This window comes from Antribacter soli, from assembly GCF_021568775.1.
GTDB lineage: Bacteria > Actinomycetota > Actinomycetes > Actinomycetales > Cellulomonadaceae > Antribacter > Antribacter soli.
This window is the reverse complement of the sequence record NZ_JAKGSG010000054.1, coordinates 1-57,671: the sequence shown is the minus strand read 5'-3', so window position 1 is coordinate 57,671 and position 57,671 is coordinate 1. Positions and strand designations below refer to the sequence as shown.

Genomic DNA, 57,671 nt, shown 5'->3' with positions numbered 1-57,671 from the left:
ACGCCGGCCCAGCGTTCCAGCGCCCCGAGGACCCCGTAGACGTAGACGTGGAAGTGGGCGACCTGACCGTTGCCCGGCACCGCCGCCATGTCGAGGTGCGGCGGGATGCCGTAGCAGCTCGTCGCGAGAACGTCGGGGTGGCGCTCGCGCATGCGCGCGACGGCGACCTCGACGTACGGTCGCTGCAGCCGGTAGGGGTCCTGCTGGCTCCCCCCGCCGGCAAGGGTGAGGCGGCTGAGGTCGACCTCGTTGTGCAGCTCGGCATAGGCGATGTTGTCGGCTAGGTCCTCGTCCTTGAGCCACTGCACCAGCTCGCCCATCGCATCGGCCATGACCGTGTGCCGGTCGTCCGGCGGGACGGCCAGGAGGGCGTCGTACCACTCGGACCCCTCGAGGAAGGCGGGGCTCTGCTGGTACTCCCAGGACGACAGGATCACGTAGCAGCCGTGGCGCCGTGCCGCGCGGAAGAGCTCCGCGAGGTGTGCCCGGCCGTCGAGGACGGCACCTCCGGCGACGTCGTACCACCGGGTCCGGACTCCGACGTCACCGCCGAGCCCGGTGAACCGCAAGGCCGTGGTGTCGATGCCGTGGTCGCCGAAGAGCAGGAACGGCATCGCACAGATGCGCACCGTGTTGTAGCCGCGCTCGACGGCCTGCTCGAACGCGGCGTCGAGGTCGGCGAAGGGCTCGCCGGGGGTGGTCTGGGTGTACCAGGTGAAGTCCCACAACGTGATCGTCAGGCGCGGCGGGAGATGCTGGGGAACCCCCGAGGGGTGCATGAGGGACAAGGTTCATGCCTTTCGGTAGGTCGAGGCTGATCGCGGGGAGTGCCGCGTCGCAGTGGTGCCCGCAGACGCGGCGGCGAGCTGCCGCCGGACGTCGAGCGCACGCACGCGCACCGGGTCGCGGTCGAGGACGCGGGCGAGGAGCTCGGCCGCGCGGTCCCGCGCACCGGCCAGCGCGGCGAGCTGGGCCTGGAGCAGCAGGACGGTGGTGTCGGCGGTGGCCTGGACGTCCTCGGTGAACAGCAGCATCGCGGGCAGCGACGTAGCGAAGTAGTCGACCGTCGCCGGCTCGTCCTGCAGCTCCCGGACGTACGCCGCGAGCCCGTCGACGAGCACGGCTTCCGTGGCCGTGTCCCGCAGGCGGCGGCCGGCCAGCACGGAGTAGTACGTCATCTCCGAGTACGGCATCGCGCTCATGGTCCGGAAGTCGCCGGCGAACCCTGCGGCCTGCCTCCAGGCCTCGCGTGCCCCGTCGGGGTCGCCGGCGGCGTCTCGTGCGTCGCCGAGCGTCAGCCACAGGTGCGAGCAGTTGGCGAGCGGGTGGCGGCCCTCGCCGAGGGTCGCGGGCGGCGCGAACGCCTCTTCGAGCAGAGCGACCGCACGCTGCGGGTCGGCGTCCGTCAGGGCGCGGCGGGCGAGGGCGAGCAGCGCCTCGTCCCACGCGCCGAGCACGCGGCCCTCACCGCCCTCCCACGGCTGGAAGCGGCGTCGGCGCAGCACCTCCAACGCCTCGTCGGCGCGCTCGAGCGCGGTCAGGAGCTCGGCACGCGTGATCGTCAGGTCGTCGCGTTGCTCGACGACGTGCCGGAGCGACGTGAACCGGTCCAGGCGCTCCTGCGGAGGCGCGCCGGCCCGATTCGCCAGCTGGTCGGACTCGTACACGAGCCGGGGGTCGTCCGGCGACACCTCGAGCGCACGCTCGTACCAGTACGCGGCCTCGTCGGGTCGCCCGAGCACGTTCACTGTCGCGACGGCAAGGTTCCTCCGCACGACGGCGTCGCCCCCGTCGAGGTCGACCGACCGGCGCCACGCGTCGACCGCGTCGTCGTGGCGGTGCTCGGCGTAGAGCCAGTGACCCAGCAGCGCCCAGGCGCGCGAGTCGCCGGGCCGTGCGGCGCAGGTGCGGCGCAGCATGTCGGCGTCGTCCGGCCGCGAGGCCAGACAGTAGGTGAGGTCGGCCGAGCGCGCGGCGGCGTGCGCCTGCTCGGCCTCGGTGGCGCGTCGGGCCTGGCGCAGCAGGTCGGCACGGTGGTAGAGGGCCAGCGGCGCCACGTTGACCTGCCCAGCGGCGGTGGGCAGCCCGGCCGCGCGCTCCAGCAGCCGCAGGGCGCTGTCCAGCTCGCCGACCGAGACGTACTCGAGCGCGATGTCCACGCAGGTCGGGGCGTCGGCGTCGACCGGGTCGCCCGCGAGGTCGCGCGCCCACCAGTCCAGGGGGTCGATCGCCGTCGTCCCGCGGAGCAGCTCGTCCGCCTCGGCGGCCCGGCCGGTGCGCCGCAACGCGAGCACGGCGACCGCGCGGGCCTGGAGCTGACCGTGGTCTACCGCGATCACGTCACGCGCCCGGGCCAGGGCGGCGTCGTGGTCGCCACGGGCGGCGTCCAGGCGGGCCATGGCGAGCCAGGCCGGCGACCGCCAGGCGGCGGTCCAGGCGGCCTTGCCGTAGGCGTCGTACGCCTCGGTCGGGCGGCCCGTACGCTCGAGCACACGCGCGAGCTGGTAGAACGCCTCGCCGTCCGCGGGATTGGGGTTGAGGCGGGTCAGGCGCGCGACGGCGGCGCGCAGGTGGCGCTCGGCCTCGTCGTACCGCCCGGAGCGCAGACGCCGGACGCCGAGGGCGACGTTGGCGCGGCTGTCCTGCGGGTCCCGGCGCAGGGCCTCGAGCCAGTACGGCTCCGGCGACCGCGTCGCGTGCCGGTACTGCTCCAGGTGGGTCGCCGTGAGGTGCAGCTCCTCGACCGTCGCGACGGCCTCCGGGGCGGCGGGCTCACGGGCGGGCTCGGGACCGACGACGTCGGCCGGCGCCTCGCGGTGCCGCCAGCGTACGAGCTCGGTGCCCTCGTGGCTCACCGCGAGCGTCAGCGCCGTCGCGGCGTACGCGCCGGGGAGCTGCAGCCGCTTCACGACCGGGCGGGCCGGGTCGACGTCGGTGCGTACGGACCACACGACCTCGCCGTGCGGGTCGGTCAGGCGCAGTTCGACGTCGCGCCGCGCGGAGGTGAACGCGGCCCCGACCCGCACGTGCGTGACGGCGCCCGCGGAGCCGGCGTCGTCGTCCCCGCGGCCGTGCTGCGGGTCCGGCCCGGGGCTGATGTCGAGGCGGACCGCGGCGTCCAGGGTCGCCTGGTGGACCGGGCCCACGAGCCGGAACGGGTACCAGAACTGGCTGAACGCCTTGGTCTCCCCCGGGGCGAGGAACGTGAAGTCGGGCTGGTTGTCGGTGTACACCCCGGCCATCAGCTCGACGTAGGGACCGTCACCGTCCGTGAGGTTGGCGTCCCATGCCCGGCCGAACGGCGAGCTGCCCCAGGTCCACTGCTTCTTGCCCGGTGCGATGCGGTGGTCGGCCCAGTGGACGAACCCCCCACCGACGCCGTGGTCGTACCCGCCGAAGAAGTCGTCCTGGCTGCCCAGGCACATGTACGACGTCGGGACGGGGATGTTGCGGTACCGGTCGAGGCGGTCGGCGTCGGGGCGCGCCGGGCCGACCCGGGCGGGGTAGTCGACGCCATAGTACGGCCGGTCTGCCTGGGGGAAGGCCGTCACCGCGCGCTTGGCGTGGTCGGCCACGAAGCGGACGTCGGTCGGGAAGAAGGACTGGTAGTCGTCGTTCGCCCGAGCGGCGGCATTGGCCCACCACAGGAAGGTCTGCACGTCCTGCGTGCGGTTGAACAGCCGCCCGCGCACCTCGACGAGGTTGCTTCCCGGCCGCAGACGGATGCCGTGCATGCCCTTCATCCGGGCGAACGGGTCGAGGTCGGAGCACCACACGGTCACCGCGCCGTCGTCCTCGTGCTCGATGAACGAGTCGACGGGAAGGAACGTGGCCGGCCGGTGGTGCTGAGGCCAGTTGAACTCGACGCCGCCGGAGATCCACGGTCCGGCGAGGCCCACTAGGGCCGGCTTGATGACGTTGTTGCGGTAGAAGAAGTCGTAGCCGTTGGACTTGTCGAGGCCGACGTGGATGCGGCCGCCGAGCTCGGGCAGGACCATGAGCCGGACCCACTCGTTCTCCACGTGGATGGCGTCCCACGCGCGCGGCCGCTTCGCCGGCTCGATGCGCTCGTGGAACGGCAGCGGGTAGATCCGGCCCGACGAACCCTGGTAGACGCGGTGCTCCAGGTAGGCGGGATAGCGGTCCGGCGGGGCCGGTGCGTAGGTGTCGATGAGAACGGGCTCACGCCAGGCGGCGACCGCCGCGCCGGCCTGGTCCTCGGGGACCGGCGGCAGATGGAGACTGGACTCTTCCTCGAGCATGCCGATCACCGTAGGAGCGTCCAGTACCCTCCGAGAATGTCCGATCCTGCGAAGAACATGGACGAATCGACGATCCCGTCGTCGGAGGTTCCGGCGACCTCGCGCATCCGGGACGGGTTTCCCGGTCAACGCATGCGAGTCCTGCCTCGTCCGCTCGTGGCAGACGCTCGGCGTCGGCCGGCGACCTCGCAGGTGCTCGTCACCGACGTGGGCTTCTTCCCGCGTGCGTCGCAGCACGGCAGATCCAGGCCGCAGGGTGCGCCGCAGAACATCGTCATGGTCTGCGTGGCCGGACGAGGGTCCTGCTCGCTGCGCTCCGGCGTCCACCACGTGCGAGCCGGGGAGGCGCTCGTCATTCCTGCTGGCGAGCCGCACACCTACGAAGCGGACCCGGGCGACCCATGGACGATCTGGTGGATGCACATCATCGGTCACGCTGTCCCTGCGTTGTTCGCCACCATGGCCGCGACAGTGCAGCGGCCGGTCGTCCGGCTCGGCGACCCGCCGCGCGTCGTCGCTCTCATGGACACCGTCCTACGGCGCATGGAACGCGACGAGACCATGTCCAGCCTGGTCGCCGCGTCGGGTGCGGCCTGGCACGCGCTGGCGCTGATCGGCGCCGACCAGCGGACCGGCAGCGCTGAGGGTACCGACCCGGTCGAGAGCACCCTGGAGTTCCTGCGCGCCAACGTGTCCGAGCGCATCTCCGTCCCGGAGCTCGCCGGGATGGCGGGGTTCAGCCAGTCCCACTTCGCGGCGCTGTTCCGCAGGGCGACGGGCTTCGGCGTGCTGGAGTACCAGACCCGGCTGCGCATGGCGGCCGCGCGAGAGCTCCTCGACACCACCGACCGCACCGTCGGCTCGATCGGGCAGCAGGTCGGATACCCCGACCCGCTGTACTTCTCCCGCCAGTTCCGGCGCATCCACTCGATGAGCCCGAGTGAGTACCGCGCTCAGGTGCACGGTTGAGATGACGAGGCGGCGCAACCCCGCGGTGCCCGGTCCGGTCACCGCGGGGTCCGGCGTGTCAGGCAAGCGGGTCGCCCGAACGGCCGTGCAGCACCCCGGTGGCGAACCCGGGCTTCGCCCCCGCGCCCACCGGCACGCCGGGCGCCCCCACGCCGAGCTCGACCAGCTGCGGCCCGGCCGGGGTGCCGCAGCACCCGCCGGCGGCCAGCCCGTCCGAGGCCAGGGCCAGGTCCGAGGAGCACACGCCGGTCTCGGGCAGCTGCAGCTCGACGGCGTCCGCGGCTACGTGGTCCCCGGCCATGGCCGCCGCGATCGAGCGCACCTGCTCGTACCCGGTGGCGAGCAGGAACGTGGGCGCCCGCCCGTACGACTTCATGCCGGCCAGGTAGAAGCCCTCGTCCGGGTGGGCCAGGACCGACTCGCCGTGCGGCGGCACGGTCCCGCACGAGTGCAGGTTCGGGTCGATGAGCGGGGCCAGCCGGGCGGGCGCCTCGACCACGGGGTCGAGGTCCAGGCGCACCTCGCGCAGCATGCCCAGGTCCGGGCGGAACCCGGTCGCGTTGACGATCGCGTGCACCGCCAGGTCGAGGGCGCCGTCGGCCTGGTCGCGCCGGCCGGCGCCAACGACCCGGACGACGTCGCCGTCGGGCACCAGCCGGTCGACGACCACCCGGGTGACCAGGTCGAGCCGTCCCGCCTCGACCGCCTCGCGCAGCCGGACTCCGAGAAGGCCCCGCGCCGGTAGCTCGTCCGCCTCACCGCCGCCGTACAGGCGCACGGCGGACCCGCCGCGTATCGCCCACGTGATCCGCGTACCCGGATCGGCCTTGGCGAGCTCGGTGAGGGACAGCAACGTGTTCGCCGCCGAGTGCCCCATGCCGACGACGAGCGTGTGCCGGCCGGCGAACCGCGCCCGGTCGGCGCCGAGCACGTCGGGCAGCGGGCCGGTCAGGTAGGCGGTGGCGTCGGTCTCGCCGACGGCGGGCAGTCCCGACACGCCGACCGGGTTCGGCTGCCCGAACGTGCCCGAGGCGTCGATCACCGCCCGCGCCAGGACGTCCCGGGTCACGCCCGCGGCGTCGACCGAGCGGACCAGGTAGGGGCGCCGGTCGCGACCCACCGACCGCGTGCGGTCCGCACCCTCACGGGCGACCGCGGTCACCCTCGTCCCGAACCGGATCCGGTCGCGCAGCCCCGGCGTTGCGGCGAGCGGCGCCAGATAGTCGCGCACCAGCTCGGCACCGAGGGGCAGGACATCGGGGTCCGGTGCGGTCCATCCGGTCGGCGCGAGCATGCGGGCCGCGGCCGTGTCGACGTCGTACCGCCACGGCGAGAACAGGCGCACGTGGCCCCAGCTCGCCACCGCGGCGCCCGGGCCGTCCCCGGCCTCAAGCACCAGCGGCTCCAGGCCGCGCTCCAGCAGGTGCGCCGCCGCGGCCAGGCCCACCGGGCCCGCACCGACGACCACCACAGGCAGGGTCGTCATGCCGTCCTCCTCAGATCGACGTTCTTCGATGTCGCCATGGATGCAACGTATCCATAAACTTCGATCCGTGACAAGATGGGGGCATGTCTACGACGCTCGAGCTCACCCCGGTGACGACGGCCCCCTCCGGCGCATGCTGCGCGCCGCTGGTCCGTGAGGCCGCCGACGCGGAGACCGCCCGTGAGCTCGCGCACCTCTTCAAGGCCCTGGCCGACCCGGCGCGCGTCCAGCTCGTCTCGATCATCGCCGCGCACGACGGCGGCGAGGCCTGCGTCTGCGACCTGACCGCGCCGATCGGGCTCAGCCAGCCGACGGTGAGCCACCACCTCAAGATCCTCGTCGAGGCCGGCATCCTTACCCGCACACAGCGCGGCAAGTGGGCCTACTACGCGCTCATGCCCGGAGCCCTCACCCGCCTCGCCACGTCGCTGACGGACGCGGCGGCCTGACCGGCCGTCACCGCGAGGGCAGCGGTCTCACGCCCGGAACGTCCGGCGGTAGGCATCCGGCGGTACGCCGATCGTGCGGTGGAAGTGGCGCCGGAGCGTCGTCGCCGTGCCCATGCCCGCGGCCGAGGCGATGGTGTCGACGCCGTCGTCGGTGGTCTCCAGCAGCTCCTGCGCGCGGCGGATCCGCTGGGTCAGCAGCCACTGCAGCGGGGTGGTGCCGGTTACCGAGCGGAAGTGGCGGGTCAGGTGGCGCGAGCTCATGTTCGCCTGGCGGGCCAGGTCCTCCACGGTGAGCGGCTGGTCCAGCCGCCGCATCACCCAGGGCAGCAGCTCGGCCAGGGGGTGTCCGTCCTGGGCCGGCACCGGTGTGGTGACGAACTGGGCCTGGCCACCGGCCCGGTGGGGCGGCACGACCAAGCGGCGGGCGACCACGTTGGCGATCGCCGAGCCGTGGTCACGACGGACCAGGTGCAGGCACAGATCCATCGCCGCGGCCTTGCCGGCGGACGTGAGCACGCTGCCGTTGTCGACGTAGAGCACGTCCGGGTCGACCTTCACCCGGGGATAGCGCGCGGCCAGCTGCTCGGTGTGGGCCCAGTGCGTGGTCGCGCCCAGCCCGTCCAGCAGGCCGGCGGCGGCGAGCACGAACGCGCCCGTGCACAGGGAGACCACCCGCGCGCCTGACTCGTGCGCCGCGCGCACCGCCTCGACCAGGTCGGCCGGCGGGTCCTCGTCGACGTCCGCCAGGGCGGGGACGATCACGGTGCCGGCGTCCGCCAGCCGGTCGAGCCCGCAGTCCGGCTCGAGCAGGAACCGGCCGACCCGGACGGCGTGCGAGCCGCACACCCTGACGTCGTACCAGGGGCCTGGCAGGGCGGCCGGGGCGGAGCCGAAGACCTCATGCGCCAGGGCCAGCTCGAAGTGCAGCATCCCGTCGGTAGCGGCGACCGCGACGGAGCGGGCGACAGAGCTCATGTCGCGAATTGTACGGGTCATGTCGTTCCGGACACTGGCCCCCCTGCGGCAGCGGGGACAGGATTTCCAGAGCGGATCACTTCGAGCATGCAGGAGCAGACATGGGATCAGGTCGGAACGTGGCAGTGTTCGGCGCCTACGGGCACACCGGGCGGTTCGTGGTCGCGGAGCTGCGCGAGCGCGGATACGTCCCGCTGCTCCTCGGCCGCGACCAGGACAAGCTGCTGGCGATGGCACAGGGCCAACCGGGGCTCGAGACGCGGCAGGCGTCGGTCGACGATCCGGCCTCGCTCGACCGCGCGCTGAACGGCGCGGCCGCCGTGATCAACTGCGCGGGGCCCTTCGCCACGACCGCCGCCCCGCTGGTCGAGGCGGCGCTGCGCGCCGGCATCCCGTATGTCGACGTGGCGGCCGAGATCGAGGCGAACCTTGACACGTTCGCGCACTTCGCGGAGCCCGCTCGCGCCGCGGGCACCGTGGTGGTCCCGGCGATGGCCTTCTACGGCGGCCTCGGCGACCTGTTGGTCACCACCGCCATGGGCGACTGGACGACGGCGGACGAGGCGCACATCGCCTACGGCCTGAGCAGCTGGCACCCCACTGCCGGAACGCTCGCCGCGGGCGTGGTCTCGGGGCAGCGACGTGGTGGCCGCCGTGTCCGCTACACCGGCGGACAGCTCGAGTACCACGACGACGCTCTGCCGACCCTGGAGTGGCCCTTCCCGGCTCCGCTCGGCCCCGAGACCGTCATCGGAGAGTTCACCATGGCCGACGTCGTCACCGTTCCCAGCCACCTGGCCGTCCCGGAGGTGCGCACCTACATGACCGCCAGGGCGGCTGCGGACATGTCCGCTCCTGACGCCTCGGCACCGACCGTCGTCGACGAACGCGGCCGCTCCGCGCAGACCTTCGTCGTCGACGTCGTCGTCCGTTCCGGCGGCACGGAACGCCGCGTGGTCGCCACCGGTCAGGACATCTACGCCATCAGCGCGCCGCTCGCGGTGGAGGCCGTCGACCGCATCCTCACCGGCCGGACCAGGACCACCGGCGTCGCCTCCGCGGGGGCGGTCTTCGACGCCCCGGACTTCCTCCGCGCGCTGTCCTCACACCTCTCGGTGCAGATGGTGGACCCGGCACGCGCCTGATCCCGCTTCAACATCACTCGAGGCAGCGGGCGGCAGCCAGGTGGCAACCCGCCAGAATCTCAGAATCAGTCAATCAGCAACCTCCCATCGAGCACTACGGTCCTGAGTACGGCCAAGCGGCCAGGCGCCGGTCGACCGCCGGTTCTCCGTCAACGAGCGGTGCGCCAGAGCCAGCGGAGCGCATCGGGCAGCAGCACCCCGGCGTGGTTCGGGCTGTGTCCGCCGTCGCCGAGGACGAGCCGGAAGTCGTAACCGGTCTCGGCCAGGGCAGCGGCGACCCGTAGGTTCTCCGCCAGCCAGTTGTGCTCCGGCTCGTCCCAGCCGGAGTCGCGGTGCCCGGCCTGCAGGAAGATCCGCAACGGCTTGCGCGGTGTGCCGGCCAGAAGAGCGGGGTAGGGGTTGCCGTCGGGCATCTGTGCGAAGCTCGACAAGAAGCACAGGACGCGACGAAACCGGTCCGGGAGGTGCCAGGCGACCGTGAAGGAGCAGTTGCCGCCGCAGCTACCGCCCGCGATGCCCCAGCGGTCGGGGTCGTCGCTCACGGTGTACCGGCGTCGCACCTCCGGGATGACCTCGGTCAGGAGGAACGTCGCATACCGGTCGTCGGCCGCGTCGTACTCCGCGTTGCGGTTCTTGCGCTCGTCGGGGTCGTCGCGGTCCTCGAAGACACCGGGATCGACGAAGACGCCGATGGTTACCGGGATCTCCCCGTGGTGGACCAGGTTGTCCAAGACGATCCCACCCCGGACGTCGCCCTCTGGGTCGAGGTACCACCAACCGTCCTGGAACACCGTCAGCCCCGCGGGCTCGGCCGGGTCGTACGCGGCAGGGACGTGGATCCACACCTTGCGGGAAGTGCCAGGGAAGACGGTGCTGTCGTCCAGACGCAGCTCGATGGTCTCGCCCGCGGGCACGCCGGGACGCGGAGACGAGTCCGGGCCGTAATCGTACTGAACGTCCTCGAGGTCGAGCGGCACGGCTCGGAACGGCACTCGTACGGTCACGGGCCGACGCTAGCGGCCGGCCACAGTGCACGTCGCGGACATTTCTTGCCGTCCCCGCACCGGGTCCCCCGTCCTAGGCTGGAACCGTGGCGCTGGCTGTGTGCCTGCTGTTCGACGGGCCGACCGAGCGGGTCCTGCGACGGCTGTGGCAGCGGCTCGAGGCCGACGGCGTGCCTACGCTCGCCACGCACACGCACCGCCGGCACGTGCCGCATCTGTCCCTGGCGGTGCTGCGTTCCTGGGACCTGGACAAGGTACGCGCCACCGTGGAGGCACTGCCCGACGCCGGCCCGACCACCGTCCGGTTCGACGCCGTCGCGGCGTTCCGGCGCGGCCGGATGAGCCTGGTCCCAGCCGTGACCAGCACGCTCGTGGCGCGCCAGGAGCGGGTCGTCGAGGCGCTCGGCGCGACGGAAGACCAGCTGCACAAGCACTACGTCCCGGGAATCTGGACACCGCACGTGACCGTGGCGACGCGCGTGCGGCTGGAGCAGACGCCACTGGTTCTCGAAGCGGTCTACGAGATCCTGCCGCTGACCGGCACGATGACGCGGGCCGCGCTCGTGGATGCCGGCACCGGCGCCATGTACCCGCTGGCGGTCGTCCCGTGACGGGCGGGCGCGTGGCCGGCGGCGTCAGCGCTCAGGCTCTGGGCCCATGAGCTCGGACAGGCGCGCGCACTCGTCCCACAACCGTTTCCGTGCTTCCGGATCCGAGCCCATGCCGGGCGTCGGCAGTTCCTTGTGGTTGGCCCACAGCTTGCCTGAGACCGCCTCGGCCTCGGGTGAGGTCGCGAGCCAGACCGCGGTGTCGGCGCCCTTCTCTGCGGACCTGCCGAACGTGTTCGTCATCCAGCGGAACGGGCCGCCGACGTCATGGAGAAGGGTCGTGTGCTTGACGAGGCCCGGGTGTACGGCGTTCACAACCACGCCCGTCCCGCGTAGTCGCTCCGCGAGCTCTTGCGTGAAGAGAACGCGGCCGAGCATCGTCGGGGGCGTCGCGCGCAGGAAGCTGTACTTGCCCTTCGCGGTCTGGAGGTCGTCGAAGTCGACCCTGGTGACCGACAAGCCACTCGAGTACTTGGATGCGATGTTCACGATCCGCGAAGTCCTCGACGTGCCGGTCGCGGCGTGCTCGAGAGCGTCCAGGAGCAGGTTCGTGAGCAGGAAGTAGCCCATCACGTTGGTGGCGAACGTGAGCTCGAGCCCATCGGGGGTCACGTGGCGCTCCTTGCGGAACACGCCCGCGGCGTTGACGAGCACGTCGAGCTTGTCGTGGCGGGAGAGAAACTCACGCGCCGCCGAGCGGATCGACGCCTGGACAGAGAGGTCGCACACAAGCGGCTCAAGCATTGCGGCAGGTACAACCGCGCGGATGTCGCGCATCGCGTCTTCCGCTCGCGCCTTTGAGCGCCCGACCACGACAACGGTCGCGCCTTCGCGTGCCAGCGCGGTCGCGACCGCCCCTCCGATGCCACCCGTCGCGCCCGTCACGAGCGCCACTCGTCCATCCATCGAGGGCATTACCAGCGCCTCGCAGAGCCGGTGTCGGCGGCCCGAATCAGCCAGCGGCTTTCATGTTCTTCGTGACCACGTCGATGGTCTGCTGGAGCTGCTCGGTCGGGCTGAACTCGACGACCTCGGTGCCGGCATGGAGCACAGGGGTGTGACCCGGGGGGACGTAGTAGGCATCGCCGGCTCGATGCCTTGGGCATGATTCCTGACCTTTCAGCGGTGAATCCGAGAATGCGCGTTTACCGATCTTAGGTCGACGGCGCGAGCGTTCGCGACTCGACACCCGCGTCGTCGAGCACCCGGTCCGGGTGGCCAAGGGGCAGCCTCACCGCCGTGACGGGAGTCGCCACGGGCATGTTCACCCAGCCCTGCCCGACGGCAACGGCGGCTTCATCCAGCCCACCGGCAAGAAGTACGCCATCAACATGGTCACCGTCGGCACCTGGATCAGGCGGCCTCGTATTCCACCCCCGGCCAGCAGCTTGACCTGTATCAACCGGAATCGACCCCCCTCCCTCACGGTCACAGCAACAGAAAGCAGCTCGTTGCCACCGGCGGCTCAGCACCCATCACTCGACCCGCCGTGACACTGGTGCTCGCCGATTCGGCAGAGCCCCTCACCCGAGATCGCCGCGGAATGTGACCGGGAGGACCCAATGTCCGCATGGCATCGCCCCAATTCCACCGCCGGCAAGATCACGTCGAAGTTCGGACCTCGCCCGCCGATCCCGAACGCACCGGCCGCCTCGCTGAATCACCTCGGCGTCGACCTCCGTGCGGGGACCGTGGGAGTCGACTCCGACGTCTACGCCGCCGCTGACGGAGAGGTCCGGCGCATCTTTCAGACGCAGCTCGGCGCATGGGTTCTGGAGATCGACCATGGTGAGAACACCATGACGCGGTACGTGCACATGCAACGCGCCGGGATCGACCCGGTCGTCGGGGAGCAGGTTGCGGGCGGGCAGCACATCGCGACTGCGAGCAACAGCGGCGCCCCGACCGTGCACCTGCACTTCGAGGTGCTCGTCGACGGTCGCCAGGTCGATCCCGTGCCGTTCCTTCAGGACCGCGGCATCGACCTGACCGTCATCACCGTCAGCAACGGCCCCTCCGGCCCAGGAACCGCCGACATCGCAAGCCTCTTCGGCGCACCAGCGCCCCTCACCCCGGAGAAGGACATGACCCCCCAACAGGACGCCGCACTCGCTGAAGTGTTCACGAACTCCAAGCGGCTCATCCAGATCAACGAGGCGCTCGTCAAGTACATCCTCGATCCAGCCGGCCGCGGCCACCAGGCCGACGACCGGGTGCTCGGCTCGTTGCAGGACCGCAAGTTCAGGAACGCGACTGTTGCCAAGACCCTCGACCAGCTCGACGGGCAGGTGCTCCGCGACGAGATCACCGCAGGGACGGCACGCGCCGTCTCCGAGACATCAGCCGCGTTCCACCAGCTCGTCGCGCTCACCTCGGGCGCAGAAGCAACCGACATCGATCCCGCCGCCCTCGCTGACGCCCTGGTCAAGGCCCTCGGCCCCGACCTCGGTCGGCGCGTCGCCGACGAGTTCGCCACCCGCCTCGGCTGACGCGGGTGGAGTCGCGGCTCCACGGTGTCAGCCACGGAGACCGCTCCTGCCCTGCGCCGGTGTCCCACTTCAGACTGCTCGTGGGTTCATTGGCGCAGCGCAAGAACGTCACTGGGCGTCATGTTGGGCCTGAGGGTGACGATGTCGAGGGATCCGAACGTAGCCGCGATGCCGAGAGCTTCCACCCGGCTCTCGATCCGCGCTGCGTCCCGCTCGCAGCTCTGAGCCCGCCTGCGCCGCCGAACCGCCGCTCAGATCTTCGACCGGGCGCGCCGGTAGTCGCGTGGAGAGACGCCGGCGCGCTCCCGGAACCGCTTCGCGAAGTGGTACTCGTCGGCGAAACCCAGGCTCGCGGCGATGGCCGCGTGGGTCATGTCGGTCATGCGCAGCAGCGCTCGAGCCGCCTCGATGCGCCGGTCGAGGCGGAACGCGGCGGGCGAGGTGCCGACCGCCGCCCGGAACTGCTTGCGGAAGGTCTCGTAGGGCAGGCCCGCGGACGCGGCGACAGCTCGGAGGTCGAGGTCAGCCCGGAGATCGCCGGCCAGCCGATTCTTCGCGTGCCGGATCCCGCGCGTCACCGGCTCCACGTCGTGCCGCTCACCTCGCACGTCGACGAGGAGCGCGGCGAGCTCCAGGAGCTCCCTTCGACGCGCCGTCGTGTCGCCGGGTCGGACACGGTCGGCGAACTCGGCCACACGGTCACGCCACACCTTCAGAGGGGCGACCCGACGAATCGGGTCACGGGCATCGAGCACGCCGTCGACAGCAAGGGCGTCGAACAAGGGGCCGTCGAAGACGAGAAAGATCTCGCTCCAGGTGCCGCCAGGCGGGGGTCCGTACCAGTGCGGGCACCCGGGCGACACGGTGATGACGTCACCGGGCTCGATCGGGCGCGAGCCGATCTCGTCGTCGACATACGCGCCGACACCGGCATGTACGAGGACGAGCGCGTAGCTCTCGAGGACTCGGCGCGGACGGGGAACGAATGCGGGACCGTTCTCGACGAATCCCGTCGTCCGCACCCGCCCGAGCCGCGTCCCGACCTCGTCCTGTGAGCTGATCCGCACCGCACTGCTGCTCATCTGACCATTTTAGACAAGAGCTTCCCATCACAGACCTGCCCACCACGCCGGAGCCCGGCCTAGCGTCGTCCCCATGGAAACCATGACAGACAAGGCATCATCGATCGTCACCGAGTCCCAGGCCCGGCAGTACCGGGAGGAGGGCTGGTTCGTCCTCGAGCAGGTGCTCCCCGAGGAGCAGCTCAAGCTCCTTCGCGGGCTTGCCCAGACCGCCATGAACCGCGCGGACGCCGAGATGGACGCCGCCGAAGTCGACATGTTGGGGCTCAACCATCGCGGACGTCGCTACTTCGTCTCCGGGATGGCCGAGCAGGAGCCGTCGTTGCGCTCGTTCCTCTTCGGAGACCTGATGGCCGACATCTGTCGAGCCACGCTGGGGCCGGACGTGTTCCAGTTCGTCGAGCAGTTCGTGATCAAGGCCGCCGACAAGAACAGCGCGTTCTCCTGGCACCAGGACAGCGGCTTCGTCCACGAGGATCACGAGCCGTATCTCACCTGCTGGATCGCGCTCGACGACGTCACCGAGGCGAACGGCAGCGTGTACCTGCTTCCGTACTCCCGGGCGGGCATCCGGTCGTACGTCAAGCACTTCCACGACGAGGCCACCAACGACAAGGTCGGCTACTTCGGGAACGACCCGGGCACGCCTGTGGTCGTTCCGGCGGGGAGCATCGCCTGCTTCTCGAGTGTCGTCTTCCATCGCAGCGGCCCCAACCTGACCCAGGATCTACGCCGCGTGTACCTGGCGCAGTACTCCTCTGAAGTGATTCGGACCAAGGACGGAACGCAGGCCTGGGAGGGCTTCGAGGAGTTTCTCCGGAACGGGGAACGCGTCTGATCGCCGGTCGAGATCGCCGACGGCGACCGCCGCGGCGTTCGTCGTCGGCGCGCCGCCAAGGTCCCTGAGCCATCGCCCGCGGGCCGAGACGATGGGCCGGCGCCCGCATCGGCAACGGGACGTGGTCGACGGTTGGTGCGGGTAGCGACCAGACCCACCAGACCGCTCCCGGCCCGACGACCGGCCCCGCGTCCCGCGTGGCGCTGGCGCATCCGACCGCCGACGGCGGCGTGCGGAGCAGCGGCGCGGCCACAGCTCCCGCGAAATTGTTGTCAGGAGCGCTTGACGCGCGGCCCGAGCGGGACCATGATCTCCCTGATCAATCGATTTATCACCACACCGCTGTGGGAAGGACGAGATGACCCGCGTTCGGATCTCCGACGTCGCCGCCGCCGCGGGCGTTTCGACGAGCACCGTTTCCCTCGTCCTCAACGACCGGACTTCGCGAATTTCCGGGGAGACGCGTGAACGCGTGCGCGAGGCGGCGGCCGCTGTGGGCTACACCCCCAACTCCATCGCCCGCGGGCTGCGGACGCAGCGGACGCGAACCATCGGCCTCGTCTCGGACGTGATCGCGACGACCCCGTTCGCCGGCCGGATGCTCGCCGGTGCGCAGGACGCGGCGCGGGAGCACGGGCACCTCCTCATCCTCGTGAACACGGGCGCCGACCCGGCCGTGGAGCAGGAGGCGATCCGCGCGCTGGTCGACCACCAGGTCGACGCGATGATCTACGCCACGATGTGGCACCAGGTCGTCGAGACGCCGGAGGGCCTCCCGGACCGGACGGTGTTCCTCGACTGCCGCCCGGCGGACGGGACGCACCCGGCCGTCGTGCCCGACGAGGTCGCCGGGGGCCTGGCCGCGGTGCGAGAGCTCGTCGGCGCGGGACACGAGCGCATCGCCTTCGTCGACATCGCCGAGCCGAACCCGCCCGTCGCGTCCGGACTGCGCCACCAGGCCTATCTGGAGGTGCTCGCCGAGGCGGGCATCACACCGGATCCGGCCTGGCACGTCCACGGCGAGGAGACGACGGCCGCGAGCGGGCGGGTTGCGGCGGAACGCCTGCTCGACCTGCCGCCGCACCGTCGGCCGACGGCGATCTTCTGCTTCAACGACCGCATGGCCGCGGGGGCGTACGTCGCCGTGCACCATCGCGGACTGGACGTCCCGGGGGACGTCTCCATCGTCGGCTACGACGACCAACAGCTCGTTGCGGGGGAGCTGGACCCGCCCCTGACGACCGTCGCCCTGCCCCACTACGAGATGGGGCGGTGGGCGACCGAGGTCGCTCTCGGCGCCCGGGAACCACCCGCGACGCCGGACCAGACCTACCGAATGCCGTGCCCGATCGTTCGTCGGGACTCGGTGAGCTCGCCGCCGGCAGCAGCAGCCAACTCCAGCCGGCGGCGAGCCTGAAACACCCCCACGACCGCCTAGGCGGTCGCAGAAGCGGTGTCCCGACGTGGAGGTCGGGCACCAAGAGAGGAACCACGATGAACCGCAGACCCCTCATGAAGATCGTAGCCATGTCCACGGTCGGTACCGTCGCCCTCACCGCGTGCGGGCAGGCGGGCCGGGGCCCCACCACGTCCGACGACGGACGCGTGCAGCTGACCATGTGGACCCACTCGGCGGGCAACCCCGCCGAGCTGGAGGTCTACGAGCAGATCATCGCCGACTTCAACGCGTCGCAGGACGAGTACGAGGTCGTCGAGGAGTCGTTCCCGCAGGGGGCGTACAACGACGCGATCGTCGCGGCGGCCGCGGCGGGCGACCTGCCGTGCCTGCTCGACATGGACGGCCCGATCGTCCCGAACTGGGCCTGGGCCGAGTACATCCAGCCGCTCGGGCTGCCCACCGAGATCACCGACGCGCTGCTGCCGACCGTCGTCGGCTCCTACCAGGACGAGATCTACAGCGCCGGCTACTGGGACGCCGCACTGTCGGTCTTCGCGCGCAGGTCGGTGCTGGACGCCAACGGCATCCGCATCCCGACGGTCGACGAGCCGTGGACGGTCGACGAGTTCAACGCGGCCCTGGCCACGCTCAAGGACGCCGGCTACGAGACGCCGCTGGACATCGGCGCCGAGGACCAGGGCGAGTGGTGGTCGTACGCGTACTCCCCGATGCTGCAGAGCGCGGGCGGCGACGAGATCGACCGCGACACCTACCTGTCCGCCGAGGGCGCCCTCAACGGGCCGGAGGCGGTGGAGTTCTTCACCTGGTTCCAGGACGCCTTCGCCAAGGGCTGGACGAGCTCCGACGGCACCATCGGCAACGAGGAGTTCAACACCGACAAGGCCGCGCTCGCCTACACCGGGGTCTGGAACGCGATGGACTCCCTGGAGGCGGTCGGTGACGACCTGCTGATCCTGCCCCCGCCGGACTTCGGGACCGGCCCCAAGATCGGCGGCGGCTCGTGGCAGTGGGGCATCTCGTCGACGTGCGAGTCGCCCGAGGGGGCCCGCGCCTACCTCGAGTTCAGCTTCCAGGACGAGTACATCGCGGCCTTCAGCGACAAGCAGGTGGTCATCCCGGCCACGGCCGGCGCCGAGGCGCTGTCCGCGAACTTCGGCCCGGACGGCGCCCTGCGCCCGTTCGTCGAGCTGTCCCAGAAGTTCGCGCTGGCCCGGCCGGAGACCCCGGCGTACCCCGTGATCTCCTCGACCTTCGAGAAGGCGGCCAAGGACATCATGAACGGCGCGGACGTGCAGTCGACGCTCGACGGCGCGGTCCAGGAGATCGACACCAACATCGAGTCGAACGACGGATACGGCTTCTGAGCCGACCGTTCTGAGGGGCGTGGGGCGGCCGTGCGCGGCCGTCCCATGCCCGGACGGAGCCGACACCATGACAACCTCCCTCACGGCGCCCGCCGCACCAGCCAGGCAACAACTGCCCCGCGCCCACACCCGCGCCCGCACCCGCCGCTCGACGGCCGGTCGCCGCGAGCGCCGGACCGGCCTCGCGATGGCGTCCCCGGCGCTGATCCTGCTCCTGCTGTTCCTCGTGATCCCGGTCCTGCTCGCATTCGGGCTGTCGTTCACCAACGCGCGCCTGATCTCCCCGAACCCGCCGCGGTTCGTGGGGCTGGACAACTTCGTGCGCGCCTTCACGGCCGACCCGGTGTTCCTGCGCTCGACGCTCAACACGTTCGTCTTCGCCGCGGTCGTGGTACCCGTCCAGGCAGCGCTCGGCCTCGCGCTTGCCGTGCTCGTGAACCAGAAGGTCCGCGGTGTCACCGCGTTCCGGGTCATCTTCTTCGTCCCGGTCGTCACGTCGATCGTCGTCGTGTCGATCCTCTGGAAGTTCATGTACCAGAGCGACGGGCTGATCAACTCCTTCATCGACACGGTCACGTTCGGCGCCTGGCAGGGCACAGCCTGGCTCAACAACCCCAGCACGGCGCTCGGCGCGATCATCGTCCTGTCGATCTGGCAGGCCGTCGGGTTCCACATGCTCATCTGGCTCTCGGGGCTGCAGACGATCCCCGAGGAGCTGTACGAGGCCGCCCGTATGGACGGCGCCTCACCGTGGCAGCAGTTCACGAACGTCACGTGGCCGGGGCTGCGCTCGACGATGGTCTTCGTCCTGGTGACGATCACGATCGCGGCGCTCGGGCTGTTCGTCCAGGTCGACGTCATGACGCAGGGCGGCCCGGTGAACTCGACGACCACGCTCGTCTACCACGCCGTGCGCAAGGGCTACCGGGAGCAGGAGACGGGCTACGGAGCCACGATCTCGCTGATCTTCTTCGTGATCGTCCTGGTCATCGCCCTGGTCCAGCGCTACCTGACCCGAGACGAGGACTGAGCCATGACAGTCGTGATCCAGAGCGAGCAGCACCTTCGCCGTCACCGGCGGGTCTGGTCCTACGTCACCATGGCGGCGCTCGCCGTGTTCTTCCTGTTCCCGCTGGTCTTCATGTTCGTCTCGAGCCTGAAGCCCGACGCCCAGATCCTCACCGACGTGACGTCGCTGCGGGCCTTCCTGCCGGTCGGCGACATCGGCCTCGACAACTACGCCGGCGTCTTCGACCGCGTCCCGGTCGGTCGCTTCCTGTTCAACTCGGTCCTGGTGACCGTGCTGATCGTCGGGCTCGGGCTGATCGTCAACAGCATGTGCGGGTTCGCCCTGTCGCGCCTCGAGTGGCGGGGGCGCGGGCTCGTGCTGGCGCTCGTCATCGCCACGCTGATCGTGCCCTTCGAGACGATCGCGGTGCCCATGGTCTATTGGGTCTCGAAGCTCCCGACCCTGGTGTGGGAGGGCGGGCTGCTCAAGTACGACTTCGGCTGGCTGAACTCCTACCACGTGCAGATCGTCCCGTTCATCGCGAACGCCTTCTCGATCTTCCTGTTCACCCAGTACTTCTCGACGATCCCGAAATCGCTCGACGAGGCGGCCCGCATCGACGGCGCCGGCTGGTTCACGATCTACCGCAAGATCATCGTGCCGCTGGCCGGGCCGGCGTTCGCGACGGTCGCGATCCTCACGTTCCTGCCCGCGTGGAACCAGTACCTCTGGCCGCTGATGGTGGTCCAGCAGGAGGAGCTGCGCCCGGTGATGGTCGGCATGCAGTACTTCTTCCAGCTCAACACGGCCTGGGGCGAGGTCATGGCGTACACGTCGCTCATCACCCTGCCGGTCCTGGTCGTGTTCCTGTCCTTCCAGCGCGCGTTCGTCAGCAGCGTCGCCGCCAGCGGCGTGAAAGGTTGATACATGTTCACCCTTCCCGACTCCTGGGTGTGGGACTTCTGGTTCGCCGACGACGGCGAGCGGCACCACCTGTTCTTCCTGTACGCGTCCCGCGCCCTGCATGAGCCGGACGCGCGCCACTACCGCGCGTCGATCGGCCACGCCGTCTCCGACGACCTCGTGCACTGGACACGCGTGCCGGACGCCCTCGTGCGCTCCGACGCGCCCGCCTGGGACGACCTGGCGACGTGGACGGGTTCTGTTGTCAGGCACCCCGACGGCACCTGGTTCCTCTTCTACACCGGCGCCACCCTCACGCCCGCCGGAAACGTGCAGCGGATCGGCTACGCGACGTCATCGGACCTGATGGCCTGGCGCAAGGCACCGGAGAACCCGGTGCTGGAGGCGGACGCGCGCTGGTACGAGACGCTCGCCGACGGCCACTGGCACGACGAGGCGTTCCGCGACCCGTGGGTGCTCCCGGACCCGGACGGGGACGGCTGGCACATGCTCGTCACCGCGCGCGGCCGCACCGGTCCGGCGGACGACCGGGGCGTCGTGGGGCACGCCTGGTCGCCCGACCTGCGGACCTGGGAGCTGCGGGCGCCGCTCACCGAGCCCGGGCGGGGCTTCGGCCAGCTCGAGGTCATGCAGGCCGAGGTGGTCGACGGCGTGCCGGTGCTGCTGTTCTCGTGCCTGGCACCGGACATGGCGGCCGGCCGTGCCGTCGGCACGACGGGTGGTGTCTGGGTGGCGCCCGCGGCCTCCGTGCTCGGGCCGTTCGACGTGGCGGCCGCGCAGCAGCTCACGGACTCCAGCCTGTACAGCGGCAAGCTGGTGCGCCGCCGTGACGGGCAATGGGTGCTGCTCGCTTTCCACCACGACGACCCGGACGGCGGTTTCGTCGGCACCATCAGCGATCCGATGCCCGTCACCGTGGCCGGCGGACGGCTGGTCCGCGAACTCGCCCCCACCGACCACAACCGGACATTGCCGGCCCGATGACCGGCCGCTCACACGACACCTGACCTGTGCCGTTGTCGGGATCAACTCCCTGTGTGCTGAACCGCCCCGGGTCTTGTGGAGGCGCTCTCGATCCCTCTGCAGAACTCCGGGCGGTTCAGCAAGACCGCAGTGGCCTGCAGCGCGGCGAAGCGTTCTTGCGCAACCACGGGTCGACGTGCCATGTTTGCGTAAACATCGGCCTCGGGCTGGCACTGGCCACCTCGAGGCCCTCGGACGGCGGCGCAGCGACGCGCCCCCAGATCGGAGTCCCATGACACGAGCAATCCGGACCGGCGCCCTGGCGGCCGTCGGCCTCCTCGCGGCGGCGGTGGCGGTGGTTCCCGGTCCCGCTGCGGGCGTCCCGTCGGTCGGACCGGCCGGCACCGGCGAGTTCCGCGGGGTCAACTGGGCAGACCCGCGCGACAACTACGCGGACGACGAGGTGGTGCCCTCCGGTCTGAGCACGGAGGACGACTACCGCACGACGTACATCAAGTCGACCGACATCCTCCTCGAGCTGCGGCACGAGGTGCGCGCCAACACGGTGCGGCTACCGATCAACACCTCGAGCGTCGGCACCGAGTGGTGGGACTCGTACCAGGGCGCCATCGACGCCGCTACGGACAACGGGTTCAAGGTCATCCTCAGCTACTGGGAGGCGGACAACGCCAAGGACGGCAGGGCCGACGACCCCGCCGCCTTCGACGCGATGTGGGACACGGTCGTGGCGGAGTACGGGCAGAACCCAAAGGTGTACTTCGAGCCCATGAACGAGCCGTTCGGCTACTCCCTCGACTCGTGGGTGGACCTGACCGCGGGCTGGCTCGATGACCACGACGACGTGCCCCGCGGTCGCGTGATCATCTCGGGGACTGGCTACAACGACAACGTCACGGGCGTCGGCGCGGCCGAGGAGCTGAAGGGGACGCTGCTCTCGCTGCACTTCTACGGGTTCTGGGCCAACCACACGACCGAGGACGAGTGGAAGGCAAACCTGCTCCCACGCCTCGGCGAGTACGGCTGGCGCACGATCGTCAGCGAGGCCGGCTCGCCGATGACCACTGGCCTCAACTACGGCAACCACGAGGGGGACGTCTACACCTCGTACCTCGGCGCGCTGACGGAGGTCGCAAGGGAGCAGGGCATCGGGATCGTCTACTGGCCCGGCCTGCGCACGGGCGACGCCTACACGCTGACCGAGGTCGTCGGCGACGGCGACCTCGAGGTCACCAACGCCTCGGGGCTGGCCCAGATCCAGTGGGGCTGGAGACTGCTCAAGAACGAGGTCCTGAACGACCTGCCGCCCGCACCGCCGGGTGCGCCGCTCGTCAGTGTCCACCACAGCAGTGGCGGGTCCGACATCTGCGTCGACGTGCCGGGCTTCTCGACGACGACCGGCACAGGGCTCGGCCTCTGGTACTGCAACGGGGGCGGCAACCAGTCGTTCAACTGGACCGCGGACCGGCAGCTCACGGTCTACGGCGACATGTGCGTCGCGCCGAGCGGCACACTCACGGTCGGTGGCACGCTCGTCATCGCCGACTGCGCGGGCACGCCCGAGCAGCAGTGGGAGCTCAATGCCGACGCGACGATCAGCAGCGTCGCCGATCCGACCCTGTGCTTGGCGACCCCGGCGGACTCCTGGGGGCTCCTGCTCACGAGCTGTGACGCGGCGGCCACGACCCAGCAATGGACGCGCTCTGCGTAGTGGGGCCCGACGCGGGCGGCTGCTCCGGACCTCCGGAGCAGCCGCCCTTGCCTACGGCACGAAAACAGCCTTGCCCGTCGCATGGCCACGGCCCAGCTCGGCGAGGGCGTCGGGCACGTCCTCCAGGCCACCGACCCGCCCGACCGTCGGCACGATCCGGCCGTCGACCACCATCGCGGCGAGGTCGGCGAGGTCTGCGGAACGGGTCACCCCGAAGAAGCCGACCAGGCGCTGCGGCACGAACAACGAGACCGGTCCGCTGGCGATCATCCGCCCCAGCCCAGCGAGCCAGCCCGCCGTGGCGACACCCGAACCCACCAGCACGGCCGTGCCGCCAGGCACGAGGAGCCGCCGGACCTCCCCCAGGGGCCGGTTCCCGGCGGTGTCGATCACGACGTCGTGAACGCCGGCCGAGTCCAACCGCTCGGTCGTGTAGTCGACGAACCGGTCAGCCCCCAGCCCCCGCACCAGTTCCGCCTTTCCGCCGCTCGCCATCCCGGTCACCGACGCGCCGAGCGCCTTGGCGATCTGCACGGCGAAGGACCCGACCCCTCCGCCCGCCCCGATCACCAGGACGCGCAGCCCCGCCGTGACCCGACCGGTGCGCACCGCGATCAGGGCCGTGGACCCGGAGACGGCGAGCGTCGCGGCGGCCTCGGGCGGGACGCCGTCGGGCAGCGCCGCGAGCCTGTCCTCCCGTGCGAGCGCGTGCTCGGCGAACGCACCCGACCCCTGCCCGAACACCCGGTCCCCGACGGCCCACCGCGTCACGCCGGGACCCACCGCGTCGACGACGCCGGCAAGCTCCTGGCCGGACACGCGGCTGCGCGGCCGGGTCAGCCCGAGGCCGAGCCGCGCGATGGGTGGCCGTCCCGTGGTCAGGTGCCAGATCCCGGCGTCGAGCGCGGCGGCCAGCACCCGCACGCGCACCTGCCCCTTCCCGGGCTCGGGCACCTCGACGTCTTCGAGGCGGAGCACCTCGGGCCCGCCGTAGACATCCTGCGTGATGGCTCTCATCGTTCCTCCTGGAGATAACCGAAGACGTCGTCGAGCCGTGCGCCGAAGACGTGTGCAATCTGGAAGGCCAGCTCGAGCGTGGGCGAGTACCGCCCCTGCTCGATAGCGATGACCGTCTGCCGTGTGACGCCGAGCCGGGCCGCCAGCTCTGCCTGGGTGACCGCGCGCTCGGTGCGCAGGTCCTTGATCCGGTTGGTGACGCGGGTCGGCGGCCTCACCATCCGGGCACTCCCCCCCGCCGGAAGCCGATCTGCGCGATCGAGGCGAGCAGCCCTGACGACACGAACGTCAGATACAGGGTGTTGGCGATCCAGAAGCCGTCGACGTCGACCATCGCCAGCACCATCGCCACCAGCGCGCCGGCGACCAGCAGCGAGTTGCCGATCTGCTGCGCCCGGCCGTCGATCTCCCGGTCACGCAAGTCGGGCTTCGCGCCGTCGAACCCGCCGACGGCCAACGTCGCCAGTAACGAGACCACGACCGCCCCGCCGATCGCCCAGGCCACCAGGTCCCAGTAGCCCGTCTCGACGAGCACCTCGTCCCCCGCCCTCACCAGCAGCAGCACCACGTACACCGCCCACCCGGCCGGCGCGACCACCACCTGCACCCAAGCTGCTCGCTCCCGAGGCTCCACGCCCCCACCCCCACCCGCCGAGCCGATGTCAAGAATTCTTGACATCGATACGATGTCGCGCCGCAGCGGACATGTCAAGAATTCCTGACATGCCGGACCAGGATTCACCCGTCGTGGTGCGGCGGCGGCGCCGGGGGCGACCCGGCGGGCAGGACGCCCCGAGCGCATGACGGTTGGCGGTGGCATCGTGAGGCGCATGACCGTCTCCGGGGCGCCTGTCGACGTCGGCGCCGTTCTCGGGTCGCTCGACTCGATCTTGCCTGGCCTCTTCGAGACCTACGTCGACCTCCATGCGCACCCCGAGCTGTCCTTCCAGGAGACCCGCACCGCCGCTCTGGTTGCCGACCAGCTCCGCGCTCTCGGATACTCCGTCCACACGGGCGTCGGCAGGACCGGGGTCGTCGGGGTGCTCGAGGCCGGCGCCGGCCCCTGCGTGCTCCTCAGGGCGGACATGGACGCACTGCCGGTCACCGAGGAGACAGGGCTCTCCTACGCCAGCACCGCGCGGGGCACCACTGCCGACGGCATCGAGTCAGGGCTGATGCACGCGTGCGGTCACGACGTCCACGTCACCGCGCTCCTGGGCGCGGCCGCGCTGCTCGCGCGCAGCAGGCCCGCGTGGTCGGGGACGCTCGTCGTCGTCTTCCAGCCGGCCGAGGAGCTGGGGTCCGGCGCCCAGGCGATGATCGACGAGGGCCTGTACGACCTGGCGCCTCGGCCCGACATCGTTCTGGGGCAGCACGTCGCGCCGTATCCTGCCGGCCTCCTCGGGGTCCACGGCGGACCGGCGTTCGCAGGCACGGACTCCTTTGACATCCGGCTGGTCGGCCGCGGCGGGCACGGGTCGCGGCCCGAGACCACCGTAGACCCCGTCGTCATGGCGGCGTCGACGGTGATGCGCCTGCAGACCATCGTGGCGCGAGAGGTAGCGGCGAACGAGGCGGCGGTGGTCACGGTCGGCGCGCTCCAGGCGGGCACCAAGGACAACATCATTCCGGAGGAGGCGTATCTCGGCGTGAACGTCCGCTCCTTCGACGAGGCGGTGCGTGCCCGGGTCGTGGCAGCCGTGGAGCGGATCGTCCGAGGCGAGGCCTCGGCCGCGGGGGCGCCACAGCCACCGCGGATCAATGTTCTCGCGAGCTTCCCGCCCGTCGTCAACGACCCGGCGGAGACGGAGCGCACCCGTGCCGTGCTCGCCGACCACTTCGGCGCGGAGCGGGTCATCGACCCCGGGCCGGTCTCAGGCAGCGAGGACGTCGGCATCCTCGCGACTGCCGCCAGGGTGCCGATCGTCTACTGGCTGCTCGGCGGGTGGGACCCTGTCGCCTTCCTCGCCGCGGAACGCGCCGGCACCCTGGACCGGGACATCCCGTCCAACCACTCACCGCGGTTCGCGCCCGTGCCGCACCCCACCCTCGAGACCGGCGTCCGGGCGCTGGTGGTCGCGGCCCTGGACCGCCTAGGGTCCCGGGCCGACGAGGGAGCAGCCGCCGCCCGCACAGCCTGACCGGCCGGTCGTGCCTGCCATGGCCGGTACGACGTCGTGCTCGCCGTGCCCGCGTACCGAGTGGGCTGCTGCGGCGACCCCCGTCACGTTGTCCCCTATGGGCCAACTGCTCGAGGTCCCAACCACGGTCGTTGGCGAGCCGTCGGCGCGGGCGCGGTCGATCGCGACCGGGCGGACGGTTCCTCAGCGGTGGTGCTCGGGAATCACGACGACGGCGCACGGGGCCCTACGCAGCATGGCGTCCGGGACGCTCCGCATCAGCTGGCCCAGCATCGCGGGGGGTCGCCCGCCGCCCACGACGACCAGGTCGTCGGGTGTCAGCCCGAGCAGCAGCTCCTCGGCCGGGTCGCCGGTGCGGAGCGTGACCGCGAAGGCGACCTCAGGGCTCTTCTCCGCCCATCGGTTGACCTGATCACCGATGTCGGAGGCGGCGGCCTTCGGCCACGACACGGCGAAGTCGTCGTTGCCGGCAAGCACTGCGGTTGGCGGGACCACGTGCACTACCTCCAGCCGGCAGCCGCGCTGTTGCGCCTCGGCGAACGCCAGCTCGAGCACGGGCTCGTCATCCACGCTCACTCCTGCGACGACCCGCCGGGGGTCGGCGGCACTCGCTCCCGCCGGGACCACCGCTACCGGGCCATGTGCTCCCGCGGCGAGCGTCGAGGGCACGGAGCCGAGCAGCGCCGAGTCCCACAGTCCGAGCCCGCGCCGGCCGACGACCACGAGGTCGCAGTACCGCGACTCCTGCGCGAGAACGTGCGCGGCGGCGCCCTGCGCGATCGTCCTCGCGACGTCCCGGCTCCCGGGTCGGGCGCCGCCCAGGCGGGCAACCGCCCGGTCCACCGCCAGCTGTGCCTCGTCCCGGGCCTCAGCGAGGTGCCGCACCGCCTCCGGCATCACGGTCATGTGCGGCGGGGTGTACGCAGACAGGACGGTCAGCCGTGCGTCGTGCCTGTCGGCGGTCCGCGCAGCCCAGTCGAGTGCCCCCATGCTCTCCTCGGAACCGTCGACCCCGACGACGACACCCCGGTACCAGCCGCTGGTCATCTCTCCTCCCCGGGTCTCTACGACCAGTAGACCGCTCTTGAGCAAACTTCGCCCCTGGCAGCACTTGCGGGGTCGTCAGTCATGTGGCGGTGTCGAGGAGAACATGGCCTCGCCGGCCCGACGTCCGTGGTTCCGCATCCGCCCGGTCGATCCACGGAGGTGGCAATCGTGTGCTCCTTCAGCGCAGCAGCACCGTGTGGATCGCGGCGATCAGCCCGTCGGTGATCTGTAGCCGGATCAGCGCCACGGGGTCGCCGCCCCGCGTGGCGACGACGGCCATCCCGTCGTCCAGGGCCAGCGGAGCCAGGCTCCAGCCGGACTGCGGACCCAGGTACCGCAGCGACCCGGCGGCCACGCGCTCAGCGCCGACGTCGAACCCGACGCGCTCGCCGCCCAGGGTCGCCCACCCCGACACGTCGGGGTGCAGGGTCCGGACCAGCGCGTCCAGGTCTCCCCCGGCGCACGCAGCGATGAAGCGGTCGACGACGTCCTGCAGCTCCGGGTCGGCGGGCGGCGCGTCCGACGTCGGACCAGACTCCCGGATCGCCCGCCGGGCGCGGCTGGCGAGCTGCCGGCACGCGGCCGCAGTCCGGCCCACCATCTCCGCCACGCTGTCGAACGGGATCCCGAACACGTCATGCAGCAGGAACGCCGCGCGCTCCCCGGGTGTCAGCCGCTCGAGCACCACGGACAGCGCGCGCCGGATCTCGTCGTCCAAGGTGACGCGGTCCGCCGGGTCCAGCGCGTCGGCCGCTGCGTCGAAACCCCATGCTGTCGGATCGTGCGGCGCCGAGAGCCGCCCGTGTGCCGAGCCGATCCGGTCCAGCGCGAGCCGCCGCACCACCACGACCAGCCAGCCGCGCAGGTCCCGGATCTCGCCAACCTCCTGCGTCGCGAGGCGCACGAACGCGTCCTGCACCACATCCTCGGCCTCGGCGGGATCGGCCAGGATCCGGTGGGCGACGGCCAGCAAGTAGGCCCGGTCGTCCCGCGAGGCGGCGGCGACGCGTTCGGTTGCGCTGCGCTCGGCCGCGCTGCGTTCGACGCCGCCGCGTTCAGTTTCGCTCATGTGCACAGGACGATCGCGCCCCCTCCCCTGTGACAGCGTCACACACGCGCCCGCCCGTTCGTCCTGTCCCGCACCGGCCGGCAACCCGCTGGCCGACAAGCTGAAGGAGCACCATGCTCACCACCACCCTGTGGGCGGCGCAGATCGCTCTCGCTCTGTTCTTCCTGTTCGCGGGCCTGCCGAAGATCCTCGGCCGCGGCATCGACCGCTGGACCGGGTTCGACGACCTCCCGCGCCCCCTCACCATCCTGATCGGCATCGCGGAAGTCGCGGCGCCCATCGCGCTCGTCCTCCCGATGCTCCTGGGCACTTTCGAGTGGACGACGCCGCTGGCAGCGATCGGTCTCGCGGTCGTCACGCTCATGGCGAGCGGCTTCCACCTCCGGGCAGGCGAGTGGCTCCCCGCCCTCGAGACCGCACTCTGGGCGATGCTCACCGGCGCGGTCGCCGTCGGACGCTGGGATCTGCTGGCCACCGGGCCGTCACCGAGGGCCGACCTCCTGGTGCCCGTGATGGGAGTCCTCACGGTGGCGCTCGTCGTCAACATCGTGGCGATCTTCCGGATGCCGGCGCCCTCCCGCGCGGAGGCACGTGAGAGCGAGGAGGCGCGCGCGTGAAGCTCGCCATCGTCGCGGCGGTGTACGGCTGCGCCATGGCGTCGTAGTCGGTGCGGACGGTCGCGAAGTGCTCGGAGGACGTCACGGCAGGAGCGCGGCCCGAGGCTTGCTGAGGGTGCCGATTCCGGTTGCGCCATAGCCGGCCTGTGGCGTCGGACCACAGATTGCGCGCCGGCTGGGGTGGTTGGCGGCCTCGAACGACGAAGCCCCGCAACTCGCCGGCCGGGAGGCCATTCGAGCTCCAAGACCGCGAGCCGGATGTCAACTCAAGAGTTGATTCGGGGGACCTCACCGGGCTACCTGCCGTAGTCGTGGTCGCCGCGTTCACCGGCCAGCGACATCACGGCGACATGGAGTCTTGAGCCACAGCCTGGTCGAGCGAGGTCGGGCATGACTCCGCGTCCGGGTACCTAGCGAGATGGATCAGCATGTCGAGTCGACGCCCCGCATCCTGCAGCACGGCGGCCTTCGCTTCGATCTGGGCACGCTCGTCGAGCAAGCGAATCAACAGCTCCGGGCCGACCTGGCGGGCATCGATGGCGGGCAGGAGGGTCACGATCAGACGACTACCGAGGCCAGCCGTATAGAGCTCCTGGATGAGCCGCACACGATCCGCGGCCGACTCCTCGTAGAGACGTTGACCGCTGGCCGTGCGCTCGGAACGCAGCAGGCCCTGCTCCTCGTAGTAGCGCAGGGCGCGCGTGCTGACTCCGGCCTTGTCGGCCAGCTCCCCGATGCGCATCGTGACTCCTCTCACTCGTGGTGCCGCTCGTCAGGACTTGCCCTTGACGTCAACGTCAAGTCCTAGCGTAGGCGGCGCACGGGAGGCACGGGCCTCCTCGACGGAAGGAATCATCATGGACATTGCCGGATCCACCGCTCTCGTGACCGGTGCCAATCGCGGAATCGGTCGGCGCTTCGTCGACGAGCTGCTGGCTCGGGGAGCCAAGACGGTCTACGCCGCCGCTCGCCGCCCCGAGCTGATCGACGCCACCGACCCGCGGGTCACGCCGCTGCACCTGGACCTGCTGGACGAGCGATCGATCGCGGACGCCGCCGCAGCGACGCAGGACGTCACGCTATTGGTCAACAACGCGGGAATCGCGACCGGAGCGCAGCTGCTGACCGACGACCTGGACAAGGTCCGGCAGGACCTGGAAACTCACCTGTTCGGTACGCTCCGGGTCATCCGCGCCTTCACTCCCCACCTCGCCTCCAACGGGCCAGGAGCGATCGTGAACGTCCTGTCCGTGCTGTCGTGGGTCGCCACCCCTCAAGGATCGGGGTCATACTCCGTGGCGAAGGCCGCCGAGTGGAACATGACCAACGGCGTACGCGTCGAGCTCGCGGCTCAGAACATCCTCGTCCAGGGGGTACACCTGGGTGCCGCCGACACCGACATGATGGCGGGACACGATGCCCCGAAGATCGACCCGGTCGACGTGGCACGAGCCAGCCTGGACGGCGTGCAAGCCGGGGCCATGGAAGTGCTCGTCGACGACGCCAGCCGCTTCGTCAAGGCCGCTCTCTCGGCCGACCCCGCGCAGCTCTACGGCCCGCCGCCCGAGAACTGAGCCATCCCGTGCGTCGCGCGCACCTAGCGCGGATCGAACGGCTCGACGGGAGGCACTCGAGCGCCCCTGAGAGCGCCCACGACGCAGCCTGCTCGCCGGGTAGGAGCTGTAAGTCCAAGGGAAGCGGTTGGAGGTTCGAGCCCCGCCGGGCGGCGCTCATGACCGTATCTCGCCAGCCGGGGATTTCGGGCCCGCCGGCTCAGGTCGCTCCGTCGCCTGGCGTGCGATGGCCTGATACGTTCGCCGCATACCCCGTCTTGGGCTGGCGGCCGAGAGGAGGCGGGCCATGGCCGATCCGGTGGGCGACATCATCGGAGACTATCGGGCGTTCGCCGCGCGGCAGCGCGACCGCCTGCTCGCCCGGGGTGTCGACATCGCGCCGTACGAGCTGAGCCACCTCGCCGTCCGCGTGCCGGAGTGGGACCAGTATGTCCACCTGCGGACCCTGCTCGAACGCCACGCCATCGCCAATGTGGAGAACGTCTGGAACGGGCGGCCGATGTCCATGATCCTCCTCGCTGAGCCGCTCCACGTCCTCGACGGCCAGGTGATCCCGCTCATCGAGCTCATCCCGCCCGTCCACCAGCGCGTCTACAAGATGGGCATGGAGCACTTCGGCGTGGTCGTCGGCGAGGAGGTCGACGCGTTCTCCCGCCGGCATCGGGCGGCGCTGACCGGCCAGCAATTCCAGAGCCAGTGGAACGAGCCGTATTACGTCCTGTTCGAGGACTTCACACACGTGAAGTTCCACCGCCGCTCGCTGCGCGCGGTGATCGAGCTGCAGGGCGGGACGTTCGACGGCATCCACCATGTCGACGGCTGGGTCCCGCAGCGGCTGGTCACAGCGACGGGCCCGAACCCTCTGCCGCGCTGAGCGGAGCGGGCGGCTGCAGTAGGTCGACCTCGTCTTCCCACTGATGCAGTACCTCGAAAAGGACGATGGCTGCTGCAGCGCGCCAGTTCACGCATGACCCGGTGCGGTTCACCCACCATGTATCCGTGGATCCGGGTCAGATGTGGGTTTCCGGGTAGAACTCCCGGAGGTTGGCCCGGGCGCCGGCGTGGCCGAACAGGGCGGCGTTGCGCCAGTGCCCGACGGCCTCGGTGTGGTCGCCGGCGCGGTGGGCCATCAGGCCGAGCGCGAACGTGCACTCGTGGTTGCCGTAGTCGTTGCCCTGCTGCCAGACGGCGAGGGCTTGAGCGTGCTGGCCACGTTCGTGCAGCAGCAGCCCGAGGTTGTACAACGCCTTGTCGTAGCCATGTTCGGCGGCCCTGAGGTACAGCTTCGTGGCCCGTTCGACGTTGCCCTGCTCGGCGGCGACGAACGCGAGGTTGACCAGCGCGCCGTCGTAGCCGTGCCGCACGGAGCGCTCCAGGAGGCGGCGGGCCTCGTCGAGGCGGCCCTGGTCCTTGCGCAGGACGCCGAGCTCGTTCAGCCCGCCCGCGTGGTTCTCGGCGGCGGCCCGCTCAAAGAGCTGCTCGGCCTCCTCCCGCTCGCCGCGGGCGAGGAGCAGGGTGCCCAGGTCGACGGTCGCGTCGAGGATCCCGAGCCGGTGCGCCTTGCGGAACAGCTGCTCGGCGGCAGGCAGGGCACCGGCGTCGCGCAGGAAGGCGCCCTGCCGGTAAGCCACCATGCCGCGGTGCTCCGCTCGTAGCCGATCGAACAGGCCCAATGCGGCCACCACCCGTCCGTGGAGAAGTACGTCGACGGTACCTGACCTTCGGGTCTGTACGGTAAACGGTGGAACTTCCCAGATGAGGAGTTCTTCCGATGTGCAGTTCGCAGGTGCAGGACGTGGAGGTCGAGCAGGGCATGGTGCAGGTCGTCGTGGAGCAGGACGGGCCGGTGGCCCCTGTGGTGGACAAGGCGCTGGTGGCTCAGCTGGTGGGCGGGGCGCAGGCTCAGGGCCTGCCGATCGACGGGGAGAACGGTCTGCTGGCGCAGCTGACGAAGCTGGTGCTGGAGTCCGCGCTCGAAGGTGAGATCACCGCTCACCTTGGGTATGAGAAGCACGAGCGTGGCGCGGCTGGCGGGAACCCGCGCGACGGCACCCGTTCCAAGACGGTGCTGACGAAGGCCGGCCCGGTCGAGATCGACGTGCCGCGGGACCGTGTGGGCACGCTCGAGCCGGCGGTCGTCACGAAGCGTCAGCGCAGGCTCGGGTCGATCGAGGACATCGTGCTGTCGCTGTCCGCGCGAGGGATGACGCACGGCGACATCGCCGCGTACCTGGCCGACGTCTATGGGTCGGACGTGTCGAAGACGACGATCTCGTTGCGCCGACAACCACAGAACCGGCGGGTCGCCCACTCTCGGGACGATTGACGGCTTGCTCGTCTTGTCCTGGACCTGGCAAGACCGCCTCTACTGGTCGGAGTATCCCGGCGGCGACCGGTGGATGGATCCCAGGGAGGCGGTAAACCTGACCCACGAAGTGACTCACATCGGAAGTGGCTTCAACCCTGGAATCGCCTGACAGTCCGACGTCTCAGGGCTACCCGACGGACAGCTCGAAACAGACCGGGCCGTCGGCCAGTTCCAGGGCCTTGGTCCAGCCGACGCGGAGTGTTCACGGGCGTTACCCCGCCCGGGACGTGGCGTGAGCGTCACGTCGAGGAACCTCGTGGAGTTGACAGCCTCGCCGGGCAGGCGACGCCGGAGCAGCAGCAGGTCCGACGGCACCGCATCCTCAGGTGCCAGGCCGGGTCGGAAGGCGGTGGCCCGCCTGAATGTGCGCGCGATCACGGACAGCAGGTACCGGGCGTGGATCTGGAACGGCAGCAGGTTGACGGTGGTTGCCGTCATGATGGTTGGCCGGAGCGGGTCCTGGTTGAACTCGCTTAGACATGCCTACATTTCCTTGATGTGATCACGGATCCGCTCAGCCCTCTCGTCGTATTGACCGCGGGTGAGAGGAGGCTCTCCGGCAACTCGGATTACATATCCTGTGTGAACGTCGACCTGGTCGACCTCGTTGAAGCGCCGTGCCGATGTTGTGTATCCGGCCCTCACTTCAGCGCGGAGCTTGCGATTGCAGCGGGCAGAAGCGATGGACGAGGATACGATGTCACCGGCAACAAGGACCATGATCAGCGTCAGGAACGGTGAGGACGCATACCCCTCCCCGGCGATTGCCATTCCGGCGACCAGTATCGCAAGAAGAGGAAACAGCGCAAGGATGATCCCCATTTCAATCTTGGCCAACTTGAGTCCCGTCGGCCCGGGGAGCAGTGCGACCTTCGTGCCGGGCGTCCAGTGATCTACCACCATGTCGTAACTCCTCCAGGAACTGTGCCATTAACCCAGGTAACGCCACGGCCACCGAAATCCCAGACGGCGCCGAGCCCGTCACCCACAAAGCCGGCGTTCTTGACTGAATCATCTGAGAGTTGCAGTACGTCCTGCCCGCGACCCGCAAGCTTTCCTAGGCCACCTAGACCCATCCCGGCAAACCCCCAGGCACAACGCCCAGCCTTTCCTCCTGCGCAGTCGATTAATGTTGAGCCAAGTCCTGCGTAGAAGGAAATCTGACCGGCGACCGCAGCGACAGGGCCTGCGACAACAGCACCAGGTCCGCTAACCAGAGTGATCACACCAGCCACTACCGCAACGACGCCCGCTACAGTTGAGATCCACCCAAGAACGTCGCCAGTTGCATCCCAATCCCACTTTGCCGTGTTCATCTCGCCGTGATCTAGGCATTTTCCGGCACAACCGGGCCGCTCTGGGTCGCGGGCGGAGGTCGCTTGCTTACCGCGTTGACCACCCTTGAGGTTGAGCGGCTTATTCACGAACGGCTTGCCGGCCGTGCCGCCTCCGGCGCTATTTCCGCCCGAGTAGTATCCGCCGCCGTAGCTTGTGGACGGGGTGGGCGGCGGCTGGTATGACCCTTGTTGACCGGCCGTCGGTGCCTGCGCACCTACGCCGCCCCCGGACTTCGTCCTATCATCCTTCGGCAACGCTTCTTGCACCGGCGGTTTCGGCAGACCCGACGACCCGTCGCGCGCGTACACCTTTCCTGTCGGGTCAGAAAACGTGACGGGATTGTTGTTCGAGTAAGAATAGGCGTTCCACTGCTGCGGATCAGTCAGATCCATCACCGGGTCCACACTGATAAACCTGCCCAGCACCGGGTCATACATTCGTGCCCCGATCGCCGTCAGGCCCGATGTGTCTTCGGGCTTGTCCAGATACCCATGGTCACCAACCCAGACCGGGTTCGTACCATCCAGCCTTCCATCCGCATCCGCGTCACCCACCACGGCCCCGCGGGTCGCACCGAACGGGTCGGTGTACTGACGGGTGACCCGGTTGGCGGACTGGTTCACCTGCAGCATCGGAGTCCCGTGGTGGTCAGGGATGATCGTGGTCTGCCCTGTAGCCCCGACCGCCGCGCGCGTCGTGATCGTCTTTCCGTTGAACGCGTAGTACCGGTTCGCCGTGGACGCCCGACCGTCTGCGTACGCGGTCAGCTCCGCGCCACCCGGCAGGTACAAAGTGCTCGCGCCGTCCTGCGTGCGCACGAGACGTTCTCCGTCCGCGGAGTACAGGTACGTGTCGTTCTCGTTCGCATCGGCGGTGTCACCATCACCGTTGCCGTCCTGAGACGCCGATGCGAGCTCGCCCTCGGCGTCCCATGCCAGGGCCTGTGCCGCCTGGCCGGCCAGGGTACGGCCGGTCATGTTCCCCGCCTGGTCGTAGGAGAACGACGAGGTTCCAGTGGTCGCTCCGGCCGAGTTCTTCGTGGTCACGCCGGTGACGGCGTGCGGCTTGCTGCCCGCCGCTCCACCGGCGGTCGGGTAGGCGTATGTCGAGGTGCGGTTGCCACCGTTCGTTGCCGTCGCGTGCTGGGTCGTGGTCAGGCGGTTGCCCACGGCGTCGTGGGTGTATGACGTCCAGTAGGGGTCCGCCCCACCCAGTCCAGCCTCGGTCCTGTTGCTGGTGGCGCAGTCGCCGTCGTTCGGGGTCCAGGCGTCGGTCAGGCGCCGCAGCCCGTCATAGGTGAAGCACTGCCGATCGGGGCTCACACCGGCCACGGTGGGGTTGTTCTTGATACCGAGCACATTGCCCGCATCGTCGTACGAGTAGCGCGCCACGACGTCGTCCCCGCCGGCACCCTCACGCGTCACCGACTGCTCGATCAGGCGACGGGTGTTGATGTCATACGTCCATCGGGCGCCAACGGAGTAGTTGCCGCCGATGTCGGCGAAGAGCAGCTCTCCGTACTCGGAGTACTCCGAGTTGACGACGTAGGCGCCCTGGGCGCCGCCGATCATCTGGTACGGCTGGTTCGCTGAGTCGTAGGTGGTAGTGACGGTCTCCCCTCCCAGCGCGCCTATGCGCGGCAAGTACGTCGTCTTCGGCAGTCCGGTCGAGGTGTACGTGTACTCGGTCGTGAACGAACCGACCAGTCCAGCCGGCACCGCAGTACTTGTTGGGACGGTGACCGTCTGCCCTGACGGCCGGTAGTGGTGGTCATACCCCGTCACGGACGTGGTCAGGACCACCCCACCGGAGTGCCTCGTGCTCGAGGTCAGCTGTCCCTTGGCGAGGGTGTCGTAGACCCACGACGCCCGCAGTGCACCCGAGGTGGTGTCGTCCCTGGTGGCGATCTTGCGACCCAGCGCGTCGTAGACGTGTGCAAGCTTCTCACCACGTGCATCGGTGGTCGCGGTGACCTGTCCGGCGTCGTCGTACGTGGTGTGGCTGATGCCCTTGTCCGGGTCGGACACCTGGGTCTGCCGGCCCCGCAGGTCGTAGGTGTACGACCACTGGTTCGTCGCGGGATCGGTAACCTTCCTGAGCCGGTTCGCGAGGTCGTACGTGTACTGCGTCACCTGCGAGGTGCCGGACGGTGAGGCACCCAGATACTGGTGCAGCGCCGTCACGTTCCCACGCGAGTCGGTGATCTCCATGGTCGGGGTCCCGCCCGTGGGCGGGTCGACCAGAGTACGGTCACCCCGATAGCTCGTCGTGGTGCGCCACCGCTCGTTCGCGCCCGACCGTTCGATCACCGCGGTCGCCCTACCCGCGCCGTCGAACTGGGTGACGGTCGAGGAAGGGACGAAGAACTTGAACTCGTCGTCCCCGCTGCCGGCCGTGGGGTAGACGACGGTGGTTGCCGGGGTGCCGGTCCCAAACCACGGGTCGTAGGTGATGTGCGCCAGACCGCGCGTGTCGTACAAGGTGTCCGTCACCACCCGGCCGGGGTTGTCCCGGTCCGCCGACGGGGACTGCGTCTGCCGCTGCCGCAGCAGGCCGTCCAGGATCGTGGTCGACGTCAGGTAGGCGCTGGCGTCGTGGTTGAGCGTGTTGGTCGTCACGGCGTTGACGCCCGTGTCCCGCACCGTATAAGTGAACGTCGTGTTTGCGGTGTCGATGCCCTGCACCCGCCCGGGTTCCCACACCGATGTCAGGCGGCCCAGGCCGTCGTACTTCCCGCTGGTGATGTTGCCGTTCGGGTCGGTGACCTTGACCGGAACACCGAACGCCGGGTCCAGGTCCGTAAGTGTTACGTGCGATGTCAACGCCCCGGTGCCGTCGGGATCCGGTGTCGTTACCGTGGTTCGGGTGTTGAGTCCGTTGGTGTCCGTGTACACGGTCGTGGTGACCCGCCCGAGCGCGTCGGTGGCTGTCAGAGGTCGCCTGTAGCTGTCGTAGGTGGTGCCCTGGACATTCACATACGTGGGGGTACCCGAGCTGTATGCCTTGACCTCCTGCGTTGTCGTGACCAGTCCGGCGGTCGGCGCCGTGCCGACGCCGCCGCCGTCGTAGGCGTACCGCACATCCGAGACCACGTCCGCGGGCAGGGTGGCGGTCTCGTCGCACCGCTTGCCCACGACGTCGACGCGCCGCACGGTGTCCAGGATGTTCTTGGTCGTGTTGCGGATGTAGGTCGTGCGGGTGCAGGTCTCGTCCCCCGTAGAGGCGGTGTCACCGCGATCTGTCACCTCCTCCGGCATGCCGTAGGAGTCGAACGCCGTCTCGGTCACCACGGTGCGGGTCCCGGCCGCCAGGTCCGGCGCGGTGGTGATCGTCTCGGTCGCCTGCACGCCGGTGTGGTACGCGCTCTTGCCCCGCGCGTCCGTCGCGGTCGCACCTGAGCGCCACGGTGTCGAAAGGGTCCTTTCGACAACGGCGGTCCCGTTGTAGGTGATCGCCTCGCGTTCCATGCCCGCGTACTGATCCAGGTCGTTGATTCCGTCTACCTGGATGCTGCGGGCGCCGCCGTCTGCGTCGAGGCGGTCGCCGTGCATGCCGCGGAAGTACCGGGTGCGGGTGCGTAGCTGCGGGTGGTCGGCGATGCCCGTCTCACCGACCCGGGTCTCGACCGCGGCATAGCCGCGCCACTGCCCCCAGGTTCGCTGCTTCGGCCGGACCAGCTCGTTGTCGTCGTAGTGCCAGGCCGCGTCGCCCTCATAGGTGTAGTACGTCTCGACGTTACGGGAGCCAGGAATCCGCGCGTTCTCGAGCGTGGCGGTCACGACGTACTTGTGGAAGTACTCCAGCACCTCGGTCTCGCTGCCCGCGGGGGTCCAGTACACCGGCATGCACCTGCGCGTGTTGGTCCACGGGCTGGCTGGCTTCGAGCTGGCCGTGCAGTCCGGAGCCGAGTACGTGACGTTGATCGCACCACCCGCCTCGGAGCGGATCTGGGTGAGGCGGAATCGGTGCATCGACGGGCGACCGTCCAACTGGGTGTCCACCCGGTTCGGCGCGCCCGACCCGGTAAAGGCCACTTGCGGCAGGTCCGTCACGTCATCGGCTGCAGCGTCCGCCGCCAGGCCGTCGTGCTCGACCGACTCGAGCCAGAGCTGCTTGCCGGTCTCGCCGCCCGGGTCGGGGAACGAATGCGCCAGGGTCCACTTGTCGACGCTCTTCCACGTCGATGCTCCCGTGTTGATCTGCGTGGTCACCGCTGTGACAAGTTTGGTCGAGAAGAACGACGGCGAGAATTGGTTCGGGCACTCCGTCGCAGACGTGGAGCAGATCAAGTCGTGTGGGACGTCAGGCCACCTGGTCTGGTTGGCATCGCGCTTGTCCGCTGCACAGTCGAAGTCGGCGGTGACCAAGCACCGCTCCGCCTTGGTGAACTCGACCCGCGCCGGCGCATTCGCTTCGTCACCTTGCCGGGACCCGTACAAGACCCTGTACAGGGTCGAACCGCGAGCGTAGTCCGTGACTCCTGCACCGTTGTTGTGCCCGTAGGAGTTGAACTCCCGGTTGTAGATGTACGTCATCGTGTTCCCGGAGGTGTCGACGACGTACTCCAGGTTCCACCGCCACCCCTGCATGCACGACGCCGAGGCATAGGAGGTGTTGTAGCACGGTTCACCGGGGTGGTTCCCGTACGCCCGCACCACGTTCGTGGAGTAAGTCGACACACCGTCCGAGGCGGTCTTGTCCCGCCCGAAGAAGTACTGGGTGCCGTCCGACGTGGTGACCTTCCACCACTCCTTGTCGTTGTCGCCGTTCCACCCCGGGGTGGCGGCATCGGTCCCACGAAGCCGCTCCACCTTGGTGTTGTCGTCCCCGGCCAGCCGGAACGTGTCGGTGGACCCGTCCTTGATCAGCTCGCCGGCCTTCCCGCCGAGCACGAGGCTGGCGTTGTCCGACTTCCAGCACAGGTCACCCGTCTTGTGGCTCGCATTGTTCGCGCTGCCCGCAGTGTCCTCCGAGCAGGGCACGTAGGACCGCTCGATGTACCCGCCGGTCGACAGCGACCACCCGTCGCCGATCTCGCCGGCCTGCGAGTTGGTCGAGGCCACCTTGCCGTCCAGGCTGCCGGAGTCGTACTCCAGGGACACCTGCGGGGCCAAGCCGCCAGGAACCGGCGGGGTACGCATCGGATAGGACCACGTGAACGCCCCCGTGTTGCCCGTCACGTCCCACGTCGCCGAAGGGGCCAGCGGGGTAGCGGACCAGTCACCCTGATCGCCCGCCGCGGCGGCTGTCACAGCAAGCACCATCGGCTCCGCACCGCCGACCTCACGTCCTGCGGCGTCGGTCCTGGCCGGGCCTGCCTCGGGGATCTCGACCCTGGCGGCGACCGTGCCGTGCGAGGCCAAGCTGGCATCGTCTGCCGTGGGCAGCTCGGTTGGCTGGGTACAGCCCTTCGCCTCCGGTGTGGTCAGCACGCACGCCGGCAGCTGCACCAGGCGGGCACGGGAGAGCCAGTCCGGCGAGACGGCCAACCCGCTGACGTCCACTGCCAGATCTACCTCGGACGAGCCCGACTCGGTTTCCACACGCTCGGCGGAGTCGTCCGTGACAGTCAGTAGTACCCCGTTGACGCCGGCCCGCTCGGCCGCCGTCGAACCAAGGGTCTGGACCCGCACCGGTGCGGGGTTCTTGCCCGGGGCGCTCTTGTCCGACGCGGCCTTGTTCGTCGTGCCGGGCGCTGCAGAGCGGGCGATGGTGACCGGCAGGTTCCCCGCGTTGCCGCGGGCGAGCTCGCCGGCATCGGGCTCAAGTGTCACCTGGCCCGGTGTGAGGCCGCTCAGCGGCACGCCACCGTCGGTGTCGCCGGAGTCGGCGGTAATGGTGGTAGGAGCGCCCTCGACGATCGCCGGCGGAGCCTTGACGGGGGTCGGGTTCTGCTCGTGCACGGTCAGGGGTTTCTCGCCCTTGGCCGCGTCCGCGCCCCACAGGTCCTCGCCGTGCTCCTCGCGTTCCTCGAGGCTCCAGGTCTCCCGCTCGGCCAGCGCGGGCAGCGCAGCCGCGGTGGCGGGGGCTGCCGTCGTCGAGAGGATGACGCTGATCGCGGCCGCTCCGGCGACGGCCACGGTCAGTGCCCTGCGCGGGTGGCGGTCAGTTGCACGCGTCGAGGGCATGCGGGTCGACCTACTTGTGATGCTCATGGCCGTCAGCCCTCTCACTCGCCGCCACCGGGCGGAATGTCACCCGGGTTGCCGACGACTGCTCCGTCGCCGTCGCCGTCCTCCAGCTCAGCCCCGCCGGTCATGTCGCCCGTGCAGATGGCAGTGATCTGCCCGTTGCCCAGCGGCGCGTTGTACAGGCGCACCTCATCGATCGCGCCGACCCAGTGATCCGTCATCGACCCGCCGAACATGGACCGGCCGATCTGCACCGGCCCGGCCGCGCTCCACGAGCTGCCCGTGTACTCCACCGTCCCGTGCTCGGCGTCGGACACCGGGATCCCGGTGCCTTCCGGGTCACGACCGTCGGGATCGGTGGGGATCGGGCAGACCGACAGGCTCATGTCGCCGCTGGTCGCGTTGAACACCCCTGCCAGGTGCACCCACTCCCCGGCTGTGATCGGCCTGGTCGAGTACGCCCGCAAGCCCAGCGATCCACCGCCGTCAGTGTCGTAGGTCCAGAACCCCCAGCACGTGACGGGCTTGACGCCGGCCGCATCAGCGGGGCAGTGGGTGCTGGCGAGCTTGCCCAGCTTGAACCCCGAGTGGGTCTGCCCATCCTGCGAGACGGCGACCTTGTTCACGTTCCCCGCCTCGTCGGCCCGGACGAACGCCGAGACGGTGAACCCCGCGCTGTAGCCGCTCTCACCGGTCCGGTCCAGGCACTGGCCCGCCTTCAGGCCCTGGTCCTCGGTCCTGCCATCCGCCACACCGGCCGGACCGGTGGTATCCGAGGCGCAGCCGAACACGTTCACCACCGGCTTCGACGTGAACGCGATGTCCGACGCACTTCCGTCGAACACCAGCGCCTGATCATCCGCACGGACCATGGCCAACGCGAACGGCCCCGGAGTGCGTCCCACACCAGACGAGAGACGCAACGTGTGCGCCAACGCTCCGGCGTCCGCGGTGTTCAGGTCAGTTGAGCCGATGATCGCTGTGAACTGGTCCATGTGCCAGTACGCCGCCGTGGTCGGGAAGTCCACAGTGAACCGGTACGCGCGTGTGCCCGAGGTACGGCTTGAGGAATCGACTGCCTGTGCGTACAGGACGTGCGACCCTGCCCGAGTCATCGCCAGCGGCCCGACAATTACAGGTCCGCCCGGCGAGGACGGTGACAGCGGCGGCTCTCCGAGGCCGTCCGAGTCCAGCGACCACTTGTAGGCCACCACGTCCGAGGACGGCGAGTCCAGAGTGAACGATCCGCTGACGCCGACGCCGCCGGAGATCTCACCCTCCGGATACTGCGACGAGGAGATCGTTGGGCTGCCGGGGTTGTAAAGGTCCACCTTGAAGTAGCAGTTCGGGGACTGGTCCCAGGTGGTGTTCCGATCGCCGGACCCGTCCAACAGGTCCTGCACAGCCATCTGCCACCGGAACGTGCCCCCACCCGACAGCGCTGTCGAAGGGATCGACCGTTCGAACGCGGCAGGCGGCTTCTGCGTCGACGACCAGTTGTCGGTGTAGTACACCTGGGTGCCGCCCGAGGTCAGCACACGGAACTTGACGCGCACCTGCGACGAGTCCGGGTCCCGGGCGACGCCCCGCATCACGATCCCCGACGTGGTCGGGAACGACGGTGCGCTCGCCGCCGACGTCACACACGCCTCCGGCGCCTGGCCCTCGTAGTCCAGCTTCATCTCGCCCGACTTCGGCACCAATGGCGCACGGTTGTAGATGATCTCCAGGCGCGGGTTCTCGTACCGCTTCCACGTGTAGACGTCTGTGGTCGACGTGCCCTTGAGGCCCAGCGTGATACGCGCGGAGTTGTTGTCTGCCGCCCACTTCGCGACCGAGGAGATGTTCCAAGCGATATCTCGGTCGTTGCCGCAGACTGACTTGTGATAGATGTTTCTCTCGTCAACCTTGGACTGCCACTTGCCCGACGTGGTGAAGTTGCTCCACGTCGTGGAGCTCGAGATCGCCGCGGTCCGATAAAGTTCCGTGGTCCGGGCCGAACAGGCATAGGAATGGCTGCCGAAAACAGTGAAGGTCGCCTCGCGAATATCGCTACCCTTCAAGCTCGCGATCGAGGTCAACCCGGTCCACTGGAACACCGACCGCACCACGTTCGTCGGGTAGCAGCCGATGGTGGCCGTGCACACCCCGATCGGGAACGACGTGGCGTCGTTGTAATGGACGCTGGACGGGAACGCGGACTGAATGACCGCCTTGCCCCCCGGGTTTTTCGTACCTGTGGTCGGGTCGATGTGGATCGTCCCCTCCATGCCCGCCAACGCCTCGGCACCGAGGGTGACTGCCACGCCGGCGTCTGCACCCGCAGGCGCGTCAGCGCCCGTCACGAGCTCCGCACCGAGGGGCTCGATCACGTCCCCGGCTACCGGCGCGCTGGCCCGTCGCTCGGCCACATCGCCCGCGTCGACCAGTTCACCGTCCGGCGCCACCAGCACCTCCGAATCGGAGGTGGCCGTCTCGGCCATCGACGCCGCCGATTCGGACAACGCCTCCTCCGGGGCAGGCTCCAGCACTGCATCCGCAGCGGAGTCCCATGCCCGGGCCGCCGGCAGCTCGGCAACCACCTCGGCGGTGGCAACCTCTGTCACATCGAACCCGCCATCAGTCTTCGGCCGGAGGTCCAGGCCGTCGGACAAGGTCACCGGGAAGACCAGACCATCTCCCGTGAGCGCGTCCAGCTCGGGCACGGCGCGCAGCGCATCGGCCGAGACTGCCCGGATCACCTCGGAGAACGACGTGCCGTCGGAGTTCGGGGTCATGATCACGTCCACGCCGTCGTCCAACGGGTAGACCACCTGCCCCGCCGCGACGTCCACGACCGGGGCCGGCAGGTCGAACGGTACGTCGACCGTGATCGTGTGACCGTCCGCGGTGGTCAAAGAAGCCAGCGGGCCACCTGAACCCGAACCAGTGGTGTCCCCCGCAGAGAAGGTCAGATCGGCTGCCGGCGCCACCATCACGATCCGCCGGCCCGCCGGCTCGACTCGCAATGTGGCATCCACCGGCCGCCATGCGGTGCCATCCCCATCCGCGTCGTCCGGGTCGGGAGCGCGAACGGCATCAATGCTCGACGAGAGCTTCGCGTACCCGTCCGGCAGGATCGTCGTGGTCGACCAAGGGTCGGTGAGCGCATCCACGACCGTCTCGGTCCCACACTTCAGCGCGATCTCGCGCGCTACCTCCGGTGTAGCCGCGGACGGTGCGCACTCGATCTTGTTCACCTTGCCAGCAGGTGCCCCCGCTGCAGGAACCGCGCCGGTCAGCACGCTGGCCAGCAGCGCGAGCACCACACCGCGCACGACGAGCGGCCGGGGCGCGGAACTGGTGGGCCTGTTCGAGCCGGAGCCTTCGATCTGCCTACTACGCATGAAGTCGTCCCTACGACGCGGTCCTGAACACCACGAAGCCGCGCCCCAGATTGGGGGCGACCAGGCCAGGACCCTGCCGCACCCCTCCCGTTTCGTCCAGGTATGCACCTGGAACAGTTCCGGAGTTCACCCACTGGGCGCCTTGGTGGGCGGCGGTGTCGATCCCGACTTTGCTGCTTTGCGCAGGTCACGGTGACCCATCAGCGCAGGATGAGTCTTGCGGGCGCGAGGCACGATCAACCAGGCGGGAGACCGGCAGAAAAGCGGCAGGAGTCCTGGGGGTCGGGGCCGCAGGCCTGGTCACGACCGCTTCGTCAGGCAGGTCGGTCTCGAAGGATCATCGCCGCCTCGGGCACGCCGCAGTCCGCATACGCCCGGGCGGCACCGTGAAGATGCTGCCGTTCGGCGTCCGCGTCGCCGCGACTGCGGTGGGCATCGGCGAGACCGTGGTTGGCCCGGGCGAGCTCGCTGCTCCGGCCACGTTCAGCCAGACCGTGATGAGGCTGCGCGCACGGCTGTGCGCCGAGGACCTGCTCGCGAACAAGGGCACATCACCCCCACGGACCTCGCAACGATGGCTTCAGCGACCTGTCCCACTTGAACCGTGTGTTCCGCCGGCAGCTCGGCTACCGGGCCGCCGAATACGCACGGACCGGTCCGCGGTGTCAGCCTCTCCCGGCACGCTGCCGGTCGAGTCCGGGATCGGGCGAGAATCCCGAACGGGCTGACTGCTGTGTCGGTCTACGACGCGTGCGTGCTGTGCCCGTCGACGCTGTGCGACATTCGGGGTCCTGGCGGTGCAGCACGCGGACCCGGTCGGCCAGGACGGCGTCACCAGCCGCCCGCGCCTGTCAGGCGGCAGCGCCGGTGAGCCACTTGTAGTAGGAGACCGGTTGACGCCGAGGACCTGACACAGCCGCTTCACCGAGTAGGTGGGGTGATGCTCGGCGACGAACTGGAAGCGGCTCACCAGGTCGTATCTCCCGCGAAACACTTCGCTGCCTTGCGCAGGATCTCCCGCTCGGTCGTCAGCGTCCGCTTCTCGGCCTCCAGGCGCCGGTTCGCCGCTTCGAGCTCGGCCACGCGGGCCTCGAGCGGCCCGAGGCGACCACCCGAACGGACCTCGACCGTAGACGGGACCGTGCAACCGGCCCGCAGCACGCGGTCCCGTCCTGGTACTTGTGTCAGGCGCGTACGACCCAGCCCGGCACGAAGCGGCGCAGCACCACAGCGCAGGGCCAGTCGTTCAAATCGGCGATCGTCGGATTGTTGGCCTGCACCCTGCGCGCCTCGACCAGCGCAAGGATGCTGCCGCTTCCGGTGGACGTCAGCGCCGAGTAACCGCCCTCACGCAGGTTGCCGACCTGATTCCCTTCGCTCGCCAGCGGGTCATCGCTCAGCCATCGCTCGTACTTGTCGGGCCACGTCTCACCGCCGTCGGCGCTCGCGCGCAGCTTCATCTGGTAGCGATTGCCGTATTGCTGGCTCGCGGAGTTGAGGTGGATGAGGAACGGGTTGCCGTTGATGGAGTGGGAGATCTGGGCCGCGTGGGCGCCCGGGTCGATGATCTGGGCGCGCCAGCGCTCCGTGCCGAACACCTGCCAATCGCCCGGGTTTCCGATGGCGACGCGGCGAGTGTGGGGGTAGGCGTCGCTGAACTTGACTTCCGCGTCCAAGGCGCGATAGTTCAGGATCAGCTGCCCGTCCGAACGCTCCGCGACGGTTCCTTCGCCGTACGGCGACCGCTGCTTCCCGTCCTCGTCCACGTACAGCCCGACGGGAAGACCATGGCCCGCCCAGTCCCCGCCCGGCTCCTTGATGATCAGGCGTCCGCGCGCAGGGACCACGAGAGTGCCGTCGGCGCGCTGGATCCCGTTGCCAGGCCCGATGAAGTCGTTGCCACCCGCCACTCTGTCCAGGTCGGGGCGCGCCACTGGGGCGGTCCAGGTGGCACCGTTGTCGTCCGATGTCGCGAGGTAGACGTCGGGATCCTCGTTGTAAAGCTCGCCGAGCTGCCGGCGCAGCATGAAGCAGGTGAGTCGACCCGTCAATCGATCGTGGACCAGCGTCGGGTTCGTCCAGCTCTGGAGGCCTGCTCCCGCAAGCGTGGTCGCGACGCCCCAGGTCAGCCCGGAGTCGGTCGACCGGCGCATCAGCAGGTTGAAGTTCCCGCTCTTGTCTTCGTTGTGGTCCGGCCGGCCCTCCACAACCGCTATGACGACGCTCGTTCCCGGGATCGCCAAGATCGCGGGGATCCGGCACGAGTGGTAGTTGCCGCTGCCGCCCTCCTTGGGAATGGCCGCGGCTCCCGCCTGCGCATCCCCGAAGAGCATCTTGCTCTCCGTCCCGTCGGAGTCGAGAGCGAACGCCCGTTGCGGTGCCGCCACCCCCGCTCCCGTGAGTCCGAGCGTGGCGACACTGGCCGCTCCACCGAGAAACATCCGACGCGATAGCGTCACGACACGTCCTCACAGAACATTCGCATCCGCGATCGCCGGCTCGGTGGGGAGGCGTTACTACTTGCCATTGCGCGTCTCCTAGCGTAGGTAGGGAAGATCATCAGCGAAAGGTCAGTCTTTCGGGCGCGAAGCATGATCTACCAGGCGGGAGACCGGCAGAGAAGCGGCAGGAGTCCTGGGGGTCAGGGCCGCAGGCCTGGTCACGACCGCTTCGTCAGGCAGGTCGGTCTCGATGGATCATCGCCGCCTCGGGCACGCCGCAGTCCGCATACGCCCGGGCGGCACGGTGCAGATGCTGCCGTTCGGCGTCCGCGTCGCCGCGACTGCGGTGGGCATCGGCGAGACCGTGGTTGGCCCGGGCGAGCTCGTAGGCGTCCTCGTGGGACTCCGCGAGGCCTGCCGCCCGCTCGAAGTGGCCGACCGCCTCCTCGAACCGGCTCGAGAGTGCCAGCGCGCGACCGAGGTCGATCAGCGCAGTCCGTACCAGGGACGGGTATCCCAGATCCTCCGCGTCTTCGACCGCCTGGCTGAGATAAACAGCGGCCTCGGCACCTCGGTCGAGGCACACCAGGTCCGTTCCGAGCTCGATGAGTATCGGGCTCAGCCCGCCCCGAAAGCCCATCCGTCTGCACCGTTCAAGGCAGGCGATGTGCAGCAAGAGGGCGGCGGCCGGATCGCCGCGCTCGCGCAGGACGGTCCCTCGGAAGTTCTCGATGCGGAGGCGGTTGTACTGATCGCTGACATCCACCAGCTGCTCCGTCTCGGACAGGCAATGCTCGGCGTCCGAGAGGCGTCCGAGTCGCAGCAGCGGAACGACCATGTTCGCACCGACGACGACCATCGCCGTCGTGTCGGAGGCGGCCTCGGCCAGAGCAAGGGCCGAGCGATAGACGTCGAGCGCCTCCGCGAACCGCCCAGACTGACGGTGCGCAATGCCGATGTTCCTGAGCGCAAACGCCGCGGCGGTGATGTCGTCCAGTTCCCGAAAGAGCGTGGCAGCCCGTTCGAGATAGCTGACCGCTTCTTGGCACCGACCTGCTACCAGAAGATGCCTACCCCGGTCCGCGAGAGTGTGTGCCTCTTTCGATTCGTCGTGGAGCCGACGGGCGATGTCCAAGGCGATCCGGTTGATCGTGAGGTACTCCTCGTGGTCTCTGTCGATCAGTCGGAACGCGGTGAAAGCAGTGGCCAGGTGCCAGGCCGGCTCGAGCCGTCCCGAGCGCTCGGCCGCACTCACCGCGGCCACCAGATTCGTACGTTCGGCCCGGAACCACGATATGGCGCTCTCCTTGTCGGCGAAGCCGGGCAGCCCGAGGTCGTGTGCTGTCACCCCCGCGGCCAGGATCCGCGCTTCCGTCGGCGACACCTGGTTCGCCGCTCGGTACGCAAAATGCAGGTAGAGGTTGACCAGTCGGACGAAGGCCTCGTCGCGTTCGGCTTCGGGCTCCTCCATCCCGGCTAGCTGCATCGCGTACACCCGCACCAGATCGTGCATCCGGTACCGGCCGGGAGAACGGCTCTCCACAAGGTGCACGTCGACCAAGTTCTCCAGCATCCACACGGCCTGCTCCTCGGTCACCTCGCAGAGTGCTGCGGCGGCGCGGGCGTCCACGTCGTCGCCAGGGACGAGGCCGAGCCGCCGGAACATGCGCCGGTGTTCAGCGTCAAGCTCGAGGTACGAGGCGCTCAGCGCCGCCGCGACGCCGCTGTGTCGCATGTCGAGCTCGGAGAGCAGCCGGTCATCGTCGGCGAGGCGTGCCAGGAGATCCTCTGCCTGCCAGTTGGGGCGGCTGCGCAGCCGGGCCGCCGCCAGACTCATTGCCAGAGGCAGGCGTCCGCAGCGCTCCGCGATCGCGGCGGCCTCCTCCACGGTGATCCGGTCAGTGACAGCAGCGCCGAGCATCGCAACGGCTTCGGGCATCGCCGGCGGGTCAAGTAGCAACCGATACGCGCCCGCTACCTGCGACAGGTCGCGGCGGCTCGTGGCCACGACAAGGCTTTCCGGCGTTCCCGGTAGCAGCGCCTCGACCTGCTCTGCGTCGGTCGCGTTGTCGAGCACCAGAAGCACACGGCGACTTGCGATGACGCTGCGATATCGAGCCGTCATCTCGTCGACCTCCGCGGGCAAGTCCCGATCGCCGACACCGAGGCGACGCAGAAGTCGCGTCAGCACCGACTGCAGTCCCGGTCGTGGCCCTCCAGAGTGGGTGGCCCCGTGGAGGTCCACGAACAGCTGCCCGTCTGGAAATCGAGGGGCGAGGGCGTGTGCAGCCCATACCACCAGAGACGTCTTTCCGACTCCAGCCATGCCGTGCACCGTGACGACAGTTGCGCCGTCGTTGATCGCGGTGAAGAGCGCATCCACATGTCGTTCTCGGCCGACGAACCCCGCCAGCGCCCGCGGCAACTCGCGAGGCACCGGCGGGGTCCCTTCGGGCGGCGAGCTCAACAACGTCCGATCGGCCTCGTCCAGGCCAAGAGCTTCGATGAGGAGACGCAGCGTCTTCGGTTGCGGCCGCGCCCTTCCCGACTCGATGTCCCGGATCGTTCGCGTCCCGACGCCTGCCTTGAAGGCGAGCTCTTCCTGCGTCAACATCGCCCGCAAGCGCAGCGGCCGCAGGTTGACCTGAACGTCGGATCGTCCTTCAGACATCTCGCAAGGATAGGTCGTCGCCGGCAGGGGCCATGGCTGGCCACTTCGGCTAGTACGACAGCTGCCGGTGGCTGTGGCCTGCGGTGATGCGGTTGGAAGTGGGCCGGCCACCGCCGACAGGATCTTCGATGAGTTCGGCGCGGGCGTCTGGTGCGTCGCGGACGCCGTCGGGCAGGGTCCGAGTGCATCGGGGACGAGGCCGGCGATGAGGCTGGGTCGGTGGACTGCGGGGCGTGCTTCTACTCGCTGGTGCAGGACAGCGGCGACGTCGTCCGCGTCGTACAGGTTCTTGGTCATCGCCCAACAAGTCGGGTCGCAAAGTACACCTCGGACAGCTCACGATAGGCGCGCTGGTCCAGGCCCATACGCTCAACCAGCGCGGCGGGGTCCGCGACGGGAATATCAACACCCACCAGAAGCCCGGCGGCGGCACCTGCCCCGGCTCCGGCAAGAGCGAGAGCACCGGCCGCGAACCGCGCGACTGACCACACGAACCACGAACGGCCCGCCACCTCACAGTGGCGGGCCGCTCTCCGTCAACCGCTCACCGACCACTCCGGTCGACGGATCGGCAGCTGTACCGACTCGCGGTCTGAATAGCGCTCTGGGGCCACGTTGCCGAATTGTGCAGAATCGTGAGGTGTATGTCACGACTACCAGTCATGACATACACATCGACGGCTTCTGACGCCGCGGCCGACCTTTCTCGGCGGCGGGGCTAGGCATTTGCGCAGTGCGCCCCGCCTTGTCCGCTTGCGGCCTTGGGCACGTCGCGTAGGTCGACAACCAACGCCGTCACGTTGCCGTCGGCGTCGAGCAGGATCTCGTCCACGAACCCGGTCGCGATGAGAGCGCGGAAGTCCGACTGGTCAAACTCCAGGGGCTCGGGGAACGCGACGGTCAGGAACGGGGGCGACACGGAGACGATCTCGCCCGCAAAGCCCTCAGGCGTCTGCCCGGCCGGGTCGGCGACCGCGGTGTTCGCCCAGGCTGCGGCGGCAGCACAGCTCACCGATTGGACGATCGGATGAATCGTCGCCTGCGCTGGGGCAGCGAAGGCGGCCAGGACCGCCACGCTCGCCACCGCGGGAACTCCCAAACGCACCCCCAAACGCGTCTTGAACACTCTCTTCATGGGTCGGCCTCCTTGCCGTCAGCGCGAGGATGCAAGCCGCGGACGGGCGTTGATCGAAGAGCCTCGCGCGCTCGGACTATTCTCTCCCTTCGGGCCATGGAAAGTACCGCCAATCCGGGATGAAAACGCCGGTCGAATAGTGAAACCTTTCGCGGCCCGGGACTTTCTATGAGGGCGTCCCGGCAGGATCGGCGTCGCTGCTGGTCAGTGTCGAGATCGGGCAGGTAGCACAGCCTTGCGCCCAGTTTCATCCGGTTGTCGAGCGCCAAGCGCCGAGCACCGCGAACAGAGTCCCTCCCCCTCGATATCCTCACAGGTCACACCATCGTCTAGAGGATGGCGCTGACGTCCGACGAAGCTGGCTCACGACGGTGCCGGTGCTCGCCCCGAGGGACTTCTTGCGATGGCGAGGACGTGGTGCCGGTGCGACGATCTTGCGATGTTGCGCATCGGAGCGGTCGTGATGAACACGTCGGACAACCGCCGGGCGGCTCAGTTCTGGCGTGAGGCGCTGCACTATGCGCCCCGGTCGGCCAACCCGGACTTCCTCTGCCCGCAGCGCGGCGAAGGAGTCAGGCTGCACCTCGACGAGGACGACCGGACGCACCTCGACCTGTGGGTGGACAGCGAGGAGGAGCAGCGGTCCGAGATCGAACGGCTCATCTCGCTCGGGGCGACGAGGGTGGACTGGACCTACCCCGATGGCGCCGACTTCGTCGTGCTCGCCGACAGCGAGGGCAACCTCTTCTGCGTGGTCAACACAGCCTGAGTTCGCCATACCTGTGGGTGCCGTGCCACGCCTCGCCGACCAGGTAGGTCGTCACGCCGGCCACGAAGGGGTCCTGCCCGTGCTGTATGGCGGACGTGCCGTATCGGCGTCGATGGAGTCGTCGAGGATGGGCGACGTGGCGGACGTCGTCGTCGGTCTTGGGCAGGTGGAATCACCGCGACGATGCTGCGACGCCCACTCCTTGTCCAGTGCGGACCGTGTCGGCTCGGGCTGGCGAACCGGGTGCTCGTCCAGGGCGCCGGGCGCGTGGCCTGTGCCGTCGCCGTCCACGCTGGACCTACTGTCGGCCGGTGCGGGAGTGGTCCTCTGACCGGCAAGCGGGAACGCCACCGACTGTAGCGGTGCGCCCATCACGGACTCCCGCCAATCGGTCAGACTCCGAAGGCCCTCGCGGTGACCTCACACCTGACGAGCGGACGCCACCCTTGTACCGTCATCGTGGACGTCAAGGACCAGGGACCGGGCATCCCGGCCGTGGCGCTCGAGCGCGGACGCAGCGACCGAGGCTCCACGGGCCTGGGGCTCGACATCGTCGGCACCTGCGCCGAGGCGACGGGCGGCGGCCTCGAGGTCCGCACCGACGGGCAGTGGTCAGTCGTACGGCCGGCCCTCGGGACGGCGCTCGACGCAACGACAGCCGGCGCACCCCCGACTGCGATCGTCCGGCGGAGAACCGCTCCCACCTAAATTTCATGGACGCCGTCCCCGAGCGGGTGCCGCCGCTGCCACGCTGGGCGCTGGGATACTTCCAGTCCAAGGAGCGCCACAGCACCCAACAGGAGTCGCTGGCTGCAGTTCGGCGCGTTCCTGCCCATGTTCCGCTCGCACGGCACCGACACGCCCCGAGAACCGTGGCGCTTCGGCGACGTCGGCGACGTCACCTACGACACGATCATCGACTTCATCCGGCTGCGTTACCGGCTGCTGCCCTACCTGTACACGCTGCAGGGATGGGAGACCCACCGCCACTACACCACCATGAGAGCGCTGGCCTTCGACTTTCGCCACGACCCCGCGGTGTACGACATCGACGACCAGCTGATGATCGGCCCGGCGCTGATGATCTGCCCGGTGACCAAGCCCATCTACTTCGGCCCTGACTCCACGCCCATGGCCGATGTCGTACCGACGCGGCCGGTGTATCTCCCGGCTGGATGCGGCTGGTACGACTTCTGGACAGGCGAGCGTCACTCCGGCGGACAGACGATCGAGGCTGCCGCACCGCTTGAACGCATGCCCATCTTCGTCCGGGCCGGCTCGATTCTGCCGCTCGGCCCGATCGTGGGGCACGCCGAGCAGGCTGCGGATGCGCCGCTGGAGATTCGGGTCTACCCCGGCTCTGACGGCCACTTCGACCTGTACCGCGACGCGGGCGACGGCTACGGCTACGAGCGCGGCGAGTACACATTCACGACGCTGGGTTGGTCAGACACCGAGGGCCTGCTCACCGTTGACGCGCGCACTGCAGCGGCCTCCGGATTGGCCACGCACCTAGAACTGACGCCAATCCGCGTAGACGAGCACTGCGGCCTCGGCCTGAACGAGCCCGCGGCGGGCACCCCGACCGTAACCTTTCAGGGACCGCCAGCCACCTACCATCTCGGATGACGTCGCGCTGGGACGCGGCCCGGGATCTGAACGCGCCACGCAGGTCAGATGAGGTTGTCCGCTGCCCACTGAGTGCCGACCAATCTCACGCCTGACGAGCGGACGCCACCCTACGCATCGAACTGCGCGAGCTGAGCGCGCCCCCTCTGGCGTTGCACCGGTGCGACGGGAACGGACGGTCGTCGTCATTCGGCACCGCCAGGCATGCGTCAAGAGTGTCGTCGATGACGCCTCGAACTCGTAGGCATCTCCCGGCGGCGCCAGACGGCGTTGGAGACGACCTGGCCCTACCGGGTCACCCACAAGCCCTCGAAGTCCGGGATGAACGAGATGCCGTTCGTCCACACGGCGACCGATCTCCGACTGTGATGACGGGACCCTACGCGGCGCGGGCCGTGTCGATGAGCTCGCGCAGCCGTTCGAGCTGGATGCGCGAGACCTCCTCGGACGCCTCGTCCTCGGCGAACACGTTCGACACGATGAGCGCGTCGTCGCGGTCGAGGTACCCGGTGCCGGCGAGCACGCCGAACAGCTCCGCCCAGTCGACGTCGCCGTCCCCGATGCGGAGATGCTGGTGCACACGGGCGGTGTTGCCGGGCGGGTTCGAGATGTACCGCAGCCCGTGGGAGCGGCGGTGGTCGAAGGAGTCCGCCGTGTAGACGGCGCCGAGACGGTCGTCGATCTCAGGGATGAGGGTGGTCGCCCGGTCTCCGTAGTAGAAGGTGTGCGACGCCACGTACACGAACCCGACCGAGGCCGAGTTGAGTCCGCGGATGATGCGCCACGCCTCGAGCCCGTCCTCGACGAAGTCGTCGGGGTGCGGGTCGAGGTTCAGGCGCAGGCCCTCCCGCTCGATGCGGGGCAGGAGGACCTCCATCGACCGGTAGAACGCGGCCTCCGAGTCCTCGGACCGCTCGGGGCGGCCGCTGAACTCGGAGTTGATGACCGGGATCTCGAGCTGGACGGCGAGCTCGATCACGCGCAGGAAGTTCCGCACGGCGGCCTCGCGCTGCGGCTCGTCGGGCCACGAGATGCGCTGCACCGGGAGGATTGCGGGGATCGCGACGCCGGCGTCGGCGGCACGCTTCTTCAGCGAGGTCACGAGCGCGTCGTCCGCCTTCGGGTACCGGAAGAACGGCGTGAAGTCCACGTGCGGCGAGAGCTGCATCGCGTCGTACCCGAGCCGGGCCACGACATCGGGGAAGTCGAGCAGGCCGTGGTCGTGGTGGAACGGCGTGGGGTCCAGGGCGATCGTCACCATCGGTGGTGTCCTCTCGGCTCAGGCGTAGAACGCGGGGCGATGCCGTCAGCCACGTTGTCTTTCTTCCATCGGTGCTTCGACGACGCCGGAGCGCCGGCCGGCCTCGATCAGGTTCTTGGCTGCGTACTCGATGCCTTCGATCTGGCCGAACGACGCGTCCTCGTGCTCGATGTTGACGTGCAGGCCCGGGTTGGCCTTGTGCAGCGCCGTCAGGAACCGGGTCCAGAACTCCTCGGCGTGGCCGCGGCCGACGGCGACGAAGGACCAGCCGGGGACGGCCGGCCAGCGGGTCACCGTGTAGTGGCCGCCGAGACCGAGCGGGTTCTCCTCGGCGGGGATCCACTCGAACCGGTCGTCGAGGACTCCGTTGACCTGGGCGGTCTCGTGGACGAGCGTGTCCTTGGCCGCGGCGAAGAAGACGAGCTCACCGAGCTCCTCGATCGCCGCCACGGGGTCGATCCATTGCCAGAAGAGGTGGCTGGGGTCCATCTCCGCACCCACGTGGGTGCGACCGCCCTCCGGAGTCGTCAGCTCGGCGAGGCGCTTGAGCGTCGCGGGGTTGAAGACGAGGTTGTGCGGGTGCATCTCGATGGCGACGTTGACATCGTTCTCCGCGGCGAGCAGCTGGATCTCCTTCCAGTACGGCACCGCGACCTCCTCCCACTGGTAGTCGAGGCTCTCCTTGTAGGCGGAGTCCCACGGGATGACGTTCCACGAGGGGCGGGTCGTCCCGGGCTCCGACCCAGGGAGGCCCGACATCGTGATGACGGTCTTCACGCCGAGCAGCGCCGCGAGCCGGATGGACCGCCGTACGTCCTCGGAGTGCTTGGACCGCACCTCCAGGTCGGGGTGGAGCGGGTTGCCGTTGCAGTTGAGCGCGGTGAGCTCGATCCCGTGCCGGTCGAACACGGCGAGGTAGTCGCGGCGCGCCTCCTCGCTCTCGAGCAGCTCGTCGACGGGGCAGTGCGGCGTGCCGATGAAGCCGCCGGAGTTCACCTCGGCCGACGTCAGGCCGAGGCCGGCCAGGATCTCCAGGGCCTCGTCGAGGGTCTTGTCGTGGAGGCAGGCGGTGTAGGCGCCGAGCTTCATGTCATGGTCCTTTGCGGAGTGGTTGATCGTTCTCAGGCGAGGCTGACGGTCTTGCCGCCGCCGGCTGCCGACTCGCTGACGGCGGCGAGGATCTCCATGTTGTGGAGGCCTTCGGCGAGGGAGGGGACGGGCGGCAGCTTTCCGAGGCCCGCGACCTGGTCGAGGAAGGCCCGGCACTGCCAGGCGAAGAGGTCGTTCTGGCCGTGGCCGACGGAGGGGAAGTCCATCGGGATGCCCTTGAGGATGCCGGGGTGCTGGGGGCCGATGAGCACCTGCCGGTATCCGTTGGTCCGGCTGCCGGCGCCCTGGTCGGCGAAGGTGAACTCGCCGGGCCGGTTGAGGTCGAACGCCGCGGCACCCGTGCCGCCGAAGACCTCGAAGCCCAGGCCGTTCGGCAGCCCGTGCGCCACCCGGCTGATGGAGAACGTGCCGACGGCACCGCCCGCGAAGGTGGCGGTGAAGGTGGCGATGTCCTCGTTCTCCACCGGCTCGGTCTGGTCGCTGACCGCCCCGCCGGCGTGGCCGACGGTCGCGCCGAGCGGCTTCGGGCGCTCGCGGGTGAAGGTCTGGAAGACGGCCCCGCTCACGCTGGCGATCGGCCCGCAGAGGTACTCACCCAGGTCGATCATGTGGCTGCCGATGTCGGCGAGCGCGCCCGTCCCGGGGGCGCCCTTGTAGCGCCAGCTGATCGGGTTCTTCGGGTCCTGCGCGTAGTCGCACCAGTAGTGGCCGTTGAAGTGCCGCAGGTCGCCGATCGCGCCGGCCTGGACCTGCTCGCGGATCGCGTTGATCCCCGGGGTGCGCCGGAAGGAAAAGCCGACGCCGGACTGGCTGCCGGCGGCCTCGGCGGCCGCCACCATCGCCTTTGCGTCCTCCACGGACGGGGCGAGCGGCTTCTCGCACAGCACGTGCTTGCCGACGGCGAGCAGGGCCTCGACGACCGGACGGTGCAGCTCGTTGGCGATCGCGACCGAGACCACGTCGATGTCCGGTGCGTCCACGATCGCCTGCCACGAGGTCTCCGCGCGCTCGTAGCCGAAGCGCTTGGCGCCGTCGACGGCGAACGGCTCGTGGGCGTCGGCGATCGCCACCAGCCGGATCTCGGGCAGGTCGAGGTCGTAGAGCTGGCTGGCGGTCCGGTAGCCGGCGGCGTGGGCACGGCCGACCATGCCGGCGCCGATCACGGCGACACCGAGTGACTTCTTGGTCATGGCAGGTTGCTCTTTCTGTTTGTGGAAGTAGGGAAGCGACCAGGTCAGCCGGTCTGCTTCGGGTGGGTGCGCCGCTCGAGCTCCGAGGGGTCGGGGACGTGGCCGGCATGCTCGCGCTGGTAGGTCTCGATCTCCGCCTCGAGCTCGGCCATGGCCTCGCCGCCTGCCATGAGATCGGTGATCTCCTCGCGCGTGCGCTCGCCCTTGCGGAAGTCGGCAGCCAGCGCACCGCGGATGAGCACGGCGAAGTGGTCGCCGACCGTCATGGCGTGGGTGACGTTGTGCGTGACGAGGATGACGGCGATCCCCTTCTGGCGTGCCTGCATGATGATGCGCAGCACGTGCGTGGCCTCCTTGACGCCCAGGGCCGCGGTCGGCTCGTCGAGGATGAGCACGTTCGCGCCGAAGTAGACCGCGCGGCCGATCGCCAGGGCCTGACGTTCGCCCCCGGACAGTCCACCGACGAGCCGGTCGCCGTCGGTGACCCGGGTGATGCCCAGCGCGCGCATCTCGCGCACTGCCACCTCACCGGCGTACTTCCGGTCGAACCGCTTCAGCGGGCCCCAGCCCTTGGTCGGCTCGGCGCCGACGAAGAAGGAGCGACCGATGCTCATCAGGGGGAAGGTCCCGCCGAACTGGTGGACGGTCGCGATCCCGTGCGCGCTGGCATCCCGGGGGCTCTTGAACGACGCCGGTGCGCCGCCGATCTCGAGCGTGCCCGACGTCGGCTCGTGGAAGCCCGAGAGCACCTTGATCAGGGTGGACTTGCCGGCCCCGTTGTCGCCGAGGAGGCACAGCACCTCACCGGGTCTCACCTCGAGGCTGATGTCGGTCAGGACGTCGGTGGTCCCGTAGGACTTGCAGACGTTCGTCAGCTTGAGAAGGGGTGCGGACATGGTCATGCCTTCCTCTTCGGGGCGTAGGAGAGAGCCATCTTCCGGAAGGTGTTGTTCATCAGGACCGCCGCGAGCAGCAAGATGCCGAGGATGAGGCTGGCCCAGTCGGAGTTCCAGCCGGTGTAGTAGATGCCCTGCTGGACGATGGCGAAGGTCAACGTGCCCAGCACGACCCCGACGACCGAGCCGTAGCCGCCGGTGAGCAGCACGCCTCCGATGACGACGGCGATGATCGAGTTGAAGACGAACGCCTGGCCGTTGGCGACCTGTGCGCTGTTGTAGAGGATCGTCTGGATGACACCGACGAGCGCAGCACCAAGACCGGTTCCCATGAAGAGTGCGATCTTGACCTTCTCGACCGGGATGCCGGTGGCGCGAGCACTCTCCGTGTCACCGCCGACGGCGAAGATCCAGTTCCCGTAGCGGCTGGTGTGCAGCATCCAGCCCACCACGAGGATGACGCCGATCCACCAGAAGATCGCGACCTCGAACTTGTTCGCCAGCAAGGTGCCCAGGAGCTCCTTGGCCGGCGACCCGGGATCGATCGCGACGCTCGTGGTCCCCGTGAGGACACGGGACACGCCGAGCGTGACTCCGGCGAGGCCGAAGTTCGTGGCCAGGGTGACCACGAACGAGGGCACCCTCGTGCGGGTGACGAGAAGTCCGTTGAGGAAGCCCGTGGTCAGGCCGAGGCCGAGGGCGAGAAGGATGCCGACGCCGACCGGCGCGCCCCACTGCCCCGAGACGATGGCCAGGGTCATCGAGCTCGAAGCGAGAACCGAGCCCACCGAGAGGTCCAGCTCGCCGGCGATCATCAGCAGCCCTACCGGGATGGCGATGATTCCCAGCTCCGCTGCGACGTTGAGCCAGCTGGCCGATCCACCTGCGGACAGGAACTGCGAGCCGCCGAAGATCGCGAAGAAGACGAAGACGCTGAGCGTCCCGATCAGCGCTCCCGACTCGGGTCGGCGCACCAGGTTGCTGAGTCTGGCCCCGGTCGACGCCGACGCTTGGGGTGCGTGCACTGCTGCCATGAGTCTTTCACCTTCGAAAGGGTCGATGCCGACGACGACGTCGGCGAGGGCTGCGGTGGGGGGGGGGGGGGGGGGGGGGGCCCCCCCCCCCGCGGGGGGGGGGGGCCGGCGGGCGGCCCCCCCCCTTCTGC

43 protein-coding genes and 2 pseudogenes (1 of these 45 running past the window's edge) are annotated in these 57,671 nt (G+C 69.5%); 20 read left to right on the top strand and 25 right to left on the bottom strand.

The genetic code is table 11. The features are described 5' to 3' along the window. On the bottom strand, window positions 1-779 hold the 5' portion of the coding sequence (locus L1785_RS19380) for a cellulase-like family protein (RefSeq protein WP_236090948.1). It extends 502 nt beyond the left edge of the window; the window shows 779 of its 1,281 coding nt (coding positions 1-779); its start codon is at window positions 777-779; its stop codon lies beyond the left edge, outside the window. Between the two features lie 12 nt (window positions 780-791). After that, window positions 792-4,262, bottom strand: coding sequence for a DUF5107 domain-containing protein (locus L1785_RS19375; protein ID WP_236090947.1), 3,471 nt, complete (start codon window positions 4,260-4,262; stop codon window positions 792-794). A gap of 36 nt (window positions 4,263-4,298) precedes the next feature. Between L1785_RS19375 and L1785_RS19370 the strand changes: the two genes are divergently transcribed. Beyond that, on the top strand, window positions 4,299-5,231 hold the full coding sequence (locus tag L1785_RS19370) for an AraC family transcriptional regulator (protein WP_236090946.1): 933 nt from the start codon (window positions 4,299-4,301) through the stop codon (window positions 5,229-5,231). A 58-nt stretch (window positions 5,232-5,289) separates the two neighbouring features. Here L1785_RS19370 and L1785_RS19365 read toward each other — a convergent pair whose 3' ends face one another. Next, complete coding sequence (locus L1785_RS19365; RefSeq protein ID WP_236090945.1) at window positions 5,290-6,717, bottom strand: FAD-dependent oxidoreductase; 1,428 nt, start codon at window positions 6,715-6,717, stop codon at window positions 5,290-5,292. Between the two features lie 83 nt (window positions 6,718-6,800). Here L1785_RS19365 and L1785_RS19360 point away from each other — a divergent pair, with 83 nt between their 5' ends. Next, window positions 6,801-7,166 (top strand): ArsR/SmtB family transcription factor, encoded by a 366-nt coding sequence (locus tag L1785_RS19360; RefSeq protein WP_236090944.1) that lies wholly within the window; start codon window positions 6,801-6,803, stop codon window positions 7,164-7,166. Between the two features lie 27 nt (window positions 7,167-7,193). On the opposite strand, the gene L1785_RS19355 is transcribed toward L1785_RS19360, so the two are convergent. Continuing rightward, window positions 7,194-8,141 (bottom strand): helix-turn-helix domain-containing protein, encoded by a 948-nt coding sequence (locus tag L1785_RS19355; RefSeq protein ID WP_236090943.1) that lies wholly within the window; start codon window positions 8,139-8,141, stop codon window positions 7,194-7,196. Window positions 8,142-8,242: 101 nt separating this feature from the next. Here L1785_RS19355 and L1785_RS19350 point away from each other — a divergent pair, with 101 nt between their 5' ends. After that, the gene (locus tag L1785_RS19350) at window positions 8,243-9,286 is read left to right on the top strand and encodes a saccharopine dehydrogenase family protein (protein WP_236090942.1); all 1,044 of its coding nucleotides are present in this window, start codon (window positions 8,243-8,245) and stop codon (window positions 9,284-9,286) included. A gap of 149 nt (window positions 9,287-9,435) precedes the next feature. Here L1785_RS19350 and L1785_RS19345 read toward each other — a convergent pair whose 3' ends face one another. After that, window positions 9,436-10,290 carry an alpha/beta hydrolase gene (locus L1785_RS19345; protein WP_236090941.1) on the bottom strand — a complete coding sequence of 285 codons (855 nt, stop codon included), beginning with the start codon at window positions 10,288-10,290 and terminating at the stop codon, window positions 9,436-9,438. 86 nt (window positions 10,291-10,376) lie between these two features. On the opposite strand from L1785_RS19345, the gene L1785_RS19340 reads away from it, so the two are divergent. Further along, the gene (locus tag L1785_RS19340) at window positions 10,377-10,901 is read left to right on the top strand and encodes a 2'-5' RNA ligase family protein (protein ID WP_236090940.1); all 525 of its coding nucleotides are present in this window, start codon (window positions 10,377-10,379) and stop codon (window positions 10,899-10,901) included. A 24-nt stretch (window positions 10,902-10,925) separates the two neighbouring features. Here the strand turns inward: L1785_RS19340 and L1785_RS19335 are convergent, their stop codons facing one another. Continuing rightward, entirely contained in the window at window positions 10,926-11,804 is an 879-nt protein-coding gene (locus L1785_RS19335) for an SDR family NAD(P)-dependent oxidoreductase (protein ID WP_236090960.1), read from the bottom strand. Between the two features lie 656 nt (window positions 11,805-12,460). Between L1785_RS19335 and L1785_RS19330 the strand changes: the two genes are divergently transcribed. Continuing rightward, on the top strand, window positions 12,461-13,387 hold the full coding sequence (locus tag L1785_RS19330) for a M23 family metallopeptidase (protein ID WP_236090939.1): 927 nt from the start codon (window positions 12,461-12,463) through the stop codon (window positions 13,385-13,387). Window positions 13,388-13,638: 251 nt separating this feature from the next. On the opposite strand, the gene L1785_RS19325 is transcribed toward L1785_RS19330, so the two are convergent. Then, the gene (locus L1785_RS19325) at window positions 13,639-14,469 is read right to left on the bottom strand and encodes a helix-turn-helix transcriptional regulator (protein WP_236090938.1); all 831 of its coding nucleotides are present in this window, start codon (window positions 14,467-14,469) and stop codon (window positions 13,639-13,641) included. Between the two features lie 73 nt (window positions 14,470-14,542). On the opposite strand from L1785_RS19325, the gene L1785_RS19320 reads away from it, so the two are divergent. The 7 genes from L1785_RS19320 (at window position 14,543) to L1785_RS19290 (ending at window position 22,716) form a co-directional block, all read left to right on the top strand. Continuing rightward, window positions 14,543-15,307, top strand: a complete 765-nt coding sequence (locus L1785_RS19320) for a phytanoyl-CoA dioxygenase family protein (RefSeq protein WP_236090937.1) — start codon at window positions 14,543-14,545, stop codon at window positions 15,305-15,307. Between the two features lie 358 nt (window positions 15,308-15,665). Then, on the top strand, window positions 15,666-16,724 hold the full coding sequence (locus tag L1785_RS19315) for a LacI family DNA-binding transcriptional regulator (protein WP_236090936.1): 1,059 nt from the start codon (window positions 15,666-15,668) through the stop codon (window positions 16,722-16,724). 77 nt (window positions 16,725-16,801) lie between these two features. Then, the gene (locus tag L1785_RS19310; protein WP_236090935.1) at window positions 16,802-18,091 is read left to right on the top strand and encodes a sugar ABC transporter substrate-binding protein; all 1,290 of its coding nucleotides are present in this window, start codon (window positions 16,802-16,804) and stop codon (window positions 18,089-18,091) included. Window positions 18,092-18,158: 67 nt separating this feature from the next. Further along, entirely contained in the window at window positions 18,159-19,121 is a 963-nt protein-coding gene (locus L1785_RS19305) for a carbohydrate ABC transporter permease (protein ID WP_236090934.1), read from the top strand. Between the two features lie 69 nt (window positions 19,122-19,190). Further along, a complete protein-coding gene (locus tag L1785_RS19300) occupies window positions 19,191-20,024 on the top strand; it encodes a carbohydrate ABC transporter permease (RefSeq protein ID WP_372461888.1) in 834 nt (277 codons plus the stop codon). 3 nt (window positions 20,025-20,027) lie between these two features. Next, window positions 20,028-21,008 carry a glycoside hydrolase family protein gene (locus tag L1785_RS19295; protein ID WP_236090932.1) on the top strand — a complete coding sequence of 327 codons (981 nt, stop codon included), beginning with the start codon at window positions 20,028-20,030 and terminating at the stop codon, window positions 21,006-21,008. A 271-nt stretch (window positions 21,009-21,279) separates the two neighbouring features. Further along, on the top strand, window positions 21,280-22,716 hold the full coding sequence (locus L1785_RS19290; RefSeq protein WP_236090931.1) for a ricin-type beta-trefoil lectin domain protein: 1,437 nt from the start codon (window positions 21,280-21,282) through the stop codon (window positions 22,714-22,716). Window positions 22,717-22,767: 51 nt separating this feature from the next. On the opposite strand, the gene L1785_RS19285 is transcribed toward L1785_RS19290, so the two are convergent. From L1785_RS19285 to L1785_RS19275, 3 genes are read right to left on the bottom strand one after another with little or no spacing between them, the layout of a single operon-like run. Continuing rightward, entirely contained in the window at window positions 22,768-23,733 is a 966-nt protein-coding gene (locus L1785_RS19285; protein WP_236090930.1) for an NAD(P)-dependent alcohol dehydrogenase, read from the bottom strand. After that, entirely contained in the window at window positions 23,730-23,954 is a 225-nt protein-coding gene (locus tag L1785_RS19280) for a helix-turn-helix transcriptional regulator (protein ID WP_236090929.1), read from the bottom strand. Before L1785_RS19280 ends, L1785_RS19285 begins: the two co-directional genes overlap by 4 nt. Further along, the gene (locus L1785_RS19275) at window positions 23,948-24,367 is read right to left on the bottom strand and encodes a hypothetical protein (protein ID WP_236090928.1); all 420 of its coding nucleotides are present in this window, start codon (window positions 24,365-24,367) and stop codon (window positions 23,948-23,950) included. Before L1785_RS19275 ends, L1785_RS19280 begins: the two co-directional genes overlap by 7 nt. Window positions 24,368-24,563: 196 nt before the next feature. Here L1785_RS19275 and L1785_RS19270 point away from each other — a divergent pair, with 196 nt between their 5' ends. After that, window positions 24,564-25,874 (top strand): amidohydrolase, encoded by a 1,311-nt coding sequence (locus L1785_RS19270; RefSeq protein ID WP_268915487.1) that lies wholly within the window; start codon window positions 24,564-24,566, stop codon window positions 25,872-25,874. A 183-nt stretch (window positions 25,875-26,057) separates the two neighbouring features. Here L1785_RS19270 and L1785_RS19265 read toward each other — a convergent pair whose 3' ends face one another. Together L1785_RS19265 and L1785_RS19260 are read right to left on the bottom strand one after the other, a co-directional pair. Then, window positions 26,058-26,921 carry a universal stress protein gene (locus L1785_RS19265; RefSeq protein WP_236090927.1) on the bottom strand — a complete coding sequence of 288 codons (864 nt, stop codon included), beginning with the start codon at window positions 26,919-26,921 and terminating at the stop codon, window positions 26,058-26,060. 178 nt (window positions 26,922-27,099) lie between these two features. Continuing rightward, window positions 27,100-27,990 (bottom strand): sigma-70 family RNA polymerase sigma factor, encoded by an 891-nt coding sequence (locus L1785_RS19260; protein ID WP_236090926.1) that lies wholly within the window; start codon window positions 27,988-27,990, stop codon window positions 27,100-27,102. A gap of 113 nt (window positions 27,991-28,103) precedes the next feature. On the opposite strand from L1785_RS19260, the gene L1785_RS19255 reads away from it, so the two are divergent. Next, window positions 28,104-28,607, top strand: a complete 504-nt coding sequence (locus L1785_RS19255; RefSeq protein ID WP_236090925.1) for a DoxX family protein — start codon at window positions 28,104-28,106, stop codon at window positions 28,605-28,607. A gap of 340 nt (window positions 28,608-28,947) precedes the next feature. On the opposite strand, the gene L1785_RS19250 is transcribed toward L1785_RS19255, so the two are convergent. Next, window positions 28,948-29,349 (bottom strand): MerR family transcriptional regulator, encoded by a 402-nt coding sequence (locus tag L1785_RS19250; protein WP_236090924.1) that lies wholly within the window; start codon window positions 29,347-29,349, stop codon window positions 28,948-28,950. A 115-nt stretch (window positions 29,350-29,464) separates the two neighbouring features. Here L1785_RS19250 and L1785_RS19245 point away from each other — a divergent pair, with 115 nt between their 5' ends. Together L1785_RS19245 and L1785_RS19240 are read left to right on the top strand one after the other, a co-directional pair. Beyond that, window positions 29,465-30,181 carry an SDR family oxidoreductase gene (locus tag L1785_RS19245; RefSeq protein WP_236090923.1) on the top strand — a complete coding sequence of 239 codons (717 nt, stop codon included), beginning with the start codon at window positions 29,465-29,467 and terminating at the stop codon, window positions 30,179-30,181. Between the two features lie 286 nt (window positions 30,182-30,467). Then, window positions 30,468-31,055: a VOC family protein gene (locus L1785_RS19240; RefSeq protein ID WP_236090922.1), complete on the top strand. Its 588-nt coding sequence runs from the start codon at window positions 30,468-30,470 to the stop codon at window positions 31,053-31,055. Window positions 31,056-31,191: 136 nt separating this feature from the next. On the opposite strand, the gene L1785_RS19235 is transcribed toward L1785_RS19240, so the two are convergent. Further along, complete coding sequence (locus L1785_RS19235) at window positions 31,192-31,815, bottom strand: tetratricopeptide repeat protein (RefSeq protein WP_236090921.1); 624 nt, start codon at window positions 31,813-31,815, stop codon at window positions 31,192-31,194. A gap of 179 nt (window positions 31,816-31,994) precedes the next feature. Between L1785_RS19235 and L1785_RS19230 the strand changes: the two are divergent. After that, window positions 31,995-32,456 (top strand): annotated as a pseudogene (locus L1785_RS19230) (transposase); the annotation flags it as partial. Between the two features lie 576 nt (window positions 32,457-33,032). Here the strand turns inward: L1785_RS19230 and L1785_RS19225 are convergent. The 6 genes from L1785_RS19225 to L1785_RS19195 all read right to left on the bottom strand — a co-directional run bounded on the left by L1785_RS19225 (window position 33,033) and on the right by L1785_RS19195 (window position 49,651). Further along, the gene (locus L1785_RS19225; RefSeq protein WP_236090918.1) at window positions 33,033-33,452 is read right to left on the bottom strand and encodes a hypothetical protein; all 420 of its coding nucleotides are present in this window, start codon (window positions 33,450-33,452) and stop codon (window positions 33,033-33,035) included. Continuing rightward, window positions 33,443-40,015, bottom strand: coding sequence for an RHS repeat-associated core domain-containing protein (locus L1785_RS19220; RefSeq protein ID WP_236090916.1), 6,573 nt, complete (start codon window positions 40,013-40,015; stop codon window positions 33,443-33,445). Before L1785_RS19220 ends, L1785_RS19225 begins: the two co-directional genes overlap by 10 nt. A 41-nt stretch (window positions 40,016-40,056) precedes the next feature. After that, window positions 40,057-43,404: a LamG domain-containing protein gene (locus L1785_RS19215; RefSeq protein ID WP_236090915.1), complete on the bottom strand. Its 3,348-nt coding sequence runs from the start codon at window positions 43,402-43,404 to the stop codon at window positions 40,057-40,059. A 1,184-nt stretch (window positions 43,405-44,588) separates the two neighbouring features. Continuing rightward, entirely contained in the window at window positions 44,589-45,737 is a 1,149-nt protein-coding gene (locus L1785_RS19205; RefSeq protein ID WP_236090914.1) for a sialidase family protein, read from the bottom strand. 340 nt (window positions 45,738-46,077) lie between these two features. Then, the gene (locus L1785_RS19200; protein ID WP_236090913.1) at window positions 46,078-48,516 is read right to left on the bottom strand and encodes an ATP-binding protein; all 2,439 of its coding nucleotides are present in this window, start codon (window positions 48,514-48,516) and stop codon (window positions 46,078-46,080) included. A 718-nt stretch (window positions 48,517-49,234) separates the two neighbouring features. Beyond that, window positions 49,235-49,651, bottom strand: a complete 417-nt coding sequence (locus tag L1785_RS19195; RefSeq protein WP_236090911.1) for a hypothetical protein — start codon at window positions 49,649-49,651, stop codon at window positions 49,235-49,237. 439 nt (window positions 49,652-50,090) lie between these two features. Here L1785_RS19195 and L1785_RS19190 point away from each other — a divergent pair, with 439 nt between their 5' ends. The 3 genes from L1785_RS19190 to L1785_RS19180 all read left to right on the top strand — a co-directional run bounded on the left by L1785_RS19190 (window position 50,091) and on the right by L1785_RS19180 (window position 52,049). Continuing rightward, the gene (locus L1785_RS19190) at window positions 50,091-50,420 is read left to right on the top strand and encodes a VOC family protein (RefSeq protein ID WP_236090910.1); all 330 of its coding nucleotides are present in this window, start codon (window positions 50,091-50,093) and stop codon (window positions 50,418-50,420) included. Window positions 50,421-50,834: 414 nt separating this feature from the next. Next, entirely contained in the window at window positions 50,835-51,128 is a 294-nt protein-coding gene (locus tag L1785_RS19185; RefSeq protein ID WP_236090909.1) for an ATP-binding protein, read from the top strand. Then, complete coding sequence (locus L1785_RS19180) at window positions 51,129-52,049, top strand: glycoside hydrolase family 31 protein (RefSeq protein ID WP_308113384.1); 921 nt, start codon at window positions 51,129-51,131, stop codon at window positions 52,047-52,049. Window positions 52,050-52,428: 379 nt separating this feature from the next. Here L1785_RS19180 and L1785_RS19175 read toward each other — a convergent pair whose 3' ends face one another. The 5 genes and pseudogenes from L1785_RS19175 to L1785_RS19155 form a co-directional block, all read right to left on the bottom strand. Beyond that, complete coding sequence (locus L1785_RS19175; protein ID WP_236090907.1) at window positions 52,429-53,310, bottom strand: sugar phosphate isomerase/epimerase family protein; 882 nt, start codon at window positions 53,308-53,310, stop codon at window positions 52,429-52,431. A 45-nt stretch (window positions 53,311-53,355) separates the two neighbouring features. Beyond that, window positions 53,356-54,399: a sugar phosphate isomerase/epimerase family protein gene (locus tag L1785_RS19170; protein WP_236090906.1), complete on the bottom strand. Its 1,044-nt coding sequence runs from the start codon at window positions 54,397-54,399 to the stop codon at window positions 53,356-53,358. A 32-nt stretch (window positions 54,400-54,431) separates the two neighbouring features. Then, window positions 54,432-55,610 (bottom strand): Gfo/Idh/MocA family protein, encoded by a 1,179-nt coding sequence (locus L1785_RS19165; RefSeq protein WP_236090904.1) that lies wholly within the window; start codon window positions 55,608-55,610, stop codon window positions 54,432-54,434. A gap of 44 nt (window positions 55,611-55,654) precedes the next feature. Next, window positions 55,655-56,434, bottom strand: a pseudogene (locus L1785_RS19160) (ATP-binding cassette domain-containing protein); the annotation flags it as partial. Between the two features lie 74 nt (window positions 56,435-56,508). After that, window positions 56,509-57,540: an ABC transporter permease gene (locus L1785_RS19155; protein WP_236090902.1), complete on the bottom strand. Its 1,032-nt coding sequence runs from the start codon at window positions 57,538-57,540 to the stop codon at window positions 56,509-56,511. Window positions 57,541-57,671: the final 131 nt, after the last annotated feature.

Bases quoted from the DNA above. Each gene is read 5' to 3' on its own strand.
- L1785_RS19375 (WP_236090947.1), bottom strand. From the start codon at position 4,262: ATGCTCGAGGAAGAGTCCAGTCTCCATCTGCCGCCGGTCCCCGAGGAC.
- L1785_RS19370 (WP_236090946.1), top strand. From the start codon at position 4,299: ATGTCCGATCCTGCGAAGAACATGGACGAATCGACGATCCCGTCGTCG.
- L1785_RS19365 (WP_236090945.1), bottom strand. From the start codon at position 6,717: ATGACGACCCTGCCTGTGGTGGTCGTCGGTGCGGGCCCGGTGGGCCTG.
- L1785_RS19360 (WP_236090944.1), top strand. From the start codon at position 6,801: ATGTCTACGACGCTCGAGCTCACCCCGGTGACGACGGCCCCCTCCGGC.
- L1785_RS19355 (WP_236090943.1), bottom strand. From the start codon at position 8,141: ATGAGCTCTGTCGCCCGCTCCGTCGCGGTCGCCGCTACCGACGGGATG.
- L1785_RS19350 (WP_236090942.1), top strand. From the start codon at position 8,243: ATGGGATCAGGTCGGAACGTGGCAGTGTTCGGCGCCTACGGGCACACC.
- L1785_RS19335 (WP_236090960.1), bottom strand. From the start codon at position 11,804: ATGGATGGACGAGTGGCGCTCGTGACGGGCGCGACGGGTGGCATCGGA.
- L1785_RS19330 (WP_236090939.1), top strand. From the start codon at position 12,461: ATGTCCGCATGGCATCGCCCCAATTCCACCGCCGGCAAGATCACGTCG.
- L1785_RS19325 (WP_236090938.1), bottom strand. From the start codon at position 14,469: ATGAGCAGCAGTGCGGTGCGGATCAGCTCACAGGACGAGGTCGGGACG.
- L1785_RS19320 (WP_236090937.1), top strand. From the start codon at position 14,543: ATGGAAACCATGACAGACAAGGCATCATCGATCGTCACCGAGTCCCAG.
- L1785_RS19315 (WP_236090936.1), top strand. From the start codon at position 15,666: ATGACCCGCGTTCGGATCTCCGACGTCGCCGCCGCCGCGGGCGTTTCG.
- L1785_RS19310 (WP_236090935.1), top strand. From the start codon at position 16,802: ATGAACCGCAGACCCCTCATGAAGATCGTAGCCATGTCCACGGTCGGT.
- L1785_RS19305 (WP_236090934.1), top strand. From the start codon at position 18,159: ATGACAACCTCCCTCACGGCGCCCGCCGCACCAGCCAGGCAACAACTG.
- L1785_RS19300 (WP_372461888.1), top strand. From the start codon at position 19,191: ATGGCGGCGCTCGCCGTGTTCTTCCTGTTCCCGCTGGTCTTCATGTTC.
- L1785_RS19295 (WP_236090932.1), top strand. From the start codon at position 20,028: ATGTTCACCCTTCCCGACTCCTGGGTGTGGGACTTCTGGTTCGCCGAC.
- L1785_RS19290 (WP_236090931.1), top strand. From the start codon at position 21,280: ATGACACGAGCAATCCGGACCGGCGCCCTGGCGGCCGTCGGCCTCCTC.
- L1785_RS19285 (WP_236090930.1), bottom strand. From the start codon at position 23,733: ATGAGAGCCATCACGCAGGATGTCTACGGCGGGCCCGAGGTGCTCCGC.
- L1785_RS19280 (WP_236090929.1), bottom strand. From the start codon at position 23,954: ATGGTGAGGCCGCCGACCCGCGTCACCAACCGGATCAAGGACCTGCGC.
- L1785_RS19270 (WP_268915487.1), top strand. From the start codon at position 24,564: ATGACCGTCTCCGGGGCGCCTGTCGACGTCGGCGCCGTTCTCGGGTCG.
- L1785_RS19265 (WP_236090927.1), bottom strand. From the start codon at position 26,921: ATGACCAGCGGCTGGTACCGGGGTGTCGTCGTCGGGGTCGACGGTTCC.
- L1785_RS19260 (WP_236090926.1), bottom strand. From the start codon at position 27,990: ATGAGCGAAACTGAACGCGGCGGCGTCGAACGCAGCGCGGCCGAGCGC.
- L1785_RS19255 (WP_236090925.1), top strand. From the start codon at position 28,104: ATGCTCACCACCACCCTGTGGGCGGCGCAGATCGCTCTCGCTCTGTTC.
- L1785_RS19250 (WP_236090924.1), bottom strand. From the start codon at position 29,349: ATGCGCATCGGGGAGCTGGCCGACAAGGCCGGAGTCAGCACGCGCGCC.
- L1785_RS19245 (WP_236090923.1), top strand. From the start codon at position 29,465: ATGGACATTGCCGGATCCACCGCTCTCGTGACCGGTGCCAATCGCGGA.
- L1785_RS19240 (WP_236090922.1), top strand. From the start codon at position 30,468: ATGGCCGATCCGGTGGGCGACATCATCGGAGACTATCGGGCGTTCGCC.
- L1785_RS19235 (WP_236090921.1), bottom strand. From the start codon at position 31,815: ATGGTGGCTTACCGGCAGGGCGCCTTCCTGCGCGACGCCGGTGCCCTG.
- L1785_RS19225 (WP_236090918.1), bottom strand. From the start codon at position 33,452: ATGGTGGTAGATCACTGGACGCCCGGCACGAAGGTCGCACTGCTCCCC.
- L1785_RS19220 (WP_236090916.1), bottom strand. From the start codon at position 40,015: ATGCCCTCGACGCGTGCAACTGACCGCCACCCGCGCAGGGCACTGACC.
- L1785_RS19215 (WP_236090915.1), bottom strand. From the start codon at position 43,404: ATGCGTAGTAGGCAGATCGAAGGCTCCGGCTCGAACAGGCCCACCAGT.
- L1785_RS19205 (WP_236090914.1), bottom strand. From the start codon at position 45,737: ATGCTCTTCGGGGATGCGCAGGCGGGAGCCGCGGCCATTCCCAAGGAG.
- L1785_RS19200 (WP_236090913.1), bottom strand. From the start codon at position 48,516: ATGTCTGAAGGACGATCCGACGTTCAGGTCAACCTGCGGCCGCTGCGC.
- L1785_RS19195 (WP_236090911.1), bottom strand. From the start codon at position 49,651: ATGAAGAGAGTGTTCAAGACGCGTTTGGGGGTGCGTTTGGGAGTTCCC.
- L1785_RS19190 (WP_236090910.1), top strand. From the start codon at position 50,091: ATGTTGCGCATCGGAGCGGTCGTGATGAACACGTCGGACAACCGCCGG.
- L1785_RS19175 (WP_236090907.1), bottom strand. From the start codon at position 53,310: ATGGTGACGATCGCCCTGGACCCCACGCCGTTCCACCACGACCACGGC.
- L1785_RS19170 (WP_236090906.1), bottom strand. From the start codon at position 54,399: ATGAAGCTCGGCGCCTACACCGCCTGCCTCCACGACAAGACCCTCGAC.
- L1785_RS19165 (WP_236090904.1), bottom strand. From the start codon at position 55,610: ATGACCAAGAAGTCACTCGGTGTCGCCGTGATCGGCGCCGGCATGGTC.
- L1785_RS19155 (WP_236090902.1), bottom strand. From the start codon at position 57,540: ATGGCAGCAGTGCACGCACCCCAAGCGTCGGCGTCGACCGGGGCCAGA.